49 protein-coding genes (1 of these 49 running past the window's edge) are annotated in these 57671 nt (G+C 70.8%); 30 read left to right on the top strand and 19 right to left on the bottom strand.

Going from position 1 to position 57671, the window contains the following annotated elements:
- Positions 1–183: hypothetical protein (locus ACTMTF_RS46335; RefSeq protein WP_441116469.1), on the top strand; the 183-nt coding region annotated here is incomplete at its 5' end.
- A 149-nt stretch (positions 184–332) separates the two neighbouring features.
- On the top strand, positions 333–794 hold the full coding sequence (locus ACTMTF_RS46340) for a hypothetical protein (RefSeq protein ID WP_441116470.1): 462 nt from the start codon (positions 333–335) through the stop codon (positions 792–794).
- Positions 795–805: 11 nt separating this feature from the next.
- Here the strand turns inward: ACTMTF_RS46340 and ACTMTF_RS46345 are convergent, their stop codons facing one another.
- From ACTMTF_RS46345 to ACTMTF_RS46375, 7 genes are all read right to left on the bottom strand, one after another.
- Complete coding sequence (locus ACTMTF_RS46345) at positions 806–946, bottom strand: hypothetical protein (protein WP_441116471.1); 141 nt, start codon at positions 944–946, stop codon at positions 806–808.
- Positions 947–961: 15 nt separating this feature from the next.
- Positions 962–2077, bottom strand: a complete 1116-nt coding sequence (locus ACTMTF_RS46350; protein ID WP_441116472.1) for an ABC transporter ATP-binding protein — start codon at positions 2075–2077, stop codon at positions 962–964.
- Positions 2078–2081: 4 nt separating this feature from the next.
- A complete protein-coding gene (locus tag ACTMTF_RS46355) occupies positions 2082–3095 on the bottom strand; it encodes an NAD(P)-dependent alcohol dehydrogenase (protein WP_441116473.1) in 1014 nt (337 codons plus the stop codon).
- A gap of 8 nt (positions 3096–3103) precedes the next feature.
- Entirely contained in the window at positions 3104–3991 is an 888-nt protein-coding gene (locus tag ACTMTF_RS46360; RefSeq protein ID WP_441116474.1) for a carbohydrate ABC transporter permease, read from the bottom strand.
- Complete coding sequence (locus ACTMTF_RS46365) at positions 3988–4920, bottom strand: carbohydrate ABC transporter permease (protein WP_441116475.1); 933 nt, start codon at positions 4918–4920, stop codon at positions 3988–3990. Before ACTMTF_RS46365 ends, ACTMTF_RS46360 begins: the two co-directional genes overlap by 4 nt.
- A complete protein-coding gene (locus ACTMTF_RS46370) occupies positions 4921–6363 on the bottom strand; it encodes an extracellular solute-binding protein (protein ID WP_441116476.1) in 1443 nt (480 codons plus the stop codon). It lies immediately after the preceding gene.
- A gap of 183 nt (positions 6364–6546) precedes the next feature.
- Complete coding sequence (locus ACTMTF_RS46375; RefSeq protein ID WP_441116477.1) at positions 6547–8022, bottom strand: mannitol dehydrogenase family protein; 1476 nt, start codon at positions 8020–8022, stop codon at positions 6547–6549.
- A gap of 181 nt (positions 8023–8203) precedes the next feature.
- On the opposite strand from ACTMTF_RS46375, the gene ACTMTF_RS46380 reads away from it, so the two are divergent.
- The 4 genes from ACTMTF_RS46380 to ACTMTF_RS46395 all read left to right on the top strand — a co-directional run bounded on the left by ACTMTF_RS46380 (position 8204) and on the right by ACTMTF_RS46395 (position 13765).
- Positions 8204–9148, top strand: coding sequence for an SPFH domain-containing protein (locus ACTMTF_RS46380; RefSeq protein WP_441116478.1), 945 nt, complete (start codon positions 8204–8206; stop codon positions 9146–9148).
- 109 nt (positions 9149–9257) lie between these two features.
- A complete protein-coding gene (locus ACTMTF_RS46385) occupies positions 9258–10643 on the top strand; it encodes an MFS transporter (protein ID WP_441116479.1) in 1386 nt (461 codons plus the stop codon).
- Positions 10644–10653: 10 nt separating this feature from the next.
- On the top strand, positions 10654–11658 hold the full coding sequence (locus tag ACTMTF_RS46390) for an enolase C-terminal domain-like protein (RefSeq protein ID WP_441116480.1): 1005 nt from the start codon (positions 10654–10656) through the stop codon (positions 11656–11658).
- Between the two features lie 76 nt (positions 11659–11734).
- Positions 11735–13765, top strand: coding sequence for a class I SAM-dependent methyltransferase (locus tag ACTMTF_RS46395; protein WP_441116481.1), 2031 nt, complete (start codon positions 11735–11737; stop codon positions 13763–13765).
- An 8-nt stretch (positions 13766–13773) separates the two neighbouring features.
- Here ACTMTF_RS46395 and ACTMTF_RS46400 read toward each other — a convergent pair whose 3' ends face one another.
- Entirely contained in the window at positions 13774–14913 is a 1140-nt protein-coding gene (locus ACTMTF_RS46400; RefSeq protein ID WP_441116482.1) for an ROK family transcriptional regulator, read from the bottom strand.
- A gap of 122 nt (positions 14914–15035) precedes the next feature.
- On the opposite strand from ACTMTF_RS46400, the gene ACTMTF_RS46405 reads away from it, so the two are divergent.
- The 4 genes from ACTMTF_RS46405 to ACTMTF_RS46420 are packed head-to-tail and all read left to right on the top strand — an operon-like array spanning position 15036 to position 18352.
- A complete protein-coding gene (locus ACTMTF_RS46405) occupies positions 15036–15938 on the top strand; it encodes a glutamate ABC transporter substrate-binding protein (RefSeq protein WP_441116483.1) in 903 nt (300 codons plus the stop codon).
- Positions 15938–16582, top strand: coding sequence for an amino acid ABC transporter permease (locus ACTMTF_RS46410; RefSeq protein ID WP_441116484.1), 645 nt, complete (start codon positions 15938–15940; stop codon positions 16580–16582). The genes ACTMTF_RS46405 and ACTMTF_RS46410 overlap by 1 nt, the downstream gene beginning before the upstream one ends.
- The gene (locus ACTMTF_RS46415; protein ID WP_397002265.1) at positions 16579–17403 is read left to right on the top strand and encodes an amino acid ABC transporter permease; all 825 of its coding nucleotides are present in this window, start codon (positions 16579–16581) and stop codon (positions 17401–17403) included. The genes ACTMTF_RS46410 and ACTMTF_RS46415 overlap by 4 nt, the downstream gene beginning before the upstream one ends.
- Positions 17396–18352 carry an asparaginase gene (locus ACTMTF_RS46420; protein ID WP_441116485.1) on the top strand — a complete coding sequence of 319 codons (957 nt, stop codon included), beginning with the start codon at positions 17396–17398 and terminating at the stop codon, positions 18350–18352. Before ACTMTF_RS46415 ends, ACTMTF_RS46420 begins: the two co-directional genes overlap by 8 nt.
- Here the strand turns inward: ACTMTF_RS46420 and ACTMTF_RS46425 are convergent.
- On the bottom strand, positions 18327–19787 hold the full coding sequence (locus tag ACTMTF_RS46425) for an LCP family protein (protein WP_441116486.1): 1461 nt from the start codon (positions 19785–19787) through the stop codon (positions 18327–18329). The two genes, ACTMTF_RS46420 and ACTMTF_RS46425, sit on opposite strands and share 26 nt — an antisense overlap.
- A 297-nt stretch (positions 19788–20084) precedes the next feature.
- Here ACTMTF_RS46425 and ACTMTF_RS46430 point away from each other — a divergent pair, with 297 nt between their 5' ends.
- Positions 20085–21008, top strand: coding sequence for an alpha/beta hydrolase (locus ACTMTF_RS46430; RefSeq protein ID WP_441116487.1), 924 nt, complete (start codon positions 20085–20087; stop codon positions 21006–21008).
- Here the strand turns inward: ACTMTF_RS46430 and ACTMTF_RS46435 are convergent.
- A complete protein-coding gene (locus ACTMTF_RS46435) occupies positions 20981–22471 on the bottom strand; it encodes an alpha/beta hydrolase family protein (protein WP_441116488.1) in 1491 nt (496 codons plus the stop codon). The two genes, ACTMTF_RS46430 and ACTMTF_RS46435, sit on opposite strands and share 28 nt — an antisense overlap.
- A gap of 106 nt (positions 22472–22577) precedes the next feature.
- On the opposite strand from ACTMTF_RS46435, the gene ACTMTF_RS46440 reads away from it, so the two are divergent.
- Positions 22578–23696: an exonuclease SbcCD subunit D gene (locus ACTMTF_RS46440; protein WP_441116489.1), complete on the top strand. Its 1119-nt coding sequence runs from the start codon at positions 22578–22580 to the stop codon at positions 23694–23696.
- Positions 23697–27368 (top strand): AAA family ATPase, encoded by a 3672-nt coding sequence (locus tag ACTMTF_RS46445; protein ID WP_441116490.1) that lies wholly within the window; start codon positions 23697–23699, stop codon positions 27366–27368. It begins immediately after the preceding gene.
- Between the two features lie 38 nt (positions 27369–27406).
- Here ACTMTF_RS46445 and ACTMTF_RS46450 read toward each other — a convergent pair whose 3' ends face one another.
- A complete protein-coding gene (locus tag ACTMTF_RS46450; RefSeq protein ID WP_441116491.1) occupies positions 27407–28627 on the bottom strand; it encodes a LeuA family protein in 1221 nt (406 codons plus the stop codon).
- 66 nt (positions 28628–28693) lie between these two features.
- On the opposite strand from ACTMTF_RS46450, the gene ACTMTF_RS46455 reads away from it, so the two are divergent.
- The 4 genes from ACTMTF_RS46455 (at position 28694) to ACTMTF_RS46470 (ending at position 31608) form a co-directional block, all read left to right on the top strand.
- On the top strand, positions 28694–30136 hold the full coding sequence (locus ACTMTF_RS46455; protein WP_441116492.1) for a citrate/2-methylcitrate synthase: 1443 nt from the start codon (positions 28694–28696) through the stop codon (positions 30134–30136).
- An 18-nt stretch (positions 30137–30154) separates the two neighbouring features.
- On the top strand, positions 30155–30421 hold the full coding sequence (locus tag ACTMTF_RS46460) for a Scr1 family TA system antitoxin-like transcriptional regulator (RefSeq protein WP_441116493.1): 267 nt from the start codon (positions 30155–30157) through the stop codon (positions 30419–30421).
- Positions 30422–30543: 122 nt separating this feature from the next.
- Positions 30544–30654 (top strand): DUF397 domain-containing protein, encoded by a 111-nt coding sequence (locus ACTMTF_RS46465; RefSeq protein WP_441116494.1) that lies wholly within the window; start codon positions 30544–30546, stop codon positions 30652–30654.
- 168 nt (positions 30655–30822) lie between these two features.
- Complete coding sequence (locus ACTMTF_RS46470; RefSeq protein ID WP_441116495.1) at positions 30823–31608, top strand: alpha/beta fold hydrolase; 786 nt, start codon at positions 30823–30825, stop codon at positions 31606–31608.
- Between the two features lie 243 nt (positions 31609–31851).
- On the opposite strand, the gene ACTMTF_RS46475 is transcribed toward ACTMTF_RS46470, so the two are convergent.
- The 4 genes from ACTMTF_RS46475 to ACTMTF_RS46490 all read right to left on the bottom strand — a co-directional run bounded on the left by ACTMTF_RS46475 (position 31852) and on the right by ACTMTF_RS46490 (position 38580).
- Positions 31852–32256: a DUF6247 family protein gene (locus ACTMTF_RS46475; protein WP_441116496.1), complete on the bottom strand. Its 405-nt coding sequence runs from the start codon at positions 32254–32256 to the stop codon at positions 31852–31854.
- A 100-nt stretch (positions 32257–32356) separates the two neighbouring features.
- Positions 32357–35374: a chromosome partitioning protein ParA gene (locus ACTMTF_RS46480; RefSeq protein WP_441116497.1), complete on the bottom strand. Its 3018-nt coding sequence runs from the start codon at positions 35372–35374 to the stop codon at positions 32357–32359.
- A 294-nt stretch (positions 35375–35668) separates the two neighbouring features.
- Positions 35669–37384, bottom strand: coding sequence for a hypothetical protein (locus ACTMTF_RS46485; RefSeq protein WP_441116498.1), 1716 nt, complete (start codon positions 37382–37384; stop codon positions 35669–35671).
- On the bottom strand, positions 37381–38580 hold the full coding sequence (locus ACTMTF_RS46490; RefSeq protein ID WP_441116499.1) for a hypothetical protein: 1200 nt from the start codon (positions 38578–38580) through the stop codon (positions 37381–37383). The genes ACTMTF_RS46485 and ACTMTF_RS46490 overlap by 4 nt, the downstream gene beginning before the upstream one ends.
- Positions 38581–38770: 190 nt before the next feature.
- On the opposite strand from ACTMTF_RS46490, the gene ACTMTF_RS46495 reads away from it, so the two are divergent.
- The 5 genes from ACTMTF_RS46495 to ACTMTF_RS46515 all read left to right on the top strand — a co-directional run bounded on the left by ACTMTF_RS46495 (position 38771) and on the right by ACTMTF_RS46515 (position 46196).
- A complete protein-coding gene (locus tag ACTMTF_RS46495) occupies positions 38771–40870 on the top strand; it encodes a hypothetical protein (protein WP_441116500.1) in 2100 nt (699 codons plus the stop codon).
- A 28-nt stretch (positions 40871–40898) separates the two neighbouring features.
- On the top strand, positions 40899–41885 hold the full coding sequence (locus ACTMTF_RS46500; protein ID WP_441116501.1) for an AAA family ATPase: 987 nt from the start codon (positions 40899–40901) through the stop codon (positions 41883–41885).
- A complete protein-coding gene (locus tag ACTMTF_RS46505) occupies positions 41885–42964 on the top strand; it encodes a DUF58 domain-containing protein (protein WP_441116502.1) in 1080 nt (359 codons plus the stop codon). The genes ACTMTF_RS46500 and ACTMTF_RS46505 overlap by 1 nt, the downstream gene beginning before the upstream one ends.
- A gap of 148 nt (positions 42965–43112) precedes the next feature.
- Positions 43113–45143 carry a DUF3488 and transglutaminase-like domain-containing protein gene (locus ACTMTF_RS46510; RefSeq protein ID WP_441116503.1) on the top strand — a complete coding sequence of 677 codons (2031 nt, stop codon included), beginning with the start codon at positions 43113–43115 and terminating at the stop codon, positions 45141–45143.
- Positions 45144–45200: 57 nt separating this feature from the next.
- Positions 45201–46196: a winged helix DNA-binding domain-containing protein gene (locus ACTMTF_RS46515; RefSeq protein ID WP_441116504.1), complete on the top strand. Its 996-nt coding sequence runs from the start codon at positions 45201–45203 to the stop codon at positions 46194–46196.
- Between the two features lie 86 nt (positions 46197–46282).
- Here the strand turns inward: ACTMTF_RS46515 and ACTMTF_RS46520 are convergent, their stop codons facing one another.
- Positions 46283–47815: a protein kinase domain-containing protein gene (locus ACTMTF_RS46520; protein ID WP_441116505.1), complete on the bottom strand. Its 1533-nt coding sequence runs from the start codon at positions 47813–47815 to the stop codon at positions 46283–46285.
- A 150-nt stretch (positions 47816–47965) separates the two neighbouring features.
- Here ACTMTF_RS46520 and ACTMTF_RS46525 point away from each other — a divergent pair, with 150 nt between their 5' ends.
- On the top strand, positions 47966–48697 hold the full coding sequence (locus ACTMTF_RS46525; RefSeq protein WP_441116506.1) for an SDR family NAD(P)-dependent oxidoreductase: 732 nt from the start codon (positions 47966–47968) through the stop codon (positions 48695–48697).
- A gap of 30 nt (positions 48698–48727) precedes the next feature.
- Here ACTMTF_RS46525 and ACTMTF_RS46530 read toward each other — a convergent pair whose 3' ends face one another.
- Positions 48728–49426: a M50 family metallopeptidase gene (locus ACTMTF_RS46530; RefSeq protein ID WP_397002215.1), complete on the bottom strand. Its 699-nt coding sequence runs from the start codon at positions 49424–49426 to the stop codon at positions 48728–48730.
- A gap of 34 nt (positions 49427–49460) precedes the next feature.
- On the opposite strand from ACTMTF_RS46530, the gene ACTMTF_RS46535 reads away from it, so the two are divergent.
- The 3 genes from ACTMTF_RS46535 to corA are packed head-to-tail and all read left to right on the top strand — an operon-like array spanning position 49461 to position 51950.
- On the top strand, positions 49461–50345 hold the full coding sequence (locus tag ACTMTF_RS46535) for an amidohydrolase family protein (protein WP_441116507.1): 885 nt from the start codon (positions 49461–49463) through the stop codon (positions 50343–50345).
- Between the two features lie 7 nt (positions 50346–50352).
- On the top strand, positions 50353–50823 hold the full coding sequence (locus ACTMTF_RS46540) for a nuclear transport factor 2 family protein (protein WP_397002211.1): 471 nt from the start codon (positions 50353–50355) through the stop codon (positions 50821–50823).
- 8 nt (positions 50824–50831) lie between these two features.
- Positions 50832–51950, top strand: coding sequence for a magnesium/cobalt transporter CorA (gene corA, locus ACTMTF_RS46545; RefSeq protein WP_441116508.1), 1119 nt, complete (start codon positions 50832–50834; stop codon positions 51948–51950).
- Positions 51951–51963: 13 nt separating this feature from the next.
- Here corA and ACTMTF_RS46550 read toward each other — a convergent pair whose 3' ends face one another.
- A complete protein-coding gene (locus tag ACTMTF_RS46550; protein WP_441116509.1) occupies positions 51964–53079 on the bottom strand; it encodes a cytochrome P450 family protein in 1116 nt (371 codons plus the stop codon).
- 60 nt (positions 53080–53139) lie between these two features.
- Between ACTMTF_RS46550 and ACTMTF_RS46555 the strand changes: the two genes are divergently transcribed.
- From ACTMTF_RS46555 to ACTMTF_RS46565, 3 genes are all read left to right on the top strand, one after another.
- The gene (locus tag ACTMTF_RS46555) at positions 53140–53382 is read left to right on the top strand and encodes a zinc-binding dehydrogenase (RefSeq protein ID WP_441116510.1); all 243 of its coding nucleotides are present in this window, start codon (positions 53140–53142) and stop codon (positions 53380–53382) included.
- A 200-nt stretch (positions 53383–53582) separates the two neighbouring features.
- Entirely contained in the window at positions 53583–54128 is a 546-nt protein-coding gene (locus tag ACTMTF_RS46560; protein ID WP_441116511.1) for a PadR family transcriptional regulator, read from the top strand.
- Positions 54129–54169: 41 nt separating this feature from the next.
- Positions 54170–55489, top strand: a complete 1320-nt coding sequence (locus ACTMTF_RS46565; protein ID WP_441116512.1) for an FAD-dependent oxidoreductase — start codon at positions 54170–54172, stop codon at positions 55487–55489.
- Position 55490: 1 nt separating this feature from the next.
- Here the strand turns inward: ACTMTF_RS46565 and ACTMTF_RS46570 are convergent, their stop codons facing one another.
- A complete protein-coding gene (locus tag ACTMTF_RS46570) occupies positions 55491–57083 on the bottom strand; it encodes a hypothetical protein (RefSeq protein ID WP_441116513.1) in 1593 nt (530 codons plus the stop codon).
- Between the two features lie 247 nt (positions 57084–57330).
- On the opposite strand from ACTMTF_RS46570, the gene ACTMTF_RS46575 reads away from it, so the two are divergent.
- Positions 57331–57671, top strand: the 5' portion of a protein-coding gene (locus ACTMTF_RS46575) for an ATP-binding protein (protein WP_441116514.1). It continues 178 nt past the right edge of the window; the window shows 341 of its 519 coding nt (coding positions 1–341); its start codon is at positions 57331–57333; its stop codon lies off the right edge, out of view.

A 57671-nucleotide genomic window follows, 5' to 3' on the forward strand; every position in this document is an offset into this window, starting at 1 on the left:
ACCCTGACCCGCCCGGGTGTGATCGGAAAGCCCATCGTCATCAGAGACGACAACATCCGCCACCCCGGCGCCACCTGTGCGGTGCTCCCCGGCTTCGAAGATGTCACCTACCGGGCCGTTCACGAGAGCTACTGGAGCGGGCGAGGCACCGTCCTGCGCGGGACGTTCACCTTCGAGACCTGACGCTCAGGCAGGGCCCCGCATCATCGATCGCCGTTCTTCGTCGCGATCCGCCACGAGGCGATACCTGGCACATCTTCCCCCGCCGGCCACGCGGCAGGGCTGAAGTGCACGCTCCAAAACCAACCGAAACATCTCTTACTGGAGGACTGTTGAAGACACGCATTCTGGGCGCCGCGCTGGGAATCGCAGTATTGAGCGGGCTGCTGGTGGCAAGTCCGGCGCAGGCGAGAGACGGAGTGTCCTCCGCCCGCGTGGTCCACCCGCACAGCCCCGGCGCCGCGTACGGCCGGGCGGCCGTCGACTTCGTCAGCCGGACGAAGGTCGTCTTTCGGAACTTCACGGTGCGCGACATCTGTCCCGGCGACAACCGTCCGGTGCGGGCCCGGCTTGCGTGGAGGCACACCGACGGAACCACCGGGAGAGGCGCCTGGAAGAAGGACACCAACGGCTGCGGCGACGACGGCACCAACTTCGGAAACTTCAACCGCACCGGCTCCAAGTCCATATCGAAGGTCTTCCTGGAGGTGTGCCTCCACAGGGCATCAGGCGAGATCCTGGTGTGCGGAAACAGCCCGGACCGATACAACCAGTACGTACACCCGGGCCGCTGACGCTCAGGCTTTCAGCGCTCGGCCTCGCCGCCGGAGGAGAAGGCGAGGCCGACGGCGAGGATCCGGACGCCGTGGCCGAGCCGGTCGGCACCACGCCACTGGATCGCCTGCCAGATCGACGGCAGGCGGGATGACCTCCGTGCGCTGTTCACCGGCGCGGGCCGGTCTCAGGCGGGCAGGCGCAGGCCCGTGACCGCCGAGAAGAGCCGTCCCTTGCCCGGTACGATTCGCAGCCGGACCCGGTCGCCCTTGGCCGGTGGCGCGTTGGGGTCGACGCGGGCGATGACGGTCTGGTCGAGGAGCGCCGGGTCGGTCGTGTCGGCATACTGGCCGTAGAGGAAGGCGTCCGAGCCGAGCTCCTCGACGACGGTGGCGGTGACCGGGAAGGTCGCGTTCTCCTTGTCGTCGTCGCCGACCACTTGGACGTCCTCGGGCCGGAAGCCCAGGATGACCCGGTCGCTGCCTTCCTCCTTGAGCGCCTTGAGCGTCTCGCGGGTCAGCCGGATCCGCGCTCCGCCGAAGACCACCTCGTCGCCTTCCACGCGGTACTCGCCCAGGTTCATCGACGGGGAGCCGATGAAACCGGCGACGAAGACGTTGGCCGGCTGCTGGTACAGGCCCAGCGGCGTGTCCACCTGCTGCAGGATCCCGTCCTTGAGCACGGCGACCCGGTCGCCCATCGTCATGGCCTCGACCTGGTCGTGGGTCACGTACACCGTCGTCACGCCGAGCCGCTGCTGCAGGGCGGCGATCTGCGTGCGGGTCTGCACGCGCAGCTTGGCGTCCAGGTTGGACAGCGGCTCGTCCATGAGGAACACCTGCGGTTCGCGGACGATCGCCCGGCCCATGGCCACGCGTTGCCGCTGCCCGCCGGAGAGCGCCTTGGGCTTGCGGTCGAGGAACTCCTCCAGGTCCAGCAGCCGGGCCGCCTCTCGCACCCGGCGGTCGCGCTCGTCCTTGGAGACCTTCATCACCCGCAGCGCGAAGCCCATGTTGTCGGCCACCGACATGTGCGGATAGAGCGCGTAGTTCTGGAACACCATCGCGATGTCCCGGTCGCGCGGCGGCAGGTGGGTGACGTCGCGGTCGCCGATGGCGATACGCCCGCCGTCGACCCTCTCCAGCCCGGCGAGCATGCGCAGGGAGGTGGACTTCCCGCAACCGGACGGGCCGACGAGCACCAGGAACTCACCGTCGGCGATATCGAGGTCCAGGGCGTCCACCGCGGGTTGTACTGATCCGGGGTAGATGCGGGTCGCCTCGTCGTAGAGAACTCTGGACATGACATCACTCCTGTGGCCGTACGACTGCCTTGACCAGCGCGGGATCGTGGGCGCCGGCCGTCAGCGCCTGCTCGACCTCGGCCAGGCCGTAGTGCCCGGTGACCAGGGCATCCAGCTCGACGCGCCCCGACGCGGCCAGCACGATGGCCCGCGGCCAGGTGTTGGCGTAGCGGAACGTGCCCGTCACCTCGAGTTCGTGGGCCTGCACATGGGTCAGCGGCAGCGGGATCTCGTCCCCGCCCATGCCGATGAGGACGACCCGCCCGGCCCGCCCCACCGCACGGACGGCCTCTCCGGCCGCGGCCGGCCGGCCCGAGCACTCCAGCAGCACGTCGGGGTCGAACGCGGCGTCGAGCAGGCGGTTCTCGCGCGCGTCCAGGGTCGCGCTCGCGCCCAGGTCACCGGCCAGCCCGAGCCGGACGGGATTGACGTCGGTGACCATGACGTCCGTGGCGCCGAAGGCCAGCGCGGCCTGCAGGCAGAGCAGCCCGACCGGGCCCGCGCCGGTGACGAGCACGCGGGCGCCCGGCCCGACCCGCGCCTTCTCGCAGGCCCACACCCCCACCGACAGCGGCTCGATGAGGGCGGCGGCGTCATCGGACAGATCATCCGGTACGGGGTGGGCGAACTCCTCGTGGAGGACGACGTACTCGCAGAAGGCGCCGTCTACCGGTGGGGTGCCGAAGAACCGCATCCGCGGACAGAGGTTGTACCGCCCGGCCCGGCACTGCCGGCAGGTGAAGTCCGGCACGCCCGGCTCCAGCGAGACGCGCTGCCCCAGGCGGTGCCGGCGGGCCCCGGCTCCGGCGCCGACCACCGTGCCGGACGGCTCGTGCCCGAGCACCAGCGGGGACTTCACCACGAAGTCGCCGATCCGCCCGTGCTCGTAGTAGTGCACGTCCGAACCGCAGGTCCCGACCGACGCGACCTGGACGAGCACGTCCCTGGGGCCGGGTTCGGGCCGCGGCCGCTCCTCCAGCGCGATCTTCCCCACCCCGTGCAGTACGGCTGCGCGCATGGTGCCTCCTACTCTCCGGTGACGGCGCCCAGGGTGAGCCCGGTGACGAGCCAGCGGCGCACCGCGAGCCCGGCGAGCATCATCGGCAGGACCACGATCGTGCCGATGGCGGTGAGCTGGCCCCAGTCGATGCCCGTCTGGGTGACCAGCTGGGAGGCGGCGATGGGCAGCGTCTGGGAGTTCGGCCCGGAGAAGACCACGGCGAAGGCGTAGTCGTTCCAGGCGAAGACGAGGCACAGCACGAAGGTGGTGACCAGTCCCGACTTCGTGAGCGGGAGGATGACGGTGCGGAAGGCCTGCCAGCGGGTGCAGCCGGCGACGAGCGCGGACTCCTCCAGCGACGACGGCACCTCGGCGAAGAACGCGCTCATCAGCCAGATGGCGAACGGCAGGTTGAAGCTCAGGTAGGCCAGCACCAGCCCGGGTATCGAGTCGATCAGGCCGAGCCCGCGGAAGATGAGGAACAGCGGGACCACGATCGCCGCGATGGGGGCCATGCGGGTCGAGATGATCCAGAAGGCCAGGTGTTTCTTCCCGCGCATCTGGGTCCGCGCCAGGCCGTAGCCGGCGAGCGCGCCCAGGCACACGGCGAGCACCGCGGAGATCCCGGCGGCGAGCACGCTGTGCCAGATGTAGGGCCACAGGTTGTTGGGGCCGGTGAACAGGTTGCGATAGTTGTCCAGGACCGGCGTGAACAGGACCTGCGGGGTGGCCGCGGTCACGTCCGCGCGGTTCTTGAACGACGAGAGCAGCATCCACAGCAGGGGGATCAGCGTCCAGAGCAGGGCGGCTGCGACGAGGAGCGCCACCACCCACCGCGTGCGCCGGCTGCTCGCCTCCAGCGGGGACTGCGGCACCCCGCGGGGCGCGGCCTGGACCGGCTTCGAGGTGCTCATCGGGTCAGCCCCCTGGTGTCGAGCATGCGGACGAAGGCACGGGCGATGACGATGGAGAAGGCCAGCATGGTCAGGCCGATGGCCGCGGCGTAGCCGAAGTCGAAGAAGCGGAAGGCGGTCTCGTACAACCGGATGGGTACGATCTTGGTCGCGTCCGCGGGCCCGCCGTTGGTGGTGACCCAGATGATGTCGAAGTAGCGGATGGCGTCCATCGAGCGGATGAGCAGGGCGACGAGCAGCACGTTGGAGATCGCCGGGAAGAGGATGTACCGCAGCGTCATCCACCCCGAGGCGCCGTCGACGGCGGCGGCCTCCCGCACCGACTGGGGCACGCTGGACAGGCCGGCGAGGGCGATCAGGGCGATCAGCGGCGTCCACTCCCATACGTCCATCAGCACGACGGCGGCGAAGGCGCTGGTGGTGCCGCCGAGGATGTCGCCGCTGAAGCCCAGGGAGCGCAGCACCCACGAGTAGAGCCCGAAGGTGGAGTCGGTGAGGTAGCGGCCCAGCAGGCCGACGATCGAGGGCGCGACGAACATCGGCAGCAGGAGCAGGCTGAGCAGGATGTTGCGGCCGCGCAGCACCCGGAACAGGCACAGGGCGATGCCCACCCCCAGGACCATCTCCAGCCCGACGGTGAGCACGAAGAAGATGATCGTGCGCAGCCAGGACAGCCACATGTCGGCGTCGGTGAAGGAGCGCACCCAGTTGGTGACGCCCACCACGTCGAGCCGTACCCCGCCCAGCAGCCGGACGCGGGAGAAGCTCATCGCGACCAGGGCCACGAAGGGCAGGATCGACAGCCCGGCCAGCAGGATCAGGCCGGGGAGCATCATCTTGCCCTCGAAGCGGACCCGCGGCTCCTTGAACGCGGTGCTCTCCGGCCGGGCTCGGCGGAGTCCCGGCGAGGTGTCCGCGGCGTTCGTCATCTAGGCCACCCACCCTCGCGCCACGATGCGATCGACCCGGGAGGTGATCGAACGCATCGCTTCCTCCGGCGACGTCCCCCCGGTGAGCATCCGGGACAGCTGCGTGAAGACCGCGGTGTTGCACTCGTTCCACATGGGGATCTTGGGCCGCAGGCCGATCCGGTCGGGCTGCCAGGCCTGCCGTACGGCGGCGGCCGTGAGCATGTTGGGCATCGACGACGGCCGGTGCTCCGCCGCGCGCACCTCCGGCAGCTCGTACACGGAGGTGCGGGTGGGGGTGCCCCCGCCGGCCTTGCTCTTGAGGTTGGCGAGCTGCGTCTCGGGCGAGGTGGCCCACACGAGGAACAGCCAGGCCGCGCCGCGCTCGTGGGGCAGCGTGTTCGCGCTGATCGCGATGCCGGTGCCCCCGTACATGTTGGCCGTGCCCGCCGGGCCCTTGGGCAGCGCCGCGTAGCCGACCTTGCCCGGCAGCACCTGCTCGTTGCTGGCCGCGAACTCGTGCCAGTTGGGGCACATCGCCAGCCTGCCGGAGCGGAAGGCGGCGCCCACGCCGTCCCAGTCCCACGTCGTGGAGGCCGGATCGGCGATGCCGAGCAGCCGGTTGTAGAACTCCGCGCCCGCGATCGCGGCGGCGGAGCCGAGCCGGCACGGGCCCGGGTCGGTCGCGCCCAGCCGCCCCACCTCCTTGCCGTTGTCGAAGTAGTCCCCGCCGTAGGACCACAGCACGTTGCTGAAGTCGTTCATCAGGGAGTCGTGCTGGCGGGCCTGGTGCCCGGTGCCGTACGGGACATCCGCCGTCGCGTTCTTGTTGAACCACTGGGCGAGCTGGAAGTACTCCTCCCACGTACGGTCGCCGCCCGGGGTGGGGTCGAACCCGAGATCGTCCGCCATCCGGTCGCGGTACTTGTCGAACAGGTCGCGCCGGTACTGCCAGATCATCGTCGGCGCGTCGTACGGCAGGGCGTAGACCTTCTCCCGATCGACGAAGCGGCCGGCGGCGTCCAGCTGGGTGGGGATGAAATCCGTGAGACCGCCGGGCAGGTCCGGCAGGTTCGGGTCGTTCTGCAGGGAGCGCAGCTCCACCAGCCCTTTGTGGTACGGCGCGAGCACCTGGTAGGGGTCGGCGTAGATCACCTGGTACTGAGCCTGGCCCGAGGCCAGGTCCAGGGCGACCCGCTGGACGAGCGCGGACAGTTCGAGCGTCACGATGCTGACGTTGATGCCCGTCAGCTCGGTGAACGGGCGGATGTTCGCGGCGATGGCGGCGGTGGGCGCGGTGTTCTCCGAGATGAAGTTCAGGGTGGCGCCCCTGAACTGGCGCCACGGGTCACCGCCGGCGGTTCGCGGCGCGTCACCCCGGGAGCCGCAGGAACTCAGGCTTCCCCCCAGCGTCAGCGACGCCCCGGCGGCCAGGGCGCCACGGAGGACATCGCGCCTGCTCATCTGGGCAGGATGGCCGTCCACTGTCCACTGCACCTCCCCCACACACAACAAAAGCCCCATACCGTTGAGATATTGACATAAACTTATATGCATTACTTCTGGGGAAAAGTGGATATTTCTTTGGTATTTGCGCGTGGATTGTTTCGGAGAATTGACAGACCACCTACGTGTGAATGGCGTTCTTCATAGCCCCACGAGCTCCCGTACCGTCGCCCGGGCGCCCTTGGTGTGCAGCGATTCGAGCGCGCGCAGATAGGGGCCGACGAACCGCCTGTCGTCGGCGAGATCGCCGAACAGATCCCGGTCCTCGATGAAGGCCGTCGGATGTTCGCGCTGCGCTCTCGCGGCGGCCGTCAGCCGTTCCTTCAGCCGGTCGACGATCTCGATCGGCTCGCCGGCCTCGTCGACTCCTTCCGCGTAGCGCGCCCAGCTCGCCACCACCGCCGCCGCGTGCGTGACCGCGCCGCCGCGAGCCAGCTGTTCGCGTACGACGGGAAGCAGCCATTTCGGGATCCGGTCGGACGACTCGGCGCACAGTCTCGCCAGCGTGTCCCTGATCTCGGGATTGGCGAATCGTTCGAGGAGGGTCCGTTTGTAGGCGTTCAGGTCGATGCCGGGCACCGGGGGAAGCGTCGGCGTGGCCTCCACGTCCATGTAATCGACCAGCAACTTCGCGATCCCGGCGTCCGCCACCGCCTCGTGGACGTAGCGATGACCGCTGAGGTGACCGAAATAGCAGAGCGCCTGATGGCCGGCGTTGAGCAGGCGCAGCTTCATCAACTCGTACGGCCCCACATCCGCCACGACCTGTACCCCGGCCTCCTCGAAAGGCGGCCGCCCGGCGGAGAAACGCTCCTGCAGCACCCACTGCGCGAACGGCTCGCAGACCACCGGCCACGCGTCCTCGACGCCGGACCGCAGCGCCAGGGCCTCGCGGTCCTGGTCGGTGGTGACGGGGGTGATGCGGTCGACCATGGAGTCGGGGAACGCGGCGGTGCTCTCGATCCAGGCGGCGAGCTCGGGGTCGGCCAGGCGGGCGAACGCCGTGAGAGTCCGGCGGGCGACGTCCCCGTTCCCCGGGATGTTGTCGCACGACATGACGGTGAACGGCTGGAGCCGCCGGGCGCGCCGGCGGCGCAGGGCTTCGGTGACCAGCCCGAACACCGTGGCCGGGACCGCGCCCGCCCGCAGGTCCGCGCGGATCGCGGGGGCCTGCGCGTCGAACTCCCCGGTGACGGGGTGGATGTTGTAGCCGCCTTCGGTGATCGTGAGCGACACGATCCGTACCGCTGGGTCGGCCATCTTCTCGACGACCGCCTCCGGGTCGTCGGGCGCGAAGAGGTAGTCGATGATCGACCCGATGACGCGGGCCTCGTACGTCTTGTCGGCGTGCTTGCGCACGAGCGTGTACAGGCCGTCCTGGGCGGTCAGCGCGTCCCGCATCCGCACATCGCCGGGCAGGACCCCGACGCCGCAGATCGCCCAGTCGTGCGCCTTGCCCTCGTTCATCAGCCGGTCGAGGTACATCGCCTGATGCGCGCGGTGGAAGCCACCCACCCCGAAGTGGACGATGCCGACCGTGAGCGCCGACCGGTCATAGGCGGGGACCGCCACCCGCCCGGAGAGAGTTCCGACCGTCTGCTGCTTCAATACCGTCACTGCCGGCTGTCTCCTCTGCCGTGGCCTTCCCTCCTCCGTCTCTACGCCCTGCGACGCCCACGCCAACAGGTCACGTTTTTAAACTGTTGGCATAATCCCGAGCCGCTGACCAGGACTTGACGACCCGCTTACCTACGCGAACCCCGCCCCGGATCTAACCTTGAGATGGAAGGAGCAGGCCATGGTCACCACTGTCGTGCTCGGACTGATCGTCGTGCTCGCGGTCTTGCTGGCCGTCAGCGGCGTCAGGGTCGTCAATCAGGTCGAACGAGGCGTGGTCTTCCGCTTCGGCAAGGCCCAGCAGGAGGTCCGCCGGCCAGGGGTCACCTTCCTCATTCCGATCGTGGACCGGATGAAGAAGGTGAACGTACAGATCGTCACGATGCCGGTGCCCACGCAGGAGGGCATCACCCGTGACAACGTCTCCGTCCAGGTCGACGCGGTCGCCTACTTCCGGGTCCAGGAGCCGCTGCGGGCGGCCATCGCGGTGCAGAACTACCTGTTCGCGATCGAGCAGGTGGCCCAGACATCGCTGCGCTCGATCATCGGCAAGAGCGATCTGGACGGCCTGCTCTCCAACCGCGAGGAGCTGAACAAGGGCTTGGCGCTGATGATCGACAGTCCCGCGCTCGGGTGGGGCATCCACATCGATCGGGTGGAGATCAAGGACGTCCACCTTCCCGAGAGCATGAAGCGATCCATCGCCCGCCAGGCCGAGGCCGAGCGGGAGCGCAGGGCGCGGGTGATCACCGCGGACGGGGAGTTCCAGGCCGCGCGGAAGCTCGCCGACGCCTCGGCCATCATGTCCGAAACCCCCGCCGCGCTGCAGCTGCGCCTGCTGCAGACCGTGGTGGAAGTGGCGGCCGAGAAGACCTCCACACTGGTCATGCCCCTGCCCGTGGAGTTGTTGCGTTTCTTCGAGCGCTCCACGAGGAAGGACCAGGCCGTGGCGGACACGGAGCAGGCCGCCGGCGCCTCGACGGGAGCGCCGGAAGCGCGGCCGGGCGTGACGGACTCCGCCCCGCCCGAGCTGGCTCCGCCGGCGCCTTCCTTCGAACGCTCCGCCGCGGAATCGGTCACGGAGAGCGCTGCCCTGGATGGCACGAAGACCGGGCACTCGACGTGACCACGGTTCCACCGGGAGCGCGCACCGCCGCTCGGTCGACGGCCTAGGCCGAACGTCCTACGACCTGCGTCCGATGTGCCGGCCGGCGGCTTCGCCATAGCGTTCCGGCATGACGACGACGGATGAGAAGACGGCTGTGACCCCCGACAGCGTGATGTCACCGCGTTATCGAGCGCTCAGCGTGGGCCTGGTGGCGCTGGTCATGTTGGTGGCCTTCGAGGCGATGGCGGTGGCGACGGCCATGCCGGTGGTCGCGCGCGAGCTCGGCGGCGTGCATCTCTACAACCTGGCCTTCAGCTCCACCCTGGCGGCGAGCGTGATCGCCACCGTGCTCGGCGGTCGCTGGAGCGACAGGTCCGGGCCGATGGCGCCGATCGCCATCGGGGTGGCGGGGTTCGTGGCCGGGCTGCTGATCGCCGGGTTCGCGCCGACCATGGAGGTCTTCATCGCGGGCCGGTTCGTGCAGGGACTCGGCGGCGGGCTGATCCAGGTGGCGTTGTACGTCTTCGTGGCCAGGGTCTATCCGCCTGAGCTGCATCCCAAGGTGTTCGCCCTGTTCTCGGCCGCCTGGGTGGTGCCGTCCATGGTCGGTCCCTCGATCGCCGGGCTCGTCGTGGAGAACACCGACTGGCGCTGGATCTTCCTGGGCGTCTCCTTGATCGTCGTCCCGGCCTCGCTGCTGCTCTGGCGCGGCGGCGGCGGGCAGGCGACCGGAGGCGGCGGTGGCGCGGAGCCCGCGCCGGGCATCGGGCGCAAGCTGATGTGGGCCACGCTGACCGCCGTCGCCGCCGCGCTCATCCAGTACGGCAGCGCGCTCCAGCTGGCCGGCGTTCCGCTCCTGGTGGCCGGGGTGGTGCTGCTGGCCGTGGCGCTGCCCAGGCTGCTGCCCGCCGGCTCGCTCCGGGCGGCGCGCGGCCTGCCGAGCGCCCCGGTGCTGCGCGGCCTCGCCTTCGGCGCGCTCATGGCGGCGGAGGTGCTGATCCCGCTCATGCTCATCAACGAACGTCAGCTGACGCCCACCGGCGCCGGCGTCGTCCTCACCATCGGCGCGCTCGGCTGGTCCACCGGCTCCTGGATCATGGGCCGTGGCCGGATCGGCCGGCTGACCGCGCTGCGCGGCGGCGCTCTCATGATCGCTGGAGGCATCGCGCTCGTCTCGCTGGTCCTGATCGACTCCGTGCCCATCGCCGTCGCGTACCTGGCCATGGCGATCTCCGGGCTCGGCATCGGCGCCCTGCACCCCACGGTGTCGGTCCTGGTGCTGGAGCTGTCCGCGCAGGGCGAGGAGGGCCAGAACAGCGCGGCGGTCGGCGTCGGCGAATCGGTGTTCACCGTGGTCGCCGTCGCGGTCACCGGCGCCCTGTTCACCGCCACCGGCGAGACCTATCCGGTGGGCTTCGCCTTCACCGTCGGCCTCGCCCTCCTGGCCGCCTTCGTGGCCCCCCGTTTTGCCCAGCCTGCGAAGACAGGCACACTGGAGGCATCCGCGTCGTAGAGGGGGGCACATGCCGCGAGTGCGGGAGCTTGAGGTGCTCCGGGTGGTTCTGCCGTACGGTCCTCGTACGGAGAGCCTCCTGGTGAAGCTTACCGATCAAGCCGGCATGACAGGCTGGGGCGAGACCGTCAGCCCCGAGCCGAAGGCCTGGAGCAGGCTGGAGGAGTCGCTGGGAGCGCTGCTCATCGGTGTCGACTGGGAGCACCCCGACAGCGTGCCGAGCGGTGACTCGGCCGTCGACATGGCCTGCTGGGACCTGTGGACCAGGATGCGCGGCGTGCCGCTCGCCGACGCGATCGGCGGCACCCGCACGTCCCTGATGGCCACCGTCCGGCTCACCCCCGACGCGTCCGTGGAGAGCCTGGTGACCAGGGTCAACCAGCAGGTCTGCGCCGGCTACAGCCACGTCACGCTCGATGTCCGCCCCGGATGGGACGTCGAGCCGGTGCGCGCCGTCCGCGCCGCCTACCCCGCGCTCACCCTCGCCGTCGACTGCGCGGGCGCCTACAGCGACAGCGGCCAGCTCGTCGCCCTGGACGCCTACGGCCTGGAGGTCATCGAGCGTCCCTTCCCGGTGGCCGACGTCTACGCCCACGCCTCGCTCCAGGACCAGGTGGCGGCCTCGGTGGCGGTCGAGATCCGCACCACGGCCGGCCTGGACGACTACCTCACGCTGCGCGCGGGCAGGGTCCTCCTGCTGCGGCCCACCGCCTTCGTCTCGCTCAGCGAGGCCCGCCGCGCCCACGACCGCGCGGTGGCCGCCGGCTGGGACATCCAGTGCGCGGGCGGCCAGGGCACCGGGCTGGCCAGGGCGGCCACGGTCGCGGTCGGCAGCCTGCCGGGCTGCACCCTGCCGTGCGACGTGACCCAGCCACCGCGCAACAACCAGATCGTCAATCCGATCGTCGGCGCCAACGCGGGCGTCATCGCGGTCCCCTTCACCCAGCCGGGCCTGGGCCACACGGTCGACGAGACCCGCGTCCGCAGGCTGGCCAAGGACTACTTCAGCGCCTGATCCGTACATGATGTGACATGTACGTGATCATGATCATCTACCTTTACTCCGATATTTCGGGATAAAGGTGGTCTAGGTGGGGTTATCCAGGGCTCGGGTGCTGTATCTCCTGCTGACCACGCATCTGCGCGTCTTCGTGCCCGACTGGCTGCAGGTGCTCTCCGGCATCGTCGTGCTGCTCGGCGTCGGTGTCGGCGGGGCCATCATGACGACGTCCTTCGGCATGCCGCCGTTCACCGGCCTGTGGATCCTGATGGCCGGCCTGTGCCTGTGCGCCTTCGTCCTCCACCATGGCCCCAGCGCGGGGTGGAACACCCCCGTCCTCAGGCTCGATGAGCATCCCCGGCTCAAGAAGGCCCTGCTCGAAGCCGTGGAACTCACCGGGGCCAAGACCGTCCCCAAGATCCGCCTCTACACCACGCCCTCCATCGGGCTGCAGGTGCGGACCAGGAGGAAGCTGCTGATCGGCCTGCCTTTGGTGATGGAGCTGCCAGAAGACGAGATGCGGGCCCTGATGGTGCGGAGCCTGCTGATCTCGCGGCTGTGGTCATGGCGCGACGAGTGGATCGGCAGCCTCAACAGGTGGGACCTCCGGCGCGCGAATGACGGCAGGCCGCATCCTGACCGTGCCCTGCTTCGCGCCCACGCCAAGCGGCAGCGCCAGGACCTGTGGGGTGAGGCCGTAGCCCTCGTCGGCCGTGAGACGCTGATGCGCGCGATGCGGCGGGAACTCCTGATGGGCTACGCCTTCACCTGGTTCGTGGACCGTTACGTGGCGCTCTGGGCTGATTCATCCTGGGGCTATCCCACTGATGTCTACTCGGCGTTCAGCTGGAAGATCAGGCAGGACGGCTTGCTGGAGAGGATGGAGCGGGTCGTCGACGCTTGTATCGAGCAGGAGGATCGGCACGAGGCGGAGCTGCTCGCGGAGCTGGGCTGGCACTCCGGAGCTCCGGTCGGCGCCGCGACCGCGCACGTGGCCGGGCCCCTTCCTGGCCGGCTCCAGCGCCGCATGGGGCAGGTTCTCTGGCGTGAGTTGCAGCGAAGTAAGTCGCCGTACGGAGTCAAGGGTGCCTCGATACGCGACAAGCCCGCGCAGCTGTGGGCGTACTACACGGACGCGCAGCAAACCCAGATCATGGAGGCCGCAGCCTTGCTGCTCGGCCGCCCGGCGACCGCCGGGGACGTCGTACGGCTCGCCGTCGAAGGGCGGGCGGCAGAGCTCTCACGGCAGTATGGCGAGCTCCCGTGCCCGCATCCCACGCCCGCCGTCTGCGTGCTGGTGCCGCTGCTCGACGTGGCGCTGCGCAGGATCGGCTACCTGCACGAGGATCCCTTCCGGCAGCGCGTGCTCGTCGGGCGGCTGGGCGATCGGGTAGACGTGGTGGAATTGGCGGGCAAGGTCGCCCAAGGCATGACGTACGGACTGGAACTGGGGTACGGGATGGGTGAGCAGGACCCGGACGAGGACGCGAGGCGGCTGGCCGCCGAGTCACTGGCGGCGGGCGACCCGATCGGGTGGTTCGAGCGGCTGTATGCGGAGTCGGGCGCTGGTGCGGCGATCGTGCCATGGGATTCGGAGACGCCGCACGCCATGCTCGCCGATTGGGCCTCGAAGCGGGAGTTGCGCGGCGACGGGCGCAGGGCGCTGGTGGTGGGGTGCGGGCTGGGGGACGACGCCGCGTACGTGGCGGGGCTCGGCTTCGACACCGTGGCGTTCGACGTGAGTGAGTCGGCCGTGCGGCAGGCGCAGGAGCGGTTCCCCGAATCGGGTGTGCTCTTCCGTCGTGCCGATCTGTTCGATCCGCCGGGGGAGTGGCGGGAGGCGTTCGACCTGGTGGTGGAGGTCATGACGGTGCAGGCGCTGCCCGAGGACCTGCACGCCGGGGCCATCGAGCGGGTCTCCTCCTTCGTGCGGCCGGGCGGGACGCTGCTGGTGATCGCGACCGCGCGGGACGAGGGCGGGCCGGTGTTCGCGCCGCCGTGGCCGCTCACGCCGTCGGAGATCGCCGCCTTCGCCACCGGCGGGCTGGTCCCGTACGAGATCGAGGACTTCCGCGACGGCGAGCGTCATCGCTGCCGCGCCACCTTCGGCCGGCCGGGCTGAAACCCAGGTCAGGGGGCCAGGGCGGCGTCCAGGAGGAGGGCGCCCGCGCCGAGCAGGGCGGCGTCGCGGCCGGCTCGCGCGGGGGCGATCTCCAGGTCGCGCGTCGCCAGCGGCAGGCAGCGCTCGTAGACGGTGGCGCGGATCGAGGTGATGAGCGGTTCGGCGGCCGACAGGCTGCCGCCGATCGCCACCACGTCCGGGTTGAAGAAGTTGACCAGGGCCGTGAGCACCTCGCCGATGCGGCGGCCGGCGGCGCGCACCAGGCTGGTGGCCTCCGGGACGGCGTCGCTGACCAGGGTGACGATGTCGGCCGTGCGGGTGACGTCGATGCCCGCCTGGGCGAGCGCGCTTGCCAGGGCGGCGCCGCTGGCGTGCACCTCCAGGCAGTCGGTGTGGCCGCAGGCGCAGACCACGGACGCGTCGGAGCGTACGCGCACGTGGCTGATGTCACCGGCCGCGCCGCGTCCCCGGTGCAGGCGGCCGCCCACGATGACGCCGCAGCCGATGCCGGTGCCCGTCTTGAGCACCATCAGGTTGGCGCTGCCGGGCCAGGCGCGGGCCTCGCCGACGGCCATCAGGTTGGCGTCGTTCTCCACCAGGATCGGCAGGTCGTAGCGGGTGGCCAGGTGCTCGGCGACGGGGAAGTCGTTCCAGCCCGGCATCCGGGACGGGGTGACGACCTTGCTCGTGGCCGGGTCGACCGGGCCGGGGATGCCGGTGCCGAGGCCGCGCAGGGGCACGTCGGGAGGCACCCGCTCGGCGAGTAAGTCGTCGAAGGCGGCCATCAGCCAGTCGAGCGTGACCTCCGGGCCCTTGGCGATGTCGCAGGGCCGCTCCTGCACGACCAGCGGCTCGCCGCTCAGGTCGAGCAGGGCGAGCCGGGCGTGGTGGGCGCCGAGATCGGCGACGGCGAGCACGCCGGCGGTGGGCGACAGGCGCAGCCGTCGTGGCCGCCTGCCGCCGCGTGAGGCGCCGGAGCCCTCTTCGGCGAGCAGGCCCGCCTCGATCAGTTCTTCGACGCGCAGCGAGACGCTGGAGGCGGCCAGGCCCGATAACCGGGCCAGGTCCGCGCGTGACGCGGCGTCGCCGGTGGCGACGAGCTTCAGCAGGTCGCCCTGTGCCCCTTGCACGGGCAGCCGCTGGTCCATGTCCAGAGGAATATCACGAGCCGCTTAAGTTCGACAACGGCTTGACTTGCTCCGAAATAAGCCACTACGGTCCGCTTTGTCTTCGATATCGAACGAAGATAGGTCGAAGGAAGTGGTTGGACATGAAGAGGATGGTCGCTGCCCTCGCCGTGGCCGCGTTAGGGCTCACGGCCTGCGGCGAGACGAGCAGCCCCGCCGTACCCGGAGCGTCGAAGAGCGGTGACCTGCTGACCGACGCGCCCGTGGCCGCGGCGGCGGACATCTTGCCAGGCTCCACGATGGAGAAGATCAAGCAGCGCGGCGAGCTCATCGTCGGCGGCTCGCTCGACGCCCCCCTGCTCTCCCAGCAGAACCCCACCACCGGAGAGGTCGAGGGGTTCGACGCCGACATGGGCAAGGCGCTGGCCAAGTACATCATCGGCGAACCCAAGGTCAAGATCGTCAACTCGGCGTCGGAGACCCGCGAGGCGCTGCTCGCCAACGGCACCGTGGACGTCGTCTTCCAGACGTACACGATCACGCCGGAGCGGGCCGAGCAGGTCGCGTTCGCCGGGCCGTACTACACCTCGGGCCTGACCATCGCGGTGAAGAAGGGCACCACCGGCATCACCAAGCCGGAGGACCTGAACGGCAAGAAGGTGCTCGCGGGCGCCAACACCCCGGCCATCCCCGCGATCAAGAAGCTCGCCCCGCAGGCCGAGATCATCACCTTCGGCAGCGACCCGGAGCTCATGCAGGCGCTGAAGCAGGACCGCGGCGTCGCCTACGTGCAGGACGAGACCCTGCTCGTGGCCAACGCCCAGAAGGACCCGTCGATCGAGATCGTCACCAAGCCCTTCACGTCCGACCCGTACGGGATCGGGCTCAAGCACGGTGACGAGCAGTTCAAGACGTTCGTCAACGCCTGGCTGAAGAAGACCCAGGACGCCGGCCTCTGGCAGCAGATCTGGAAGAACTCCATCGGCACGGTCGTCACCGGTGACGCGCCGGCGCCGCCCCAGATCGGCTCCGTGCCGGGGTCCTGATGTCCGCACTCCTCGATCACCTGCCCGAGCTGTGGCAGGGCCTGATCGTGACGTTGCAGCTCATCGCCGCGTCCTTCCTGGGCGCGGCGGTGCTCGCCGTGCTGGTCACCGCCCTGCGGGTGAGCCCGGTACGGGTGTTGCGCGCGCTGGGCACGGTCTACGTGGAGACGTTCCAGAACCTGCCGCTGCTGGTCCTGCTCGTGCTCGCGGTCTTCGGCCTGCCCGAGATCGGCATCCAGGCGGACCTGCTGGAGACGGCCATCGTCGTCATCGCCGTCTACCAGGCCGCCTACTTCGCCGAGGCGCTGCGCTCCGGGGTGAACTCGGTGGCCAAGGGGCAGGGGGAGGCCGCCAGGGCGATCGGGCTGACGTTCTCCCAGTCGCTGCGGCACGTCATCCTGCCCCAGGCGCTACGCACGGTCGTGCAGCCGATCGGCAACCTGTTCATCGCGCTCGCCATGAACACCTCGCTGGCCGCCGCGGTGGGCATCGTCGACCTCACCGCCGCCGCCAACCGGGTGAACCTGGTCGAGGCCCAGCCCATCCCGATCTTCGTCGGCGCGGGCCTGGCGTACGCGCTGATCGCCGCCTGCGCCGGTTTCGTCACCGGGCGGCTCGAACGCAAGCTGGTGATCCTCCGATGAGCAGCACTGTCCTGTTCGACGAGCCCGGCCCCAAGGCCCGGCGGCGCATCCGCGTCGCGACCGTCCTCGGCACGCTCGCGGCCGTCGCGCTCGTCGCCCTGGCCGTCCGGCAGTTCGCCGCCAACGGCCAGCTCGACTACGAGCGCTGGCAGCCGTACGCCACCTGGCCGATGTGGCGCTACCTGCTGGACGGGCTGTGGTCCACGGCGCTGGCCGCCGTCGTCTCCGCCGCCCTGGCCATGGCCTTCGGGCTGGTCCTCGCCCTCGGACGGCTGTCGGAGCGGCGCTGGGTGCGCCTGCCCGCCGCCGGCTACGTCGAGGTGGTCAGGACCATCCCGGCGCTGCTGCTGGTGTACGTGGTCCTGTTCGGGTTACCGCGTTACGGGCTGGACCTGCCGCTGTTCTGGAAGCTGGTGGTGCCCCTGGCGGTGTCGAACGCGGCGGCGTTCGCGGAGATCTTCCGGGCCGGCATCCTGTCCATCGAGCGCGGCCAGACCGAGGCCGGGCTGGCCGTCGGCCTCACCCGGGGTATGACGATGCGCCTGATCGTGCTGCCGCAGGCGGCCCGCCGGGTGCTGCCGTCGATCGTCAGCCAGTCGGTCGGCCTGCTCAAGGACACCTCGCTCGGTTTCGTCGTCAGCTATGCCGAGCTGCTCTACAGCGGCAAGGTGCTGGCCTCGTTCAACGGGCTGCTCATCCAGACCTACCTGGTCGTCGCGCTGATCTACCTGGTGGTCAACCTGTCGCTGTCCAAGCTGGCCCGCACGCTCGAAGCCCGCCAGCGGATCGCCGTACCGAAGAGGAGACTCGCCCGTGCCTGAACTCGCCGCCCTCGCCGAGGTCGTACGCTCCGGTTTCACCGAGAGCGTCCACTACGGCAGCGCCGTCGGGCTGGACCCGTCCGGGCGCGCCGAGGTGGCGCTCGGGCAGGTGGACGCGCCGGTGCTGCCGCGCTCGTCGGCCAAGCCGTTCCAGGCGCTCGCCTGCCTCACCACCGGCGCGGCCCTGGCCGGGCCGAGGCTGGCGATCGCCGCGGGCAGCCACACCGGCGAGGACTTCCACGTCCGGCTGACCGGCGAACTGCTGGCCGACTACGGGCTCGGCTTCGACGCGCTGGCCTGCCCGGCGTCGTGGCCGGAGGACGAGGCCACCCGCGACGAGCTGATCAGGCGCGGCGAGGCTCCCACCCGCGAGCGGATGAACTGCTCGGGCAAACACGCCGCCATGCTGGCCGCCAGCGTCGCCAACGACTGGGACACCGCCTCCTACCTCGCGCCCGGCCATCCGCTCCAGCTGGCGGTGCGCGCGGCCACCGAGGAGCTGTCGGGGGAGAAGACCGCGCACGTCGCGGTGGACGGCTGCGGCGCGCCGCTGTTCGGGCTGTCGCTCACCGGGCTCGCGCGGGCCGTCCAGGGGTTGGTGCTCGCCGCGCCGGGCAGCGCCCCGCGTCAGGTCGCGGACGCGATGCGCGCGCACCCCGAGTACGTGGGCGGCACCGGCCATCAGAACACCGAGCTCATGCGGGCCCTGCCGGGAGCCGTGGCGAAGGGCGGCGCGGAGGGCGTCCTGGTCGTGGCGCTCGACTCCGGGCACTCCGTCGCCGTCAAGGTCATCGACGGCAGCCCCCGCGCCACCACCCTCATCGCCCTCGACGTGCTGCGCCGGATGGGCTGCGACGTGTCGACGGCCGCCGCGTTCGACACCGTGGAGGTGCTCGGCGGCGGCGTGCCGGTCGGGCGGATCGTCACAGTTGACCGCACCCGTCCGTGAGGCCCTGAGTGGGGTTGTCGTCGGCCTTCTTGGGGCTCTTGGTGGGTGTGCCGGTGGGTATGCCCGTGGGTGCGCCGGTGGAGGTCTTCACGGGAGCGGGGGCCGCGGTCGTGGTCACGGGCTGAGCGCCGGTGGACTCGCGTACGGCCTTCTGCGTGAGCTTGCGGATCTTGGCCCAGTCGGGGTCGTACGTCTGGATCAGCGGGGGGACGAGCTGGATGCTCGTCACCTTCGCGTCCTTCACCTTCAACGCCAGCGGCACGAGATCGCTCAGCATGGCGCGCGGGATGTCGGTCTGGATCAGCTCCTTGGTGGCCGCCGCGACCTGGTTGAACCGTGAGAGCACCGTGGCCGGGTCCGCCTGGTCGAGCAGTGCGCCGATCACGCAGCGCTGGCGGCGCATCCTGATGTAGTCGTCGCTGTTGGTGCGCGAGCGGGCGTACCACATCGCGTCCGCGCCCTTCAGCTTGCGCGTGCCCGCCTTGACCAAGCCCTCGTTGTACTTGCCGAACACCACGTCCCGCTCCACGGTGAGCGTGACGCCGCCGATCGCGTCGATCAGCCTGGCGAAGCCCCACATGTTGACCAGGGCGTACCAGTCGACGTCCAGCCCGAGGGTGTAGCCGATGGTGTCCATCAGCACCTCGGCGCCCTGCTCGCGCTTGCCGCCGAAGATCTCCGGATGCGCGTCGGAGTACTCCCAGACGCTGTTGAGCAGGTCGCTGCGCCCGCCGCCGGGGTCCGGGGGCAGCCGGAAGCCGCTGGGGAACTGCTCGGCCATCGGCGTGCCCGGCCTGAACCGCACCTCCTCCAGGTTGCGCGGCAGGCTGATCAGCACCGTGTTGCCGGTCTTCACGTCGACGCTGGCCACGTTCATGCTGTCGGTACGGACACCCGGCCGATGGTCGTCGGCGTCGCCGCCCAGCAGCAGGATGTTGACCCGTTCGCGGCCCGCCCACGGATCCTGCCGCCGCTCGGTCAGCTTCTCGCCCTGCGCCTGCGGGTCCGGCTGGGAGTCCTTGAAGATGCTGTTGAGCGCCTGCCTCGACGCCCAGCCGGTCTGCGCGACCACCGCGAACGGCGCCAGTACCGCGACGGCGAGCAGCCCCGCGAGCGTGCCGGTGACGATCTGCTCCGACTGGCGCAGCGTGCCCGGCCGCAGCACCACGAAGGAGTGCACCATCAGCGCGAACCAGGCGACGCCGAGCAGCGCCGAGCCGACGGTGATCGCCGTCAGCCAGGTGTCGTCCAGTGCCGAGCCGAGCAGGGCGCCGAGGTCGCCGGTCGCGAGCACCACCGCGAGGACGCCGAGCAGCCCGACGGCGTAGCAGCCGAGCAGCACCAGCCCGGTCCTGCGCCGGCCGGCGCGCAGATGAGCCGCACCCGGCGCCAGTGCCGACAGCACCAGCCAGCCGAGGAGCCTCACGGCGTCCACGCGTTGCCTCCCCTGGACCACCCTCTTGACCACGTCATCCCCGTTTCCTCGGCTCGGTAGGCCGAATCGAGGGGGCAGCCTACTGTCAAGATACGAAATCTACGTTTATATAAGAGTGAACTTCTGTAGCCGAATAAGGTTCGGGTCATGGGTTCGTGAGGGAGGACGGCGTGGCGGGCCGGATCGTCACCTTCACATTGAAGCGGCCGCGACCGCTCGGCGCTTTCGCCTTTGCGATGCGCGGAGAGTCGCCCCCGGGCACGCCGCCGTGGCCCGTTGATCCTTATGGTGTCTAGCATGTACGAGACCACCGTTCTGACCATGCCGCCCGACTTCGAGGGCGAGGTCGTCGCGACGCTGCTGTCCAGGCGTGCCGGATCTCGCAGAGCGGTGCTCTACCTGCACGGCTTCACCGACTACTTCTTCCAGGACCACCTGGCCGACCACTACCTCGACCGCGGAGTCGACTTCTACGCCCTCGACCTTCGCAAGTACGGCCGGTCACTGCGCCCTCACCAGACCAGGGGGCTGGTGCGCAGTGTGACGGAGTACTTCCCGGAAATCGACCGGGCAGTCCAGATCATCCGGCAGGACCACGACGAGCTGACGGTCAACGCGCACTCCACCGGCGGCCTCGTCGCGCCCCTGTGGGCCGACCGTGTCCGTGGCCGCGGCCTGGTGCACGGCCTGGTGCTCAACAGCCCGTTCTTCGACCTGAACGTCCCCCTCCCGCTCCGGCTGGCCGCCGACCTGCTCACGACCCCGCTCTCCTACACCCGCAGGCCGCTGCCGCTCGGCGTCAGCACCGTGTACGGCCAGAGCCTGCACCGCGATCACCACGGCGAATGGGACTACGACCTGGAGCTCAAGCCGCTCGCCGGGTTCGCCGTGCACGCCATGTGGCTGGCCGCCATCCGCAGAGCGCAGCGGCGACTGCACGCCGGGCTGTCCGTGGACGTGCCCGTACTCGTCATGTCCTCCGCCGCCGGGCTACGGGTGCGCGACTTCGTGCCCGAGGCGCTGTCGGCCGACATCGTGCTCGACCCCCGGCAGATCGCCCGCTGGTCCGCCTCGATCGGCCCGCACGTCACCAGCGTGCGCGTCGCCGGAGGCGTCCACGACCTGGTGCTGTCGGCGGAGCCGGTGCGCAAGCAGGTGTTCGTCGAGATCGACAAGTGGATGGCCGCACACGTTCACCAGGGGAAGGAGAACAGCCCGTAGTAGGCCGCCGCCACTAACAACAGCCCGGTGCCGCCGAGCACGCCGGCGATCGCCACATGCTGCCAGCGGCTCGGCCGCATGCCCTCGCGCAGCCCCGACACCACCGCCGCCACGGCCGTGACCTCCTGGACGAGCATCAGCACGGCCAGCACCCGCACCACCAGCCAGCCCGCCAGCACCGCCGGCCAGGCCCCGGCCTGGTTGATCGAGAACAGCACCAGCAGCGTGATGAACGCCACCACCGACAGCAGCAGCCCCACGCCGGTCCACACCATCTTGTGCAGCCTGCGCCTGATCAGCGGCCACAGCCTGGCGTTCACCTCGGGCGCGGCGTGGCGGCCGCGCAGCCGCACCACCATCGCGGCGACCGGGCCCGCCACGTAACCCACGGCCGCCAGGCAGATCGTCAGCCCCAGCATCGTGCCGCCCGCGTACCACGGCGCGGCCGGCACGTCACTGGCCTCGAACCGCTGCACCGGAGTCGCCCCCGCCAGGTGCACCGAAGGCTCCGCGGTCCCCGGCAGGCCCTCGATCCAGTTGGCCAGCGTCTCCAGATAGCCGGCGGTGAACTCGCCACCGTGGATCCGCATGGCGTGGTCGCCCCTGTCCATGAAGCGGATGGTGTAGCGGTCGTTGCCCGCCTCCTTCATCCCCTTCATCAGCGCCTGCGTGGACTCCACGAAGGGGATCGACGGATCCGTCGTGCCGTAGAACGCCAGGACCGGCTGCCTCACCTGACTCAATGCCGGCTGCGCGTCGTACCGGAGAAAATCGAAGCCGACCGCGCCCATCGCCCTGATCAGCAGATCGCGCGCCCCGATGGGGGCGCGCAGCCGCAGCAGCTGCTCGTTCAGCGCCCAGGCCACCTGCCGGAGCGGGGAGACGTTCGGCGAGGAGACCAGCACCATGAAGCCCACGCTCGGGCTCTTGGCGGCGGCGATCGGCACCACCCAGCCGCCCTCGCTCACGCCCCAGATCCCCACCCGCAGCGGGTCCACATCGGGACGGGAGCGCAGATACTCCACCATCCGCAACGCGTCGTCGGCGAGCAGCCCGAAGTCCCTGTCGCGGAAGTTGTAGCCGTTCGTCCGCTTGTCGAACGCGACCGTCACCACCCCCGCCCTGGACAGGAACTCCGCCTGCGGGGTGAACTCGGTCCGCGAGCCGTTGCCCGACCCCGACACGAACACCATCGCCGGATAGCGCCCGGCCGCCGCCGGGAAGCGGACCGTGCCCTCCAGCGTCTGCCCCTCGGCGGGAATCGAGATCGGCTCCTCGCGGATGGGTGTCACGTCCAGCACCGGCCGCACCTCGGTGACGGGCTGCGGCGGCAGGGACTGCAGTGCTAATTCGGCCTTGAGCGGCGGAGGATCGAACGTGGGCGGCAGCACATAGCCCACGGACGCGAGAGCCACCAGTAACAGACCGGCGGCCACGCTCAAAGTGCCACGGCCCGTCCGCATCGGCCTCCCCATGTGCGTTGGTTTGCCCGCCGATCTTTCAGCCTACTCCCGGTGCGTGTGGCGGAAGTGACCGCGATTGTCAGTGGGACCTGTTAGCTTCCTGCGAATGCGGATCCTGCATACCTCGGACTGGCATCTGGGGCGGTCGTTCCACCGCGAGAGCCTGCTCGACGGGCAGGCGGCCTACATCGACCACCTGCTCGAGACGGTGCGCGCCGAGCGGGTCGACGTGGTCGCCGTGGCCGGCGACGTCTACGACCGCGCGCTGCCGCCGGTCGACGCCGTCGCGCTCTGCAACGAGGCGCTCGGCCGGCTGCGCGCCGCCGGGGTCCGCACCGTCATGATCAGCGGCAACCACGACTCCGCGCGCAGGCTGGGCTTCGGCGCCTCCCTGTTCGAGGCGGCCGGGGTGCACCTGCGCACCGATCCGTCTCTCGCCTGGGAGCCGATCGTCATCGACGACGTCGCCTTCTACGGCATCCCCTACCTTGAGCCCGAGCTGGTCCGGCGCCCCTGGGAGCTGCCCGACCGCAGCCACACCGCCGCCCTGTCCCACGCCATGGGGCACATCCGCGCCGACGCCGCGCGCCACCCCCACTCGGTCGTGCTCGCCCACGCCTTCGTCACCGGCGGGCAGGCCAGCGACAGCGAGCGCGACATCAGCGTCGGCGGGGTCGCCCACGTGCCGCTGACGGCCTTCGACGGCGTCGACTACGTCGCGCTCGGCCACCTCCACGGCCGCCAGCGCATGTCCGAGACCGTCCGCTACTCCGGCTCCCCGCTCGCCTACTCCTTCTCCGAGGCCGACCAGGTGAAAGGCTCCTGGCTCGTCACCCTCGGCGCGGGCGTGGAGAGCGTGGAGTTCGTGCCCGCCCCGGTGCCCCGTCCCGTCGGCCGCCTGCGCGGTCACCTGGAGGACCTGCTCACCTCGCCACGCTTCGCCGGCCTCGAAGACCACTGGCTCCAAGTGGTGCTCACCGACCCGATCCGCCCCAAATCCGCCATGGACCGGCTCCGCGCCCGCTTCCCGCACACCCTGGCCCTCTCCTTCGACCCCGAAGGCGGCCAGGCCGCCCCTCAGCACGTACGCCTCACCGGACGGCCCGAGGCGGAGGTCGCGCTGGACTTCGTCCGCGAAGTCCGCGGCGAGCCTGCCGCATCCGAGGAGGAAGAGCTGCTAAGACGGGCCATCGAGGCATCCCGGGTCAAGGAGACGATGGCATAGATGCGGCCGCACCGGCTCTCGCTGACGGCCTTCGGCTCCTTTCCCGGGTCGGAGACGGTCGACTTCGACGCATTGACGGAGTCGGGCCTCTTCCTCGTGCACGGACCGACCGGGGCGGGCAAGACCACCGTCCTCGACGCCATCAGCTTCGCCCTCTACGGCCAGGTCCCCGGCCAGCGCAACAGCGCCCGCAGCCTGCGCTGCGACCACGCCCCGCCCGCCGCCGGCCCCTCTGTCACGCTGGAGGTGACGATCCGCGGCCGGCTGTTCCGCATTCAGCGCTCGCCCGCCTGGCAGCGCCCCAAGCTGCGCGGCACCGGCACCACCGAGGAAAACTCCAAGGTCATCGTCCAGGAGTGGCAGGGGGCCGACTGGCAGGGCCTCACCACCCGCCTCGACGAGGCCGGCGATCTGGTGAGCGGGCTGCTCGGGATGAACGCCGACCAGTTCTGCCAGGTGGCCATGCTGCCACAGGGGGAGTTCGCCAGGTTCCTGCGCGCCGACGGGGGAGAGCGGCGCAAGCTGCTGGAGCGGCTGTTCACCGTCAAGATCTTCACCCAGGCGGAGTCCTGGCTCGCCGACCACCGCAAGCAGGCCTGGCGTGAGCAGGGAGAGCTGCGGCAGCAGGTGGACTACGCGATCCAGCGACTCGAAGAGGCGGCGGGCGACGACCTGCTCTCCTCCGGGACCTGCCACGACGCTCAGGAGGCGACCCTGTCCGCCCCCGCTGCGGCCGAGGTTGCCCAGCCCACGCCGGAGGACGATCCCGTCGAGTGGGCCGGAGCCCTGCTGGACGCCGCACGGGCCGTCGTCGCACGTACGGCGGACCGCCACGCCGCGGCCGAGCGGGCCTGGCGAGCGGCGGGCCTGCGGTTCGAGCAGGCGGCCGCGCTGGCCGACCGGCAGCGCCGGCACGCCGAGGCGCTCACCCTGCGCCGCACCCTGGACGAGCGCGCCGAGGAACGCGCCGAGCTCCAGGCCGTGCTCGACGACGCCCACCGCGCGGACCGCGTGCTCCCGCTGCTCGCGGCGGCCAGGCAGCGCGCCGAGGCCGCCGCCAAGTCCCGCACCATGGCCACCGACGCCCTCGCCCGCGCCCGCCCCCTCCTCACCGCCGAGACCGGCGACGGTGATGTTCGCGGTTTCGCTACGCCCGCGTCCCGGCGCTCGGCCGGTATCGAGGCGTCGATCGTCGGATGGGTGGCCCCCGAGCGGCTGGCCGACATGGAGCGGCGGCGGCAGGCGGAGCTGGCGCGCCTGTCCGAGCTGCTCACCGAGGAGGCGCGGCTGCTGGTGGTCCGGCGCGACCTGGGCAGGATCGAGGAGGAGCTCGGCGCGCTGGCCCGCGAGGACGAGACCGTGGGCGAGCGGCTGGCCGTACTCCCCGGACTCATCGAGAAGGCCGAGCGGGAGCTCGGCCGGGCTCGCCTGGACGCGGCCCGGATCCCGGCGGCCGAGGCCGTACGCGAGGCCGCCGCCGACCTGATCGGCATCGACCGCGAGCTGGCGCGGCTCGCGGCCGAGCTCGACGGGCTGACGCAGCGTGCGGCCGAGGTCGCCGCCGCCGAGGCAGAGCTGCCCGCGCGGGTCGCCGACGCGGCCGCCCGCCTGGCCGAGGTACGGTCCGAAGCCGCGAACATCCCCGCAGCCGCCGCGACACTCGACGCGGCCAAGGCAGTGCTCGACGCCACTCACCGGCGAGACACCCTGGCGGACGAACTGGAGACGGCCAGGGCGACGCACCAAGCACGGGTGGACCGCGCCCAAGGGCTCCGGGAGCGGTGGCTCGACCTCCGCCAGGCCCGCATCGACGGTATGGCGGCCGAGCTGGCCCGCGACCTCGCCGACGGCCGGCCGTGTGCCGTGTGCGGCTCCACCCACCACCCGGACCCGGCCGCACCGGCGCCCAGCGCCCCCTCGTCCGACGACGAACACGTCGCCGAGCTCGCCCACGAGTCCGCGCTGGCCGACCGCGAGGCGGCCGAACTGACCGTAGCCACCCTGGAGTCGCGCCTGACCGACGCGACCGAGGCCACCGGCGGCCTCGACGCGGACGCGGCCACGACCGCCGTCGAGCGGGCCGAGCGGGACCTGGCCGCCCTCCAGTCCATCGCGAGCCGCGAGCCTGCGCTGGCCGCCGAGCTGGTACGCGCCGAGAACGAGCGCGAGGACGCCAGAGAACGCGCCCAGCACCTCGGCCAGGCCCTCGCCGAACACCGAGCCCACACCACCCACCTACAAGCCGAACGATCCCGCCTCCTGACCCGCTTGACCCCCACCGACGCCAGTGCCGATACCGACACCGGCGGTCCCCAGGGCGCTCTCGATCAGGACGGTGCTGCTGACCCGGGTGGGGCCCTTCGGGAAGGCGGCTCTGGGCACGGCCGGGCGGTGTCGGAGATGTCGCCCGGGGAGGCGGCCGTCCTGCTCGCCGCTGCCAAGCAGGAGGTGAGCAGGCTCAGGGCGTCCGCCGCCAGGGAACCGGTGCTCGCCGAGGAGGCGGCCAGGTTGCGGCGCGAGCTCGACGGGTCCCAGGAGCAGGCGCGACGGGTGACCGCCCGGCTGGCTTCCGGCCGTACCCGTCAGGAGGAGTTGAGCGGCGACGCCGCGAGGCTTGGCGCGCGGCTCGACGAGGCGCGCGGCGACGACGCGACGATCACGGCGCGGCTGTCCAGGCTCAGCGACGAGGCGGAGCTGCTGCGGGAGGCGCTGGAGGCCACGCAGGCGGCGGCCGCGGCCGAGGGGGAGCGCGGCAAGGCGGCGGAGGCGGCCGAGCAGGCGGCGCGGGAGGCCGGGTTCGCCGACGTGGCGGACGCGGAGGCCGCCGCGAGGAGCACCGCCGAGCGGGAGAGCAAGGCCGAGGCGCTGCGCCGGCTCGACGCCCAGCACGCGGCCGTCACCAGCACCCTGGCCGACCCGGAGCTGGTCGCGGCGGCGGCCGAGCCGGCGCCGGATCTGGACGGGCTCGGCGCGAAGCGGGACGAGGCGGAGCGCGCGTACACGGGGCTGGCGTCCGCGCTGGACCGGGCCACCGGCAGGCAGGCCCGGCTGGGGGAGCTGCGCGGCGAGCTGGTGGCCGGCATCGAGCGGTGGCGGCCCGCCTCCGAGCGACACCGGCTGGTGGAGCGCATGGCGGCGCTGGCCAGCGGCACGTCGAGCGACAACCAGTGGAGCATGAGCCTGTCGTCGTATGTCCTGGGGGAGCGGCTCAGGCAGGTGGTCGACTTCGCCAACGAGCGGCTCGGCCACATGTCCGGCGGCCGCTACCTGCTCCGGCACGACCTGGCCAAGACGGCCGGGTCCAGGGCGCGTTCGGGCGGCGGGCTCGGGTTGCGGATGTACGACGGGTGGACGGGGGTGGAGCGGGACCCGGCGACGCTGTCGGGCGGGGAGAGCTTCATCACCTCGCTGGCGCTGGCCCTCGGGCTCGCCGACGTCGTCACGGCGGAGGCGGGCGGGGCGGAGATCGGCACGCTGTTCGTGGACGAGGGGTTCGGGACGCTGGACGAGGACACGCTCGACGGCGTGCTCGACATCCTCGACGGGCTGCGCGACGGCGGCCGGGCGGTGGGCATCGTCAGCCACGTCGCCGAGCTGCGCTCCCGCATCCCCACCCAGCTCAAGGTCACCAAGACGCGCACCGGCTCCACCCTGTCGGCGATCACGGGCTAGCTCGTCCGGCCCCGTCGGCGAGATCCTCTGATCGGCCGTCAGGCCGTCTCGTGACCGGGGAAGAGCAGGGCGAGCTCGCGCGGGTAGGTCGCGATCAGGCGCAGCTCGTCGTCGGTGAGCGGCCTGCCGGTCATCGCGTTGCAGAGCTGGACCAGCCGGAACGCCAGGTCCTCCTCCCGCACCTCGACGCCGAGGCCGTCCATGACGTGCCGGAACCCGGCCTTCCCGCCGTACTCGCCGGTCAGCACCACCCGCCCGGCGCGCGCGTGCCAGTCCTCGGGGAACGGGCCGAGCGTGGCCTCGTCGTACAGCTCGTAGTTGCCGTGGTCCTTCAGCGCGCCGTCGGCGTGGATGCCGCTCTCGTGCGCGAACGCGTTGCGTCCCACCCCCACCTGGTTGTACGGCAGCGGCTGCCCGAGGGCGTAGGCCGCCCAGAGTCCGAACCTCCTCGCCCACGACAGGTCGAGTGCGTCGCCGATCTCCGCCGCCAGGCCGAACCCGTGCTCGAAGGCGAGGATCGTGGAGAGCAGGTCGGCGTTGCCGGAGCGCTCGCCGATGCCGTTGACGCAGGTGTTGATCCACGCGTCCTGACCGGCGTCGAGGTCGCCGAGCGCGCCGGAGACGGAGTTGGCCACGGCCATGCCGAGGTCGTTGTGGCAGTGCGTCTCGATGGGCAGCGCGACGGCGGAGGCCAGCTTGGCGAACCGTTCGCGGATCCGGCCGGGGGTGTCGCCGCCGATCGTGTCGCAGTAGCGCACCCGATCCGCGCCCGCTTCCTTGGCCGCCGCCGCGAACTCCAGCAGAAAACCGTCGCTCGTGCGCGAGCCGTCCTCGGCGTTGACGCCTGCCGTCCGCGCGCCCGCCGCCTTGGCGGTCCTGACGGCGGCCGTCATCTCCCTGATGATCGCCTCTCGGTCGAGGCGGCCCCGGAACTTGTTCTGGATCATGTAATCCGACGTGGAGATGGACAGGTTGTAGTGCCGGAGCCCGAGCGGCGCGGCCTTCTCCACGTCCTCCGCCACGCCCCGGCACCACCCGGACAGCCGCAGCTCGCCGAACGCTCCGGCCTCGGCCAGCGCGACCTGGGCTTTCACGTACGGCACCTCGTGGAACAGGAAGGGGAACCCGATCTCGGACTGTGCCACGCCGAGCCTGGCCAGATAGAAGTTGACCATGGTCTTGCCGAACTTCGACAGGCCGGTGCGCGCGGTCTGCACGCCGTCCCGGTTGGTCACGTCGAGGAAATGAACTTGAGGCATGGGGCCACGTTGACATGTCTCTTCAATGTGTATCAATATTGATTTTCGTCAACATAGGAGGCGGTTGTGGAGTGGATCGACGCGGCCACCGCCGCGGAGCGGCTCGGGATCAAACCGGCCACGCTCTACGCGTACGTGAGCCGTGGCCTGCTCAAACGCCGCCACGATGACAGCGGGCGGCGCAGCCTCTTCGACGCCGCCGAGATCGAGCAGCTCGCCAGGCGCGGGCGTCCACGCGGCCAGCCGCCGGAGCTGGTCATCGAGTCCGCCATCACCGCGCTCGGCCTCGATCGCCCGCACTATCGCGGCCACGACGCCCTGACCCTGGCACGCACCACGAGCTTCGAGACCGTCGCCGAGTGGCTGTGGACGGCCGACCCGGCACTTCTCCCTCAGCCAGCCGACCCGACGTTCCCGCCTCAGGCTGCCGACGCCGCGTCGCCTGAGCCGGACGCGGCCTTCGACGTGGCCGGCGGACGTGCGCGCGACGAGGCGGCACGAGTCCCGGCGGCCCGCGACGGCGGGCCCCGACCGTGGACCTGTGATCCCGAAGCAGTACGGGCGGCCGTCGCCGCGCAGCGCGATCTGCCCGACGGCATCCTGCCACTCGACCGCCTGCAGGTGATCACCACCGTGCTCGGCGCGTCCGACTCCCTCCGCTACCACCTCGACCCCGCATCCGTCACCGCCACCGGCCGCAGCCTCATCGCCGGCCTGGTCGAAGCCCTGCCCGCCCTCCAGAAGCCCCAAGGAACCTCGATCGCCGAACGGCTCTGGCCCCGCCTGACCCCGAATCCCGCCACCCCCGCCCTCCTGCGGACCCTCGAAGCCGCCCTCGTCCTGCTCGCCGACCACGAGCTGGCCGCCTCGACCCTGGCCGCCAGGGTGGCCGCCTCAGCCAGAGCCGACCCGTACGCCGTGGTGCTCACCGGCCTCGGCGTCCTCGGCGGACCGCTGCACGGCGGCGCCTCCTACGCCGCCGAACGCCTCCTCCACGAGGTCACCGCCCCGGCCCAGGCGCCGCGCGTGATCGCCGACCGGATCCGCCGAGGTGAGCGCATCCCAGGCTTCGGCCACAGCGTCTACAAGAACGGCGACGCCCGAGGCCGCCTCCTCCTCGACCTGATCACCGAGGCAGCATCCAGCGACGACGACCCAGCACCAAGCGAGTTCGACGTGGTCACCGGGGCGGCGCTCAGCAAGGACGACGCGGTCTCCGGGGCGCCGCCCGGAGGGGACGACGGCCCCACCGAGGCAGCGCCCGGTCACGACAGGCTGCCCGCCGCCCGCGCCGTGCTGGACGAGGTACGCAGACGCCGCCTCCCCGAGCAGAACGTCGACTTCGCCCTCGCCACCTTCGCCGAGGTCACGGGCATGATCAGCGGCGCGGGCGAGGCCATCTTCGCAATCGCCAGGACCGCCGGCTGGCTGGCCCACGCCATGGAGGAGTACGCCACCGGCTCCCTACTCCGCCTACGAGCCAGCTACATCGGCCCGCCGATCAGATAGCCCGGCGTCAGAATGTTCATGACATCGAGGCCCCGTTGTACAGACCGTCGGGCCTTGCTCCTACAGTCGGGAGAGCACGCGGGAATGGACGGCCCATTCATGATCATGTCTTTCTCGGTCGGCCGCGACCTCGTGTGCATCGAGTCCCTACGCGCATCCCTGAACGTGAACAAGCCCGAAACCGTCGAGCTCTACCGGACCGCCGGCGACCTGTTGAAGTCCGACGCCCTGTCGCCGAAGGCTTCGCTGCCCCTTCTCACCACGATCGCCAAGGACCTTGCATGAACAAGAACGCCCTCGACGCGCGTGTGGATCGAGACCCAACTCCGTGACGCCCACTGGCACACCAGCAGCTTGAGCAGCGGGGGCACCAACTGCGTTCAGGTCGCTTCCTGGATGGCGGCCTCGTGGCCCTGCGCGACTCCAAGAACCCGCAGCAGCCTCCCCACCTGTTCACCGACGCGGAGTACAACGCCTTCGTCGGAGGCATCGAGCACGGCGAACTCCGGCGTCCCTGAGCAGGCGGGATCGATCACACGCGAACGTTGCCCGCCACGGCACTGGCTACGATCAGGGTGGCCGATGTTGCAGCGCGATGAGCGAACCCTCTCGCAAGAAGCTCGGTTGCTCCAGTGACCGATGATCCTTTGAAGGTGGCGACTGGTTTGGGGAAGATCAGGAGGTTCATGATCGGCGATGTGCCGATCGCGGCCGAAGACCACGGTGGGCGCGGTCAGGATGTGCTGCTCCTGCACGGTGGCGGACGGTCACGCGAGGACTGGGCCGTCTTCGCGGAGCTTCTCCTGGACAGTGGATTCAGGCCGGTGTCCATGGATTTGCGAGGTCACGGCGAGTCCGGCGCGGCGTCCTGGTCGTGGGAGGGGGCGCTGGCGGACGCGGCCGCCGTGGTCGAGGAGGTCGGACTGCGTCAGCCTGTGGTCATCGGTCATTCCCTGGGAGGCATGGTCGCCGCCCTGTGGGCCGGCGAGCATCCGGAGTGCCCGCTCGCGGTCAACCTCGACGGTCACGGCAACCCGACGCGAGCCGAGCAGTTCCTCGGGCTGGACGAGGCCTCGGCGGTGCGGGCACAGCGAGAGATGACCATCTTTTTGAAGGAGATGGGCCAGGGCCTCCCGGAGTCGTTCCTCCAGGTCACGCGGGAGATAGACGCCCTGGATCTCTTCGCCGTCTACCGAGCCGCGCGCTGTCCCGTGCTGGTCGTCAGCGGCGACGCGGCGGCCTTCGCGGCGGTCTTCCCCGAGCATCTCGTCCCGGCGTGGCACGCCTACTGCGCCTGGACACGGCAGGAGCTCTCGGCGGTCACCCGCGAGCCGTCGCTGGTACGAAAAGCGTCCCTGCCGACAGGGCACGATCCACACCGTGAAGACCCTGAGGGCCTGGCACATCTTTTGGTCGGGCACCTCGATCAGGGCGATTCCCATGCGGCGGACGTCCTTGGCGCCGGGCAGTGAGGGGCTAAGCCCTGATCGATCAGCTATGCCAGACGACTTGGATGATCTCTACCAAACGCCGATACTCAACGATCAGGTATGTGATCATCCCCGCTCCACCTGCGCCAAAGGTACGGGTCCTCATCGGGGCGTCAGGCCGTTCCCCCATGAATGGGTTGCCATTCCAAGGGGCGACCTGCAGAAATACAGTCGCCTCGTGGAATGGCGCGAGGGCTTCGGCCGGTAGGGCCGCGATCTGCTCATCTACCTGCTTGCCCCTTGCCCGACCGTATACATCTCTTGGTCCAGCTTCACGCCGAGCTCGGCTGCCCGCTCGGCCAAGACCTCACGAAGGGGCCGACCTGGGACATAGTCGCCACTTTCTATCTGGTCTTGCACATGAGTGGCATGCTCCAAAACCTGTTCGTACTCGCCGGTCGCCTTCATTCGTGCCATATGCCACCAGTGAGCAAGCAGATCATCAACGGGCGAGAGGTCCAGCTCATCGGTGGCCTTGGCCATGGCTTGCCGGTAACCCTTGTCGAAGTGGACGCGGTCGGCAGGAGGCAGGCAGGCACGAATGTTACGAGGACTCCGATCGCCGTTCAGCGCCTCGACGATCTGCTCAGCAGTCCGCACGGCGATCGGTTCGTACTGCGCAGCTGTCATGTTGCCACCTCCTGCTGGTAGCGCCCGAGCCGCTGATGAGCTGGACGCGTGCATACGCCGATTTCAGCCACTTGCTCGCCGCCACTCGTATGAAGTGCGGCTACGCATTCTCAGCCGTCCTGTCCACGTACGACGCCAGGGCGCGCACCCGGTCGGCGTGCTGGTCGTGGCCGACGATCACCGGTGGCTCGTTGTACGGCATCGCGTCGGAGGAGCGCCGGAGCTTGATGTACTGGCCGCAGGCGTCGATCGCGTACGGCTCCATGTCGTCCTGGAGTGCCCCGATGACCGTGATGCCGTACGTCTCCCCGATTCGCCTGAACAGCGCCACCGCCTCCCGCCTGTGCTCCTTGCCCAGGTTGCGGCCCAGCTCGTCCAGCACCAGGCACAGGTGGCCGCCGCCGGAGGAGGCGATGGCCGCCGCGCAGACCAGCTTGACCGCCTTCTCGTCCATGAGCGCGGTGTTGGCCCGGCGGTTGTACGGCACGTAGCCCTGGCCCTCGCCGCGCCGCCACTTCGGCGTCACCCGCCACTGCCAGCGCTGTTCCGGGTCGGCGGGGGCGGGCGGCACCGGGAACTCCAGGGTCGCGCCGTAGCCGCCGTACGAGCTGTCGAGCTTCTCGAACTCCTCGGCCACCCGGGTGAGCCGCGCCCTGATCGCCGCCGTCAGCGCAGCCCGGTGCACGGCCGTCGACTGCGCCGCCTCCTCCGCGCCCTTGTCGGCCGCCGCCAGGTCACGCTGCCTGGACACCACCTGCGCCTCGATCTGCCGCCGCTGGTGCTTCTCGTACTCCTCCTGCGCCCGCAGGTAGGACGCCAGCGACCCGCACACCGCCGCGAACGTCGCCTGCTCCCGCGCCGTGCTGCCACTCCGCTCCTGCAGCAGGAACCGCAGCTCCTCGGGAACCTCGTCCTCCTCCTGCGGGAACGTGTCACGCAACGCCTGGTCGAGGAGGCGTTCGGCGGCCCGCCACCACTCGTCGGCCGTGCGCCCACGCTCCTCCTCCGGCAGCGCCCGCACCCACTCGCCGGCCGTCTCCACGGTGCCGCCCCAGTCGGCGGCCAGCGCCTCCAGCCTGAGCGCGTCCCGCTCGGCGCCGACCTTCGCCTCCTGCTCGCGTGCCTGCGCCCGCTCGGCCTCGTGCCGGTGCCGCCGCCCGTCCAGCCGTTCGATCTCCATGTCCCTGGTCCGGGCCCGGAAGTCGAGCGCGCCCGCCTGCCGTTCGGCCTCCGCCACGCGTGGCACCAGCTCCTCCAGCGCCGCCGTCAGCTCGCTCAACCTGGCCCGCCGCTCGCTCAGCCGCCGCTCCAGCTCCGCCAGCCGCACCCCGGCCTTGGCTCCTTCGAGCCTGCGCTGCGCCTGCGCGACCGCTTCCTCCTCATTCCGTACGGCCTGCGCGGCGGTCTCCTGGATGTCCAGGGCGCGGTTCAGCCGCTGCTCGGCCGCCTTGATCCGGGCCTCGCGCCCCGTGGCCACCCCGTCGAACGCGCCCACCACGCTCACCCCGGCGGCGCTCACCAGCACGGATCCGGGCAGTTCGGCCAGCGCGGCGGCGGCCGCCCCAAGCTGGGCGGCGTCCACGATCACGGCGTGCTCGCCCGGCCACCCACGCAGGTCGTCCAGCCGGAGATCCTCGACCGGCCCGCCCTGGTCGCGAGCCTGCTCGGCGACGTCGAGCGCGTCGAGCAGCCCGGTCGCGCCCACGCCCGCCGAGGCCAGGGCGTTGAGCTGGGCGGCGGCCGGACCTCCCTCGGCGTCGTCCAGCGCAGCCTGCGCGGAGGCCGTCTCCCGGTCGGCCACGCCGAGCGCCTTGAGCGCCTCGTTCAGGCGCAGCCCGACCTCCTTCAGCTCGCGCTCGGCCGTGGGCACGTCACGGCCGTCGGCGAACCTGCGGGCCTCCTCCAGCGTGGGGATCATCCCGCGCAGCTCGTCGGCGGAGTTCTCCGCCACGGCGCGGTCGGCGTCGAGCTTGCCCGCCCGCGCCTGAAGGGCGGCGAGCTCTCTGCGCGCCTCCGTGACACTCCGATCGAGCGTGTCCTCCTTGAGCGTGCCGATCTCCGCCTTCACCAGCGCGATCGCCTCGGCCGCCGCCTCACTCGCCGCCTGGTGCCGGGCCAGCTCGGCGGCCAGCGCCTCATCCTTGCCCGCCGCGTCGGCCAGCCTTCTGGCCTGCCTGCCCCGCCAGCACCGCAACGCCCCGGCCAGTCGTACCCGCGCCTGGTCCCGCCGGTCGAACGTGGCCAGCAGCGCCTTCGACTCCGCCTCGAACTCCGCCAGCCGCTCGCCCGCCAGCGCGGCCCGCACCCGCTTGGCGTGCTCGTCCCGCCGCGCCTCCCGCTCCTGCTCCAACTCGGCGTCGAGCCCCGTCAGCGCCGCGATCGCCTCGAAGACCCGCTCGGGAGAGATCTCGTTGAGCGGCTGGGAGAGCAGGTTCGTGGCGACCTTGCTGCGCACACTGGTCGACAGGAACGACACACACCGGACCCGATCCCCGTACAGCACCTTGGTGAGATCACGCGCCACCACGTCGCGCCGCCCGGCGGACCTGGGCAGCGACGCCCACAACTCGTCGGCGCGCGCCACCCGCTCGGCCTCGGAGGCCGCGGCGGCCAGGTGCACCCCCTCGCGCCAGCGGATCTCCAGGTGTGGCGCCTCCTGGTTCACCCGCAGCCAGACGGTGACGGCCCCGCCCGAGGTGGCGGTCACCTCGAACAGCTCCCCGTCCTCCCCGGCCACCGCGTCGACCGACTTCGCCGCCGTGAAATCCTCCATGCCCGCCGGGGCGAAGACGCCCACGATGTAGCCGTGATCCGCGCTCGCCCACTGCCGGGCGCCCGCGCCGCTGGCCAGCTCGGCGTTGAACAGCAGCTCCGACACCGCCTTGGCGCCCGAGGCGAACCGCCACTGCTCGTCCCCCAGCAGCGCCGTGATCGAGGCGATGAACGAGGACTTGCCCGCGCCGTTGGAGTCCTTGGGCCCGGCACCCGCGACCACGATGAGCGTGCCGGGCACCGTGGGCACCGGATGGGTGGACAGCCGCGAGATGTTGACCGCCTGCACGGCGATCAGCACCCGTTCCCCGACGACGTTCTCCACCTGCGCCACCACGACCCCCATACCTCTTTCCACCCGCACGCCCATCGCGTACGGCTACCTACGCCTCAACCCGCACCCTGTGTGCCCGCTACGTGCGAGCTTCCAGGGCTTTCACCCGCACCCTGTGCGCCCGCTGCGTGCGAACCCCCAGGGCTTCCAACCCGAGCCCTCTGTGCCCGCCGCCTGCGTGCTTCCAGGGCGTGCAACCCGCGCTCTGTGTGCCCTTCCGCCTGCGCGCTCCCAGGGTTTCCAGCCGTGCACGGCCCTGGCTCTCAGAACCGCGATTTCACCACGTGCACTCGTGATCCATGTCTTTCACCGTGCTGACCTACGAGCTCGTACGGCCGCCGCCAGTGGCGTGTCCGGGCCGGCGGCCAGAATGAGCTCCTCCTGCAACCGCCGCCGCGCCGCCGGGGTGAGCCGGTGGAACTGCGGACCGGGCACGTAACCGCCCGCCTCCTCACCCGCCTTCACCTGGGTCAGCAGCCCCGCATGCCGCAGGACCCGCAACGCGGCCTCCAGCTCGCCGATCGGCAGCTGGGTGTGGCGGCGCAGTTCGTCCGCCGGCGTGGGGTGCGGCGACAGCCACGAATCCTCCGGCAGCAGCCCCTCGGCGCGCGGGATCGCCACCGAGTGCACCAGCACCAACGTCAGCACCGCCCGCTCACTCTCACCCAGCTCAGGCCCACCGGGGCGAGCCGGTGGAGAGAAGGCCGAGGAGGCCGCGACGCCCCTGGGGGGCGCGGAGGCAACACCCGAGGCAACACCCGAGACGACACCCGTGGGGGGCGTGGGGGCGGCACCCGAGGCAGCGGCGGCGGCCTCGTCGTCGTAACCCGAGATCCAGCGTTCGCGGTGCTGGATCAGCGTGCGTCCGCGACGGGTGAGCATCTCGCCGAGTGTGCGGCGTAGCGCGGGGTCGCGCAGCGCGGCGAACCGTGCCTCCTGCACCGGCTCGGCGGTGTGCTCCACCACCATGAAGGCCGCCACCAGCTCCGCGCGCCGCCGCTCGTCGTAGGCACTGAGCAGGTCGTCGAACTCCACCACGCCGGATTCCACCCGCCCACCCACCACCGACCACGGAGCCGGCCGATCCCCGGCCTCGGGATCAGGGCCTTCCGTGGGCGTGCCCTCGGCCGCTACGACGCCCTCGGTGTGTCGGCCTGCGGGTGTGGTTTGGGTTGGTATGGCGGCATCGGTGTGCTGGTCGGCAGGCGTGGCGTCGGGCAAGCGGGACGCTGCGACGGGGTCGGTGTCGGGTGCCGTGGGAACGCGGGCCGCTGCCACGAGGTCGGCGTCGGGGACCACGGTCAGTGCCCGGCGCTCCGGCTCGGGGATGCGCCGGACCAGGTCCTTCAGGACGGACTGCGACTCCACGGGCCACAGGGCGCAGCGTGGGCCGAGGGAGACGATGCCGTCGGCCATGACGATCCACGCCGAGTCGTGCAGGCGGCGCAGGGCGCCGATGGCCCAGTTGCGCATCAGGTCGTCGGAGCGGCCGATCAGGGCCCGGTAGGTGTCGAGCACCCGCTCCATCGGCGCCGGATCACCCGGCCACGGATCGGTCGAGTGGTCGCTCCAGCAGCACGTGAGCACCGCCGCCAGCACCCGGCGCGTCTCGCCCGCCCGCTCCACCGGCATGGGCGCGACCTGGTGCTCCTCCAGTAGCGACGGCGTCACTCCATCCGGCCACAGCGGCAGGGCCTGGCCGGTGTAGTCGTGGCGCGACAGCCGCAGCATCCCGCCGGGAGCGGGGACCGCCGCACCCAGCGGGACAGGCCCGCCCGAGCGGGCCCGCACATGCGCGACCGCGTCAGCCGCAGGACCGGCACTGGGCCGGCGCGCGGAACCGGCACCGGGCTCGCGAGTGGTGCCGATACCGTTCTGGCGTGTGGGATCGACGCCGGGCTCGCGCGCGGGACCGACGCCGGTTTGGCGCCGTGCGTCACCCGGTGACGAGGGCCGGTCGGGAGTCGGGGCCTGGTCGTTGCCGAGGGACAGCGGGGCGTCCGAAGGGTGCGCGTCGGTCATCGTGTGCGCTCCAGGTAGCCGTGGGAGAGCCAGGCCGGCTCGCGGGCCGGGTCGATGGTGAGGTCGCCGGACCAGGCGAGCCGGTAGGGGAGCTCGGGCCGCAGGTCGACGGTCGTCAGGTCGGCGAGCAGGCGGCGGGCGGAGGGCCAGTCGGGGCCGAGCACGTCGGCCAGGGCGACCCGCGAGGACGGCCCGAGCAGGGTCTCCGCCAGCTCGGTCAGCCGTTCGACGGCGGCCGTGGGTGAGGAGTCGAGCGAGTCGCCGGGGCCCGGGTCGGGCAGGGCGGAGCGTGGCGGAGTGGGCTGCGCGGGGGTGGGGCGCGGGGCCTCGTCGACGGCGCGGGCGATGGCCGCTGGATCGTGCCAGGGCGCGGGGGCGTCGAACACGAAGCCGTCGAGCACCGCCGCCAGCCGCTCCTTGGACGCCGTCTGGGCGAACGTCCGCCACGCCTCCGTCGGCAGCAGCGTCAGGTTGCGGGTCATGCCGGCCGAGTCGGCGAGCCGGCCGGCGGCCCGCCGTGAGGCGTCGCTGTAGGAGTAGATGGCGGCGCGCAGGTCGGTGCAGGACCGGTCGAGCTCCGGCCAGCGGGTGAGGATGGTGCCGTGCAGGCTCTGGGCGCGGTGCGCGATCTCCTCGGTGCCCCACAGCTTGGGCGCCTGCTCACGCAGCTCCTCGATGGTGCCGGTGGTGAGCGTGATCAGCTCCAGCGCCCACAGCCTGAACGCGCGCGCCAGGTTGGCGGCGCTCTGCCGGGCTTCGTCCATCGTGGTGCGGGGATCGGCGACGTTGAGATCCTCCAGCGCGAGCAGCCGGTGCATCTCTGACTGCCCGCCGTCGTCCATCATCCGCCGGATGAACATCAGCCCGACCACGCTGGTGAACGACGCCCGATAACGCAGCTGGTTGGGCTTGGGGAACACCTCGCGGATCGCGCCGAGGCCCTTGAGCACGCGCAGCCGGTTGTCGAACTGGTCGGTCGGGTGGGCACGGCAGGCGAAGCGCATCTGCTCGTGCGTCAGCCACTCCTCGCCGGCCTCCGCGAACGCGGCGAACAGCGTCTCGGCGATGTCGACCAGGGCCGGATCATCGACGACCGCGCCGCTGTCGCGGGCCAGCGCCGCGAACATGCGGCGGTAGGTGGACAGCACCGCCTCGTCGGTGAGCGCGGTGTCGAGGGTCAAGGGCTGCTCGGGCACGGGCACTAAGGTACGGCCTCCCGCCGACAATCTCGGACCGGTCACAGCCATGCCGGAGACGCATGCGGAAAGCTACGGCAGCGCGCTAGGGTGACTCACGATACAAACGGGGCGAACAGATAGTAATCATTCATACGGGGTGAGTAGACGGATGCGTATCCGCGTACTCCGAGGAGATCGAGCCACCGCGGTGATCGCGGGAGTGGCGGCGGTCGTCCTGGTCGGCGCCGCGGCCTTCTTCGGCGTGGGCGTGTCGAGCGCCAACCCGAAGCTGGCCGACGTCGGGGCCTGGCTGTGGACCACCGCCAGAGGCAAGGTCGTGCACGTCAACGGCCTGTCCGGAGAGGTCGACGGCTATCTCGACGACAAGGCCGGCAAGCAACTGCGCGTCGTCCAGGACGGCTCCCACGTGCTGCTCGTCGACGAGCGCACCGGCAACGTCAGCAGGATCGAGCCCAGTCAGCTCACCGTCACCCAGACCCGCGACTTCGGCGCGGCGGGCGTGCAACTCGTGCTGTCCGGTTCGACCGGCTATGCCGTGGATCCGGCCGGCAAGGTGCAGCAGATCGACCCCCTCACGCTCAACACCATCGGCGCACCGCTCACCCTGCCGGGCCCGCTCGGCGCCGCTCGCATCGACGGCGGCGGCAAGCTGTGGGTGCCCGTCACCGCCGAGGGCGAGGTGGTCCCGGTGTCCGGCGGGACGGCCGGGACCGGCGTCAAGGTGGGCGAGCCCGGTGAGGAGCTCGCCGTCACGATCGCCGGCACCGTCCCGGTGATCGTCAACACCCGCGCGGCCACCGCCACGCTGATCGGCGCGGACGGCGGCGTCGGCGAGATCACGCTGCCCAAGGAGGTGGCCCAGGCGGCCAAGGGCGGCGTGCTCACCCCCGCCGCCACCGAGGGCGCGCTCGTGCCGGTGCTCACGCCCGGCGAGTCGGGGCTGCTCGTGGTGATCGACACCTCGTCGAACTCGGTGCTCAACACCAAGTTCGAGGTACGGGATCCGGCCGCGCTCGGCGTGCCGCAGGTGCTCGGCTCCAAGGTGTACGTGCCGGACAGCGGCAGCGGAGCCCTGATCGTCTGGGACAGCGCCGCCGGCGGCAGGCCCACCACGCTCCAGGTGGCGCAGGGCCCCGGCCCGGTGGACGTGTTCGTCAAGGACGGGCTCCTCTGGGCGAACGACGAGAACGGCGACAAGGCCATCGTGATCGACCCCGAGGGCCGCAAACACGACATCGAGAAGGACGACTCCGACGTCCCCGGCCCCACCAACACGCCACAGCCCAAGAAGACGCCCCGCCCGGAGCCGACCCGTACCGGAACCCTGCCGGACCCGGACAGGACGGCCGACCCCAGCCCGACCGACACCGAGCCGGTCCAGCGGGAGCCCGAGCCCGACCCGGAGCCCACCCGGAGCAGGACGCCCACCCGCACTCCGACCCCCACGCCGACCAGGACCGCCACCGCGCCGGGGAAGCCCGGCGCGGTGACCGCCCGATCCGGCCCCGGCCGGGTCGACGTCGGGTTCAGCCCGTCGACCGGCGGCCAGGTGGATCGCTACACGCTCCAGGTGTCGGGCGGCGACGGCCGGACCACGCCCCAGTCGGTGGACGCCGACGGGCCGTTCCGGTTCGAGTTCGCCGGCGGCGACTGCACGGCCGAGTACACCTTCACCGTCGTCGCGCACTGGTCGGGCGGCGAGGTCGAATCCGAGCCGAGCGCCGGCGTCAAGCCCTGCGTCGCACCGGGCGCGCCGTCGAACTTCGCGGCCAAGGCCAAGAACAAGGGCGCGGAGCTGACCTGGAGCGCCCCGGAGAACGCCGGCGACGGCGTCACCTACGTGCTCTCGGGCGCGGCCACCGACGACGGCGTCCAGGGCACGTCGTTCACCGTGGACGGCCTCAAGAACAACCAGAAGCACGCGTTCACGCTCAAGGCCAAGAACGACGCGGGGGAGAGCCAGGAGGTCGCCACGGCCGAGGTGGACCTGGCGTACCCGAGACAGCAGTACAAGAACGTCAGCAACCAGGACACCAACACGCTCATCCGGCCGGGACCGTCGCAGAGTGGCGAGTCCGGAAAGATCCCGCAGGGGCAGTACATCACCCTGACGGTGATCTGCCAGGTGAAGGGCACGTCGTACACCGACACGTCCACCGGCAAGTCCAGCGACATCTGGAACCGGATCGAGTCGTCGGCCGGAAACGGCTACCTCAACGACACGCTGGTCGGGACGCCAGAGGGAGGCGGCTTCCCGGAGGCGCCGCTTTTCGAGTGCGATGACTGAGACGGATGACTGAGACGGGGGACTCAGCGTGACGCAGTACGCCTACGAGCAGACCCAGCAGCCCGCGGCGCTCGCCGGGCAGTTCGCCCAGCGCTTCCAGATGCTCGCGGCCAACATCGAGCAGGTCATCCGCGGCAAGCGGGAGGCCGTCGAGCTGGCCCTGGTGTGCATGTTCGCCGAGGGGCACCTGCTCATCGAGGACGTGCCGGGCACCGGGAAGACGACCCTGGCCCGCTGCATCGCGGCCAGCGTCGACGCCGCGTGGGGGCGCATCCAGTTCACCCCCGACCTGCTGCCCAGCGACATCACCGGCGTGTCGATCTTCAACCAGGCACACCAGAAGTTCGAGTTCCACCAGGGGCCGGTGTTCGCCAACATCGTGCTCGCCGACGAGATCAACCGCGCCTCCCCGAAGACCCAGTCCGCGTTGCTGGAGGTCATGGAGGAGCGCAGGGTCACCGTGGACGCCGAACCGCATCCGGTGCCCAGGCCGTTCCTGGTGGTGGCCACCCAGAACCCGGTCGACATGGACGGCACCTACGCGCTGCCGGAGGCGCAGCTGGACCGGTTCCTCATGCAGATCTCCGTCGGCTACCCCGATCACGTGTCGGAGGTCGAGGTGCTCAAGGGCATGCCGTCGGGGCCGCAGGTGGACCGGCTGCCGGTGGTGGCCCGCGCCTCCGACGTGGCCGGGATGATCGACTTCGCCACCCGGATCCACGTCGCCGACCCCGTCTACGACTACATCGTCGCGCTCTGCGCGGCCACCCGGCACAGCCCGCACCTGCGGCTCGGCGCCAGCCCGCGCGGCAGCCTCGCGCTGCTGCGCGCCGCCAGGGTCAAGGCCGCGGCGGCGGGGCGGCACTACGTGGTGCCCGAGGACGTCAAGGCGCTGGCCGTGCCCGTGCTGGCGCACCGGCTCATCCGCACCCCCGAGGCCGAGCTGCGCGACGTCACCGCGGCGAACGTGCTCGGCGAGCTGCTCGCCGGGATGCCCGTGCCCCAGGCGGCGTAGTGCTGACGCCGCTCGGCTGGGGCACGCTCGCCGGCTCCGTGATCCTGTACGCGGCCGGGTTCGCGCTCGGCTACCCCGAACCCGTCGTGCTGGCCACCGGCGGCCTGCTCGCGCTGGCCGCCGCGCTGCTCTGGACCGCGCCCAAGCCCAGGCTGGAGGTGCGGCGCGAGGTGACGCCGGGCAAGGTGCCGCGCGGCGACGCCGCCGTGGCGGTCCTGCACGTCCGCAACCTCGGCCGCCGGGCGCTGACCGGGCTGCGCGCCAGGGACCGGATCGGCGCCGCCGAGCACACCGTCGACCTGCCTCGCGTGCCCCGGCGCGGCACGCGTACCGTCTCCTATCCGCTGCCCACGCGGACGCGCGGCGACATCCCGGTCGGCCCGCTCCTGCTGGTCCGCGCGGACCCGCTCGGCCTCACCCGCAAGATCAGGGAGTACGGCGCGGCGGCGACGCTCCTGGTCCGTCCCCGTACGGTCACCCTGGCCGTGCCGCCGTCCGGCAAGGCGCACCACCTGGAGGGGCCCACCAGCGACAACGCCCCCAGCGGCACGGTCACCTTCCACACACTGCGCGAGTACGTCGTCGGCGACGACCTGCGCCACGTCCACTGGCGCTCCAGCGCCCGCACCGGGACGCTCATGGTCCGCCAGCTGATCGACGCCAGCCTGCCCACCACTACGGTCGTGCTCGACACCCGCGGGCTCACCGAGCTCGCGGTCGACGCGGCCGCCTCGGTCGCCGTGGCCGCCGCCGGGGCCGGGTTCCCCGTCCGGGTGGTCACGGGCGAGGGACCGGTTGCCGAGACGAAGGCCGACGCCGAGAGCGTGCTCGACCGGCTGGCTCTCGTCGGTCCGGGCACGGCGGGCGTCGCCGAGGCGATGCGGCTGGCCCGGGGCGGCGGCTCGCTCGTCCTGGTCACGGCCGACCCCGCCGAGGCGGGCCGAGCCGCGGGTGTCCGCCGCCGCTTCGACCGGGTCGTATGCATATACGTCGGGACAAATCCAGTTACCGTCCCCGGAGTGACCCTCGTCCCCATCACCAACCTGGACGACCTCCCACTGATCTGGGGCCCTCGATGACCCGACCCACCCCTCCACCCACCCCAGGTCCGACCGCAGCCGGTCCCCCGGGCGGCTTGCCGGGTACGCCAGGTCTGGCTACGGCCCCTCCGTCGTTGGCCTCCGTACCGGTGAGTGAGGGGGATGGGCGCTCGGGGGCGGAAGCGTTGTGGCGGCGGCTGGTGGGGTCGCGCTGGTGGCGGGCGTCGCCGGGGTAGCCGGGTGGGGGTTTCACCGGGTGTTTCCCGGCGCGGAGCTGCTCGTGGCCGTGGTGCCCGCCGCCGTGGGCCCGGCCGTGGTGGCCGTGTTCACCTGGCGGCGGCCCCTCTGGCTGGCGCTGCTGCTCGACGTGCTGGTGTGGATCGCCGGAACGGTCCCGCTCTACCAGGGGCTCGCCCCCGGAGCGGTGGTGGACCTGGCCAGCTCCTGGCAGGCGCTGCTCACCACCCTGCTGCCCGCCCAGCCGGAGCCGCGGCTGCTCATCCTGGTGCACACGCTCGTCTGGGCCGCCGCCACCATCGGCGCCGAGGTGCTCACCCGCACCCGCACCAAGATCGCCGCAGCGGTGCCGGCCCTGGCGGTGTTCGGGGTGGCGCTGCTGTTCGGGGTGGACGGCACCGGCTCCAACCTGCCCGTCGCCGGCGCCGTACTGGTCCTCGTCGTGGCCCTGGCGCTGGTCAGGGACGGTCGACCGGCGCTCTGGCTGCTCGCGGGAGTGCCCGCCGCCGCCGCGCTGACGGCCCTCGCCCTGCTCGTCGGCCCCCTTCTCCCCATCGCCGCGGAGCCGTACAACCCTCGTCAGGACGCCGAGCAGCCGCCTCCTAAACGCGTCGACAGTGTCAGCCCGCTCGACCGCGTGTCGGCCTGGCTGCAGATCCCCGACCGGGAACTGTTCACCGTCAAGGCGGACAAACCGCTCAACTGGCGGCTGGCCGTACTCGATCGGTACGACGGCGTGCGCTGGACGTCCGGCGGGCGCTTCCAGCCGACCGGCGGGCGGGTGCCGGACGGCGAGTGGACGGGCGAGGCGGAGACCGTGCGGCAGAGGGTGACGTTCCGCGGGCTGCCCGGCACCTGGCTGCCCGCCGCGGAGCGGCCGGTGGAGGTCGGCGGGGTACGCGGGCTCGTGGTGGACCCGGACAGCGGCTCGCTGCTGGTCGACGGGAAGGCGGGCAAGGGGTTCGGCTACCAGGTGACCTCGCGGGTGGCCAAGCCGTCGAAGGCGGACCTGCTCGCCGCCACCCCGGTCGACGAGCCGGCGCTGACCGCCTTCCCGGCGGGGCCGCAGGAGAAGCTGTTCCGCGAGCTGGCCCAGGAGGCGACCAAGGGTGCGGACCTGCCGATCAAGCAGGCGTACCGGCTGCAGAGCTACCTGCGCGCCAATGCCGGCTACGACGTCACCGCGCCGCCCGGACACTCGCTCAAGGGACTGGAGTTCTTCCTGGAGACGACGCGCAGGGGGACGTCGGAGCAGTTCGCGTCGGCGTTCGCGCTGATGGCCAGGACGCTGGGGCTGCCGTCGCGGGTGGTGGTGGGGTTCCGTCCCGGGCAGGCCGTCGATGGGGTCTATCACGTCAAGTCGGGACATGTGATGGCGTGGGCGGAGATCAAGTTCGACAAGCTGGGCTGGCGGCCGTTCTACCCGACGCCGGGCCGCAGCGGCTCCAAGGACGACCATGACGTGGTGTCCTCGGCCATCAAGGAGAGCGAGGAGCTGCAGGGCGAGTTCACCAAGGGCGGAGCCGACCGGCCCAAGGCGTCACAGCGTCCGGACGCCGGCGCCGGCGAGTCCCCGTCCGGGCCGCCTGTCTGGATCATCCTTGCCGCGGTGGGCGGCGGGATCGTGCTGGTGTACGGCGCGCTGACGATCATCTTGCCGTGGTGGCGCAGGCGCGCCCGCAGGAACGTTTCGGGCGCGGGGGCGAGGGTTCTCGGCGCGTGGGCGCAGACATGCGACGACCTCGGCCTCGGGGGGGAACGGGCGCTGACGGCCGAGGACGTCGTCACCCGCCAGCCAGGCGACATCTTCCCCTATCTCAAGGCACTAGCCGATATTTCCAACTTCGCCCGCTATGCCCCGGAGGACATCTCACCGCAGGCGGCAGACGAGGCCTGGCGCCACAGCGACGCCGTACGCCGAGCCGTACGCACCAGCACCCCGCTCCCCACCCGCCTGCGCAAACGCCTGCTCCTGCGCTGACGCGCCATGCCCGGGGCGCTGAGTCGGCGGCCGAGGCAGGGCGGCATGATCGGGGCCATGCGCAGCGTCGAGGCCCAGCTTCTCCATCGTCCCCCCGGTCACGACGCCGGGGATGTCGTCCGGCGTCTGGCGGCCATGCAGGCGCAGGACATCCCCTCCGCCTACCTGGCCTTCCGCGCGCGCTCGGCCACGCTCGCCCGGGCGGACGTGGAGGCGGCCTGGCAGGCTCGTGAGATCGTCAGGACCTGGGGCCCGCGCGGCACCCTGCACTTCACGCACGTCGACGACCTGCCCTGGCTGCACGCGCTCACCAGGCGCGACACCGGCACCCTGCGCCGCCTCGCCCAGGAGGGCGTCACGGGCGACGACCTGCTCCCGCTCATCGACCGCGCGCTCGCCGGCCAGGGCCCGCTCACCAAGACCGAGCTGACGGAACGGCTGGCGGGCCGCGCCCACGGCCAGGGTGTCGTGCACCTGGTCGCCCTGGCCGCCCACCACGGCCTGGCCGTGCTCGGCCCGCCGCGCGGCGGCAAGCCGACGTACGTGCACGCCGCCGACTGGCTCGGCGCCCCGATCGCCGCCGAGCGCGACAGGGAACGCGCCCTGGCCGAGCTGGCCCTGCGCTACCGCCGCGCCCATCAGCCGTCCGAGCCCGAGGACCTGGCCGCCTGGTCGGGCCTGTCCCTCGGCGACGCCCGCACCGCCTGGCGCCTGGCCGCCGCCGTCCAGAAGCGCCCTGCGGCAGGCGACTCCGAGCCGTCTGCCGCCGCCTCCGAGTCGCCTGCCGCAGGGCGCGGACCGATGGTGCGGCTCGCTCCGGCGTTCGACGAGTACCTGCTGGGCTGGCAGAGCCGGGACCCGATCCTGGCCGCCGAGCACGCCCGCACCGTGTTCCCCGGCGGGGGCGTCCTGAGACCCGTCATCATCGTCGGCGGTGAGATCAAGGGCGTGTGGAGCCGGAAGGGCGCCGAGGTGACGGTGACGCCGTTCGCCGAGCCCGTCCCCGGCTCGCTCGACGACGAGATCGAGGACGTCCGCCGGTTCCTGAGCTAGCGGCCTGCCGTCCCGACGTGCCGTTCCGGCCCGGTGCCCTCTTGTGCGGGAAGCACGGATCAACCCATAAGGGCGGATTAGAGGGTCTAGCCGGACTTCTTGGGGACCGCTCCTCTGACGCACGTGGGCTTCGACCAGGCGACCGTGCTGTTCTCGCCGATGTTCAGCGGTACGCCGACGACGAAGCAGTAGCCCGTGCCGGGGTCGAGCCCGGCCAGCCGGGTCGAGGTGGTGCCCGCCTCCAGCGGGGTGAGGGCCTGCCCGCCCCGCTCGACCGGCGAACGCTGCACCACGACCGGGTAGCGGCGCGCCCCGGCCGGCAGCGCCCAGCTCAGCTCGACGAGCGTGCCCTGGTCCGCCGCCACCCGCACCCTCCGGGGAGCCAGCGCGGCGACCTTCCCCTTGTCGACCTCGGCGGGGCCCTGGTCCTCGGTGGCACGCTGCGACGCGGCCGGCACGCTCGCCGTGGGATCGGCCACCGGCGGGCCGGCCTGCTGCCTCGACAGCCAGACGGCCAGCACCGTGCCCGCGACGGCCACGGCGGCGACGGCCGTCCCGATCATCACCCTGGCCGTCAGCCCCGGCGCCCGCCCGCCCGGGTTCGCCACGAGATGGCCGTAACCGGCGGCCACCGGCGCGGGCGGACCCGCCGGCGAGGCCTGCGTCGGCCCGGTGTACGGGGTCGCCACCGGGAAGGACGTGGGGGCCGGCGGCGCCTCTCCTGCCGGGACGTACGGGTTCGCGGGGAGCGGACGACCGGGGGTGATCTCCTGGCCGATCAGATCCGTGACCGGCAGCCCCAGCTCCGCCTGCACCTGCTGCAGCCGCTGCGCGAACGCCCTGGCCGAGCCGTACCGCTGGTCGGGCTGTTTGGCCATGGCGCGCAGGATGCTCTCGGCCACCACCGGCGGCACGTCGCCCCGGTCGATCGGGGGCGGGGCGTTGCTGAGGACCCGGTACATGAGGGGCGCGATCGACGGGTCCGTGGGGCTGTGGAAGGCGGGCTGGCCCGCCAGCAGGTGGTAGAGGGTCGAGCCGAGCGAGTAGATGTCGGTGGAGGTGGAGTGCGGCTGCCCGGTCACGACCTCGGGGGCGGCGTGCAGCGGGGTGAACGCGTGTGAGGTCGCGGAGATCTCGGCCGAGTCGACGACCCTGGCCACGCCGAAGTCCGCGACGGCCGGCTCACCGTACCTGGAGATGAGGATGTTCTGCGGTTTGATGTCGCCGTGCAGGACACCGGCCTCGTGCACGGCGGCGAGCGCGCCGGCCAGCTTGACGCCCGCCCGCAGCACGTCGGGAACGGGGAGCGGGCCCTCGTTGCGCAGCTTGTCGCGCAGGGTGCCGTTCTCGAAGAAGTCCATGGCGATGTACGGCTTGCCGGAGCGGGTCACGCCGGTGTCGAAGACGGTGACGACGTTCGGGTGGCCGGTCAGCCGTCCGGTGAGCTGCAACTCCCGCTGGAATCTGCGCATGGTCCGCTGGTCGACCCGGTCGACCGACAGCACCTTGAGCGCGACGATCCGGTCGAGGCGTTCCTGGTGGGCGCGGTAGACGACGGCGAACCCGCCCTGGCCCGCCTGATCGAGCACCCGGTAACCGGGCGCGTCCCCTGGCAGCACGACCTTCCCCCCTGTCACAGGAGAGTTTAGTGGGAAATTTCGCAGTTAGAGGGGATTCATCGAGTACGCAGATCTCTGGACTAGCATGACCGCGATCAACCGCTTTGAAGCACAGTGTCAAAGAAGTCAACAGCACGGGGGAGAACGAGTATGAGCACCATCGCCATCGTGGGAGCGGGACCCCAGTTAGGCCGGGCGATCGCGCATCGCTTCGCCCGCGAGGGCTTCGATGTCGCCCTGATCGCGCGCAGCCGGACGACCCTCGAGAAGATGGTCGTCGAGCTGACCGAGACCGGGGTCAGGGCAGCCGCCTTCCCGGCCGACGTGACGGACCGCCCGGGGCTGCGTGACGCTCTGGCCGCCGCTGAGGATCACTTCGGCACGATCGACGTGCTGGAGTACTCTCCGGGGCCGTCGCCCGCGGACTTCGCCGCCCGGCCGATCGTGGAGGCGTCGCAACTCACGGTCGAGTCGATCATGCCGGAGATGGAGATGTACGTCTACGGCGGCGTGACGGCGGTGGGGCAGGTGCTACCGGGGATGTTGCGGCGCGGTCGCGGCACCATTCTGGCCACCACCGGCGCCGGCTCCGGACCCATGATCGTTCCCGAGGTGGCGAACGTTCAGGTGGCTACGGCGGGCCTGCGCAATTTCATCCTCAATCTGCACGCATCGGTCGCCGAGCGAGGCGTGTATGCCGCGCACGTGGCCTTGGGCGCGTTCATCGGTCAGGGCAGTCCGAAATCGGAGCCTGATGTGATCGCGGACGCCTACTGGCGGCTGCATCAGGAGCGTAGCGAGTCGGAACTTTTCTACCTGGACCTGCCGGAGGACTACGTGTTCGAGGGGGTGTCGCCGCAGTTCCTCTCCGAAGGCGAGTGAGCCGTTCGAGCCATGCCGGAGAGGTTCCCCTCAGAGGGGGTTCATCAGGTACGCGCCCGCGACCACCGAGCCCACCCCGACCAGCAGGAAGAAGAACACGTAGAACCCGCCGGGCAGGAACGTCAGCCTGGCGAGCTGGTCGGCGTCGGAGTCGCGGGCCTGCCGCCTGCGCCGCTTGCGCTGCAGCTCGAAGATCGGCCGGATGCCGCCGAACAGCAGGAACCAGACCACGACCAGGGCCACCACCTGCTGCACCTCGGCGGGCGCGTACATCGACACCGCGAACACCGCGCCGCCCGTCACCAGCAGGATCAGCGCGCCGTACAGGTTGCGGATCAGGAGCAGCATGCAGACCAGGAAGAGCAGCATGCTCCAGATGAGGAGCGTGATCCGCCCCTGGTCGGTCAGCCAGGCGGCGGCCAGCCCGAGCAGCGAGGGTGCCAGATAGCCGGCGAGCGCGGTCAGCACCATGCCGAGCCCGTTGGGCCTGCCCCGGGTGAGCGTCACCCCAGAGGTGTCGGAGTGAAGCCGGATGCCCTCTAACTTGCGCCGCGTGAGCAGGGCCATCACGGCGTGGCCGCCCTCGTGGGCGATCGTGATCAGGCCTCTGGTCAGCTGCCAGGACATGGTGAAGGTGACGATCGCGAGTGCGGCGAGAGCCGAGCCGCCCACGACCCAGGGGTCGGGGGCGGACTGGACCTCGATCAGCTGATCCCAGAGCTTGTCCATCGAGGAGAAACCCTATCCGGGTAAAGTCTCGGCCGTGCTCACAGAACGCCATTCTGACGCGGACGTTCCAGGTTGGTGGCGGGCGCTCGGCCTGCCCGGCCTGATCGACCTGCATGTGCACTTCCTGCCCGAGCGGATGGAGCGCCGGGTCTGGCACCACTTCAACCACGGCGGGCCGCTGATGGGCGAGGGCTGGAAGATCGAGTACGAGTGGCCGGTGGGGGAGCGGGTGGCACGGCTGCGCGAGCTGGGGCTGCGCGCCTTCCCCGCACTCGCCTACGCGCACCGGCCGGACATGGCCGCCGACCTCAACGCCTGGACGCTCGACTTCGCTCGCCGTACACCGGGATGTCTGCCGTCCGCGACGTTCTATCCCGAGCCGGGAGCGGCGGACTACGTACGGCGGGCGCTGGATGACGGCGTCAAGATCTTCAAGGTGCACCTGCAGGTCGGCGGCTTCGATCCGCGCGAGGCGGCGCTGGCGGAGGTCTGGGGGCTGCTGGCCGACGCGGGCGTGCCCGTGGTGGTGCACGCCAGCTCGGTGCCCGTGCCGGGCGGCTGGATCGGCCCCGAGCCGATCGGCGAGGTGCTGCGCAGGCATCCCCGGCTGCGGGTGGTGATCGCGCACCTGGGCATGCCGGAGTACGGCCCGTTCTTCGAGCTGGCGCGGACCTATGAACGGGTGGCGCTGGACACCACGATGGCCTTCACCGACTTCGCCGAGCGGGGCATGCCCTTCCCGGCGAAACTACGTCCCGCTTTGCGTGATCTGGGGCTGGCTGGGAAGGTGGTTCTCGGCAGTGACTTCCCCACCATTCCGCACCCGTACGCACACCAGCTCCACGCACTCGACCGGCTCGATCTGGGCGATGAATGGTTGAGGGCCGTGTGCTGGAGCAACGGCCTGGCCATGATCTGATGGAAAAGTGAACGAACGGCACGTTGCGCTGATCAGCGCGTTCCATGAAGCTCTGAGTCGCGCCGACTTCGCGGCGATGGAGCGTTGCTACCACCCCGAGGTGAGCTTCGGAGACCCCATCTTCCAGGAGGTGGAGGGCCGCGAGAGAGTGATGGCGATGTGGCGCCTCCTGCTCGGGGTGCGTAACGGGCTGCGCGTCACCTACGGTGAGGTGACCGCCGACGACTTCTCCGGCACCGCGCACCGGACCGCCCGCTACACCTTCGCCAGCACCGGGCGCGAGGTGGTCAACGAGATCGAGGCCCAGTTCCGGTTCGACGGCGACCTGATCGTCCGGCATCACGAGGAGTTCGACTTCAAGCGCTGGTCCAAAATGGCGCTGGGCCGTCCCGCCGGGCTGCTGTTCGGGTGGACCCCGATGTGGCGCAAGACCATCCGCGACCGAGCATTGCAGGAGCTGAATCAGTTCCGTCCCTAGGAGGTGGCATGGCCAGGGTGAAAGGGCTCAGGCGTGGTGGCGCGGTCCGCGAGGAGGCGCCCGAACACTCGATGGATCCGCGCGCCTCCGAAGAGCCGCCTTACCGGCCGACCGTGATCAACAACACGATCTACCAGGACGGCAAGGCGGTCGACAACCCAGGCTCGCTGGCCGACGCCTTCGAACGCCTCAAGCAGATGCCCGGCGCCCTGGCCTGGATCGGCCTCTACCGGCCGAAGGAGTGGGAGCTGGTCAAGCTCGCCGAGGAGTTCGAGCTGCACGAGCTCGCCCTGGAGGACGCGATCGTGGGCTCGCAGCGGCCCAAGGCCGACCGCTACGGTGACACGCTCTTCGTCGTGCTGCGCGCCGCCCGCTACCTCGACGACGTCGAGGAGGTGGCGTTCGGCGAGGTGCACATCTTCGTCGGTCCCAACTTCGTGCTCACCGTACGGCACGCGGAGGCGCCCGACCTCCAGGCGGTGCGCAAGCGCATGGAGTCCGATCCTGACCTGCTCCGCCAGGGCCCCCAGGCGGTGCTGTACGCCATCCTGGACGCCGTCGTCGACGGTTACGCCCCGGTCGTGGCCGGGCTGCAGAAGGACATCGAGGAGATCGAGGCCCAGGTGTTCGGCGGCGACCCGTCGGTCTCCCGCCGCGTCTACGAGCTGTCGGGCGAGGTCATCGAGTTCCAGCGCGCCACCACACCGCTGGTACGGCTGATCGACGGGTTCATCGCCGGCGCCGAGAAGTACGACCTCAACGAGGAGCTGCTGAGCTACCTGCGGGACGTGGCCGACCACGTCATCACGGTCACCGAGCGGGTGGCCTCCTTCCGCCAGCAGCTCCAGGACATCCTGGTGGTCAACTCGACGCTGGTCACCCAGGCGCAGAACGCCGAGATGGCCCGCATGACGGAGGTCAGCATCCGGCAGGGGGAGGAGGTCAAGAAGATCTCCTCCTGGGCGGCCATCCTGTTCGCCCCGACGGTGGTCGGCGGCATCTACGGGATGAACTTCGACAACATGCCGGAAACCCACTGGGCCTTCGGCTACCCGTTCGCGATCCTCCTCATGGCCGCCGTCTGCATCACCCTGTACGTGATCTTCAAACGGCGCGACTGGCTGTGAGAACACGAGACCGCTAATGACCACCGTGAAGGCGGACGGGCAGCCGGGTGACGCCGCGCTGAAAGTCGGATCGCCGGCCGACCTCGTCGGCCGGCACCGCCAGTTCCAGGTGGGGAAACCGTGTCAGCAGCGCGCTGAACACGACCTGTGCCTGCAGACGGGCCAGCGGCGCGCCGAGGCAGTAGTGGATGCCGTGCCCGAAACCCAGATGCGGGTTCGGCGCACGGTCCAGCCGCGGCTCGCCCGCATCGTGGAAATGGGCCTCGTCACGGTTGGCCCCCGCCAGGCTGATCATCACCCGGGAGCCGGCCGGAATGGACTGGCCGCCGAGCTCGAGCGCCTCAGTGGTCCTGCGCTGCGTCGCGGTGGCGATCGGCGACTCGTACCGGATGAACTCCTCGATGGAGGTCGGCAGCAGCTCAGGTTCGTCGCGGAGCCGGATCCATCGGTCCCGGTCTTCGAGCAGGACGAACACGCCGTTGCCGATCAGGTTGACAGTGGTCTCATGGCCGGCGATCAGCAGCATGAACACCATCGACGTCAGCTCGTCCTCGGACAGTCGATCGCCCTCCTCTCGCGCCGCGAGCAGACCGCTCAGCAGGTCATCGCCGGGATGCGCGGCCCGGTCGGCCAGCAGGGCCCGGGTGCGCTTCAACACCCTCTCCAACGCCTGGGGCATCTCGTGCTGCCGGCCCGGCCCGGCAGCCACGATCGCGGACCAGTCGCGGAACTCGACGCGATCCTCGGCCGGCACACCAAGGAGCTCGCAGATGACCTGCAGGGGCAGCGGGTAGGCGAACGTCTCGATCAGATCGACCGTCTCGTGGGCGGCGATCGCATCGAGCATCCCGGCGGTCAGCTGCTCGATGCGCGGGCGCAGAGCCTCGATGCGGTGGGCGGTGAACGTGGCCGAGATCAGTCGGCGTAGACGCGTGTGGTCCGGAGGGTCGAGGAACATCATCATGCGCAACATCGAACTGGCGAGCTCCGGCTCAAGGCCGAGTTCCTCGGCCTTGAGCACCTTGGACAGACGCCGGTCCGACAGCGCCTGCCGAGCGGCTTCGTAGCCGGTGATCCGCCAGGCCGAGGTGCCGTCGGGTAGCGGGATCATCTGGATATCAGAGGTCACTACAATTTCCTTATGTCGTGTTCGCAGATCGTTCCGCAGTAAATGCGTGATCATCACCCTATGGTGGTGATCACGGCTTCGAGCACCCGGAGAGCCCGCCGACCAGCGGCGCGGAGCCTTCCTCACGGCACGACTACCCGATGGCGGCGTGGTGAACTAGGCGAACTCATCGACGCCGGCGCCCTGGAAGTGCGGATCGACAGCACCTACGGCTTCGATCGGACAGCGGAGGCGTTCGCCCGGGTCGAAACCCGACGGGCCAAGGGCAAGGTCGTCGTCGAGGTGGGCGCACCGGCCGGCTGACCGTCGGTGGATGCCCCAGGCGGCCACCTTACGCAGCAGCGGCAGGCTGGTGCTGCAGGCTCGGGATGCCTGCAGCCCGGTGAGAGCGCGCGCTGGGGGAGCGCAGGCGATGGTACGCGGGTCGATGCGGGTGGTGAGGTCCTGGCCGCTGTGAGTACTCACTCTTGCGTACGGTCATGTAGTCGTGTTTGAGTACTCGCATGCGATCAACGCGCCTCTTCATTCTCGGCACCCTGGCCGACGGCGGCCCCATGCACGGGCACAAGATCCGAGCCGCGGCACAGATCGACCGGGTCGAGCTGTGGGCGGACATCAAGCCCGGATCGCTGTACGGCGCGCTGCGCCGGATGGCGGACGAAGGCGTCGTCGAGGTGGTCCGGACCGAGCGGGAGGGCAACCTCCCTGCTCGGACGGTGTACGGAATCACCGACAAGGGCCGGGCCGAGCTGGTCTCGGTGATCAGATCCGCCCTGGCCGACACGAGTCTCCGGCCGGATCCGATCCAGCTGGTGCTCCTGCACGTCGACGAGATCGGCCCTGAAGAGCTGCGCGCAGCGGCCCAGCAGCGGCGCGACTCCTACGCCACACAGCTCGACTTCTGGCGCAACCTCCGCACCGTGGCCGAACCCCATCTGACCAGGTTGGAGGCCGTCGCCTTCGACCACACCCTGATGCGGCTCGAGACAGAGGTCACCTGGCACGACCGCCTGCTGGCGGAGCTCACGGACACGACCGAGCAGACCTGACGGCACGAGCAAGCGCCCCCCACAGGAAGCGGAACCCCCCCATGCCCCCAAAGAGATTGAACGTCGCCGTGATCGGCGGCGGAATCGGCGGGCTCTGCCTGGCGCAGGGTCTGCGGCGAGCCGGCGTGAGCGTCACCGTGTACGAACGGGACCGCACGGCCGACTCGCGGCTCCAGGGCTTCCGGCTGAACATCGAGCCGACCGGGAGCGCCGCCCTGCACGCCTGCCTGCCACCCGTCCTGTGGGAGCTGCTGGTGGCCACCGCCGGCGACCCAGGGCCCGGGATCGGCTTCCGCGACGAGCGGATGCGGCCGCTCGTCCTCATCGGGCAGGACGGCCCGGATCGTGACCCGCTGGACCCTGCGACCAGCGAGCACGCGGTCAGCCGCGTCACGCTGCGCAAACTGCTGCTGGCCGGCCTGGAGGACGTGGTCCGCTTCGACCATGAGTTCACCGGCTTCGCACGGGCGGACGACGGGACGGTCACGGCGAAGTTCGCCAACGGCACCACCGCGACCGCCGACGTGCTCGTCGCGGCCGACGGCGCCGGCTCCCGGGTGTGGGCGCAGCTCCACCCGGAGGCCGGCCGTGCCGAACTGCCGGCGACGGCCGTCGCCGGCAAGCTGTTCCTCACCGAGGAGAACCGGCGATGGCTGCCGGACCTGCTCGCCGGCCGGAACGTCTTCTGGCCGCGCAGGGACTTCCTGTTCACCGCGATCTTCCGCAGGCGCGAGAATCCCGCGTCGATCACCGCCAGGCTCGGCGACCGGGTGCGCGCGCTCGGGCTCGACCCGGAGCGCCTGCTGGCGGACTCGCATGACGACGACTACGTCCTGTGGGCGTTCATCATGCACCGCGACTCCCTTCCGGCGAGTTTCACGTCGAAGGCTCAGGACGACCCGGCCGCGCTGCGGGAGTTGCTGGCCGAGCGGACGGCCGGGTGGCATCCCGACCTGCGCCGCCTCCTGTCCGACTCGACCCCGGACACCCTCTACCGGACCGGGTTCAGCGCCGCCGAACCGCTCGACCGGTGGGAGACCGGCAGTGTCACCGGGCTCGGGGACGCCGTCCACCACATGCCGCCGGTCGGCGGGCTCGGCGGCAACACGGCGCTGCGCGACGCGCACCGGCTCTGCGCTGCGCTCACCGCGGCCGACCGCGGCGAGGAGCCGTTGCTGCGGGCGTTGGGCGCCTACGAGGCGGACATGCTGCGCCACGGGTTCGAGACGGTCCGCGAGGTCGTGCGCAACACCGAGGCCGCGATCACCAGAAGCGCGCTGAAGCGATCAGCGACTCGAAGGTTCTTCCGGGCCTGCGGGGCCATCCCGCCCCTCGGCCGCGCGGCGTTCGGGAAGCGCTGAGTCAGCGATCGCCACGCTGGGCCGGGTGACCTGTCGCAGTGAGGCCGCTGGAGCGCAACGTTTCATCCAGTTGGCGTACATATGTGGTGGTCGCCCAGGGTTCCAGCCGGGTTCGGGCCTGGTTGATCTCGTTGGCCAGGCGAGTGGAGCTGTGCTGCCGGGTGATGTTGGCTGCCTCGGTCAGCTTGGCGGCGGCTTCGGGGATCTCCTTGGTCATGGTCAAGGCGCGGGCGTATTGGGTGAGCACCCACGCATGACGCCCTTTGAGTCTGGGGTCCAGCCTGGTCAGATACCGTTCGGCTGCCGCTATGACAGGTTTGGGTTGGTTCTGCTGGACCAGCGAGGTGCTTCTCCTGAGTTCTACTTCCGATGGCGAGACCCAGTACAAGAACGCCGGTTCGTTGTCCTTTGGCGCTCTGGCCGACGCGAGCGCGTTGTCATGTGCGCGGGCACTCGCCGCAGTATTGCCCTCAGCCGCATAGGCGAGTGAGAACAGTGTTTCGTGCAGAGGGGCCAGCAGCTTACTCGGAGATCGGGCGGCCCAGCTTTGAACGGCGAAGGCGTGGTCGAAAATGGCGGCGGTGCGGTGCTGGTCGGCGGCCAGCCTACCGAGCCAGTAGTGCACGAAGGCGATCAGCGTTGGGTCCCCGAGGTCGTGCGCGGCGTGCAGGCTGTCGAGCAGGGGTTGTTCGGCCGCCGTGTACTCGCACAGGTCGTAGGTCAGGTAACCGGTCAGCTGCGACAGTTGTGCGTACGTGTCGAGGAGCCGGTCGCGCAGGCCGGGTGCCATCGACTCGCAGGCGAGGAGCTTGCCGACTGCCGCTCGCTGTCCATTGATCACCGGCAGCAGCGTCGCGGGGCCGGACACGTCGTCGGCCTGCCGAGCCCGCAACGTCAGCTTCTCGAAGGTCCGCACCGTGGCCTCGTCCATCCGCCAGGTGCTGCGCAGCACCCCGGCCAGGCGCTCTTTTTCGTCAGGGGTGAGGACCCGCAGCAGACTGAGCGCCTGACTCCCGCCGAACACCAAAGCCAGTTCGAAGAGCAGCTCGCGTCGCTTCACGTCGGCCTCCACGGTACCGGTGGCCTGCAGCAGCCGAACGCACGCTGCGGCGTCCACGAGCGACGTGTCAGCGGAGGTGACTGCTGCGCTCTCGTCCATGGTGACACGGCTTGGAGCAGCGGTCCGGTTAGTGTCTACGTGGCGAAAGTCCGCCTGGTCGATCAATTCATGATCTGCGGCTCCGTACGATGCCAGAGTCGCGTTGTGCACCAGGTTGCGCGCGCTGGTCTGGTAGATCTTGGCCAGGGCCGCGAGCAGGGGTGCTGGCGGCCGACGTCCCGTTTGAGGCCACGCCTCGAAGTCGTACAGACGTGCCTCGCGAAGTGCGGCGGTGCCTGCCGGGTCGGCGTCGTTGACCAGGGCGGCCACGTCGGCGGCGGTGCGGCCGTGCGCCAGCCGATACAGCCGCAACGGGCTCACGTCGTGCGTGAGCGCGATCACCTCGGCGATCTGATCCCAGGTGAAACCCTTCTCCCGGAGCCGCTGACCCCACAGGCGGGCCGGTTGCGGAACTCGGTTGCCCTCGCTGGACATCCGCACCACCTCCACTCCGAGTTCGAATACTATAAGTAATGAAAATATTACTCATAGTGCTGGGCGCGTGCGAGATCGACGAGAAGGGAGTGGCTGGGGTGCCGATCATGAAAGCTGAGGGATTCACCCAGGTCAGTCTCAGTTCAGCGGGAGTGGTTTTGAGACTTGAGGTGGGGATTCAGGAGGCCCGCCTGGTGGTGCAGCCTTTCGGTGACCCACCGATCTCTTTCCCCACGGAGAAACCCCAGTGCCTGACACCGCCGCCGCCCTGATCATTCCCCGGCAACGCGAGCAAGACCAGCCGTGCCACGTCAAACGCGAGCTCGTCGAGGCGATGATCGACCTGCACCCCGGTGGCATGGTCTGGCGGCGCACCTTCCCCGGCACCTTCGACCAGGTCCCGGCCGCCCGCCACTTCACCCGCTTCCTGCTGCTCGACTCCCCCTGCCAGGACGACGCCGAACAGATCGTCGCCGAACTCGCGGCGAACGCCGTCCAGCACAGCAGCAGCGGCCGCTCCCAGGGCACCTTCATCGTCGAGCTCACCCGCACGACGGCCACGATCACCATCGCGGTCTACGACTGCGG

The organism is Nonomuraea sp. ZG12 (assembly GCF_052068115.1).
Classification (GTDB): Bacteria; Actinomycetota; Actinomycetes; order Streptosporangiales; family Streptosporangiaceae; genus Nonomuraea.

Bases quoted from the DNA above. Each gene is read 5' to 3' on its own strand.
- ACTMTF_RS46350 (WP_441116472.1), bottom strand. From the start codon at position 2,077: ATGTCCAGAGTTCTCTACGACGAGGCGACCCGCATCTACCCCGGATCA.
- ACTMTF_RS46355 (WP_441116473.1), bottom strand. From the start codon at position 3,095: ATGCGCGCAGCCGTACTGCACGGGGTGGGGAAGATCGCGCTGGAGGAG.
- ACTMTF_RS46360 (WP_441116474.1), bottom strand. From the start codon at position 3,991: ATGAGCACCTCGAAGCCGGTCCAGGCCGCGCCCCGCGGGGTGCCGCAG.
- ACTMTF_RS46365 (WP_441116475.1), bottom strand. From the start codon at position 4,920: ATGACGAACGCCGCGGACACCTCGCCGGGACTCCGCCGAGCCCGGCCG.
- ACTMTF_RS46370 (WP_441116476.1), bottom strand. From the start codon at position 6,363: ATGAGCAGGCGCGATGTCCTCCGTGGCGCCCTGGCCGCCGGGGCGTCG.
- ACTMTF_RS46380 (WP_441116478.1), top strand. From the start codon at position 8,204: ATGGTCACCACTGTCGTGCTCGGACTGATCGTCGTGCTCGCGGTCTTG.
- ACTMTF_RS46385 (WP_441116479.1), top strand. From the start codon at position 9,258: ATGACGACGACGGATGAGAAGACGGCTGTGACCCCCGACAGCGTGATG.
- ACTMTF_RS46390 (WP_441116480.1), top strand. From the start codon at position 10,654: ATGCCGCGAGTGCGGGAGCTTGAGGTGCTCCGGGTGGTTCTGCCGTAC.
- ACTMTF_RS46400 (WP_441116482.1), bottom strand. From the start codon at position 14,913: ATGGACCAGCGGCTGCCCGTGCAAGGGGCACAGGGCGACCTGCTGAAG.
- ACTMTF_RS46405 (WP_441116483.1), top strand. From the start codon at position 15,036: ATGAAGAGGATGGTCGCTGCCCTCGCCGTGGCCGCGTTAGGGCTCACG.
- ACTMTF_RS46410 (WP_441116484.1), top strand. From the start codon at position 15,938: ATGTCCGCACTCCTCGATCACCTGCCCGAGCTGTGGCAGGGCCTGATC.
- ACTMTF_RS46415 (WP_397002265.1), top strand. From the start codon at position 16,579: ATGAGCAGCACTGTCCTGTTCGACGAGCCCGGCCCCAAGGCCCGGCGG.
- ACTMTF_RS46430 (WP_441116487.1), top strand. From the start codon at position 20,085: ATGTACGAGACCACCGTTCTGACCATGCCGCCCGACTTCGAGGGCGAG.
- ACTMTF_RS46435 (WP_441116488.1), bottom strand. From the start codon at position 22,471: ATGCGGACGGGCCGTGGCACTTTGAGCGTGGCCGCCGGTCTGTTACTG.
- ACTMTF_RS46440 (WP_441116489.1), top strand. From the start codon at position 22,578: ATGCGGATCCTGCATACCTCGGACTGGCATCTGGGGCGGTCGTTCCAC.
- ACTMTF_RS46445 (WP_441116490.1), top strand. From the start codon at position 23,697: ATGCGGCCGCACCGGCTCTCGCTGACGGCCTTCGGCTCCTTTCCCGGG.
- ACTMTF_RS46450 (WP_441116491.1), bottom strand. From the start codon at position 28,627: ATGCCTCAAGTTCATTTCCTCGACGTGACCAACCGGGACGGCGTGCAG.
- ACTMTF_RS46460 (WP_441116493.1), top strand. From the start codon at position 30,155: ATGACATCGAGGCCCCGTTGTACAGACCGTCGGGCCTTGCTCCTACAG.
- ACTMTF_RS46470 (WP_441116495.1), top strand. From the start codon at position 30,823: ATGATCGGCGATGTGCCGATCGCGGCCGAAGACCACGGTGGGCGCGGT.
- ACTMTF_RS46475 (WP_441116496.1), bottom strand. From the start codon at position 32,256: ATGACAGCTGCGCAGTACGAACCGATCGCCGTGCGGACTGCTGAGCAG.
- ACTMTF_RS46480 (WP_441116497.1), bottom strand. From the start codon at position 35,374: ATGGGGGTCGTGGTGGCGCAGGTGGAGAACGTCGTCGGGGAACGGGTG.
- ACTMTF_RS46485 (WP_441116498.1), bottom strand. From the start codon at position 37,384: ATGACCGACGCGCACCCTTCGGACGCCCCGCTGTCCCTCGGCAACGAC.
- ACTMTF_RS46515 (WP_441116504.1), top strand. From the start codon at position 45,201: ATGCGCAGCGTCGAGGCCCAGCTTCTCCATCGTCCCCCCGGTCACGAC.
- ACTMTF_RS46525 (WP_441116506.1), top strand. From the start codon at position 47,966: ATGAGCACCATCGCCATCGTGGGAGCGGGACCCCAGTTAGGCCGGGCG.
- ACTMTF_RS46530 (WP_397002215.1), bottom strand. From the start codon at position 49,426: ATGGACAAGCTCTGGGATCAGCTGATCGAGGTCCAGTCCGCCCCCGAC.
- corA (WP_441116508.1), top strand. From the start codon at position 50,832: ATGGCCAGGGTGAAAGGGCTCAGGCGTGGTGGCGCGGTCCGCGAGGAG.
- ACTMTF_RS46555 (WP_441116510.1), top strand. From the start codon at position 53,140: ATGGTGGTGATCACGGCTTCGAGCACCCGGAGAGCCCGCCGACCAGCG.
- ACTMTF_RS46560 (WP_441116511.1), top strand. From the start codon at position 53,583: ATGCGATCAACGCGCCTCTTCATTCTCGGCACCCTGGCCGACGGCGGC.
- ACTMTF_RS46565 (WP_441116512.1), top strand. From the start codon at position 54,170: ATGCCCCCAAAGAGATTGAACGTCGCCGTGATCGGCGGCGGAATCGGC.
- ACTMTF_RS46570 (WP_441116513.1), bottom strand. From the start codon at position 57,083: ATGTCCAGCGAGGGCAACCGAGTTCCGCAACCGGCCCGCCTGTGGGGT.